The following is a 57,437-nucleotide window of genomic DNA, read 5'->3' as shown; positions in this document are numbered from 1 at the left end:
CGATTGCCAATCCGGTCAGCCAGTCTGCCCCAGAACATCAGCATCAGTAAGTTAGCACCAGCTCCCAAGCTGTTATAGAGCGTTACCACGCTGACATCTAGCTTGAGGTCGCCCAGTAAGTAGAGGTTAAAGAAGGGAGCGCTGACGTTAACCGCAAAGCTCCACAAGCCTGAGTAAAACAAAAACCTCAAAAAATTGGCATCCTGGAAGAAGCTAAAAACTTTCGCCCAGGGCGACCTGTGGTCATCTGAGTCGGCGGCGTGTACTAGCTGCGGGTTGACATCGGTTATCAAGAACTGAAAGATCAGACTGAGTATGGCAAACACAACTCCCACAACCAAAACGATACCGAAGCCCGAGAGCGAACCACCGGGCCACTTCGATACCGCTAGACCCAGCAGCGGCACGCCGATGAGATTAATTAAGGTCACAACACTATTGCGAAAGCCAAAATACCGCCCCCGCAATCGGTCTGGTACTAACACAGCCATCCAGCTAAGAAAGGAAGCACGACCCAAAGCTTCCATGAAATTACTCAGGCAGATAATTGCCAATGTCAACAGCAGCAACTGGCGCGGCTGGATACGAGATGAGCCCACCAACCAAATCCCTGGCACAATCAGCAACCACGGCAGGCGCGACGAGCCGAAAATCAACAGGGAATACCAGTGGCGGCTCTTGATGCGGTCTCCGAGATAGGCTCCCAGCGGTTGCAGCAAATTGGTTAGCTGAGGAATTGACGCGAGCAGACCAATTTCTACTGTACTGGCACCGAGATCCAGCAAGAAATTACTAAGCAACGCGCCGCCAATAATACTGTAAAATACGGTTGCAAAGGCACCTTCGGTAGTTAATGCCTTGAGGCTTTTCCGAATATCTCGCTTGGGAATTTTAAGATGCGGGTTTGTAGTAAGTACCGGCTCTGATAATGCCTTATGGTCTGGGATTTCCTGAATGGCGAGAGAAGCCAGAGGACTCGTTTCTACTAAAATCTTATCTTCTTGTGGATGCAGCATATTCTCTAGGCAATATTTAAACGGTCGACCGGAACTACATTACTCCTTTGCTCAGAGTGCATTTCTAAAGACCAATGTCCTAAAAAATGCTTTATTTAAATCCTGTAATGGCAACCCCTTACCTGCTCGGCGTTAATTAGTAAACGCCATAAAGTATTTCAGAAATATAACCAGAACCTGTCCCAAACAGTCAGGTTTTTTATACAGAACTTATATAAAAATACTCTCTATTATAGTATAGTAGAAATTCAATAATTTGCAAAAAGTTTTTATAGGAAATTTTCATTTATTGTAAACAAACTTTAAGTTTTCAGTTACAATATTTGCTTAAAGTATTTTATAGTAAATCCTTAAAAGTTATTTCTCAAGATAGATGTCTTTGTCAACTCTGAGGATGGTGCAGATATGCTAGCTCTAAGGTGTTGGGAGTTAGAAGTTGAGCTCGTAAATTTCAACTCGACCGAACTTTCCTAGAGTGACTTCATCTTCAAGCGGAAGAATTTTTTTTAATGAGGATTTTAAGGAGTAGGCTCGATGCAACAGAAGCCAATAAATTAGCAGGTGGTTGTCGTTGTTGGGGCTTCGAGGGGCATCGGACTTGAGGTAAACCTCCCGTTTGTTTGATGAGGGAGGGGCAAAAGGAAGAGGTTGTCTCTGCTGGCAGTGAGGTGCGACTAAATTCCTTGATGGGCGAGATTTGTATCTCTGGCGGTGCGGCAACCCCTTTCGTTTCAAGATAAGTCGATCGCCCTAGCAGTACATTCCATTAGCTAGAGGAGAGGAAATGGAGCGCAGCTTAGGATGTTTAATAAAACAGGGAATTTTCTAGATAACGATGAGCTTATTACTAATAGATATGGATGGTACGCTCCGCGAACCACTCAGCGGACAACAATACTTCCAAGATCCCCAAGATCAACGGATTATTGAAGGTGCCGACATTGCCATTCGCGCCTACAAAGACGATTGGATAATTGCCGGCATCACCAACCAAGGTGGAGTTGCCGCAGGTCATAAGTCTATGCAAGAGTGCATCAAGGAACAGCAATATACGCTTGAGTTATTCCCAGAGTTGAGAGAAATCTACTTCTGCCCCGACTTTGAGGGTAAAAAGTGTTTCCGCGTCACTCGTCACAATGTTTATAACCACAGCCAAACTAAGTGGTCTGGACAGTATCGCAAACCGCGATCGGGTATGTTGCAACTAGCAATGGTCAGACACAAACACACCCCGCAAAATTCGCTGTATGTAGGCGATCGCCCCGAAGATGAACAAGCGGCCCAACGAGCAGGTATACCCTTTCAATGGGCATCGAACTGGATCGAGCAACATCAACAGGCGATCGTCCCCAACCTTACAGAAGTACAGTAATTCACAGGATAGTCATGGAACGAGAGATTACAGATAGCAACGGCATTACCTGGATATGTATTCAAGCCTATTCTGGGCTTTCCCAAAACGCAGAAAACCAAGATGCGGCTCAGGTTAAAGGGCAGGAGGATACCTACTGGGTAGTCTGTACGCCCAGTGGTGGCGCAAAGTCCGTGCGGCTCAAGCTTGAGGGCGAATGGGAAACGTCCTACTCTGACGAGATGTTGCTCAACGAAATTGAAGCACAGCAGGGGGTATGACTACAGCCAAACCAAGTGGTCTGGACAATACCGCAAATCGCGATCGGCTATATTGCCACGGGCAATTGTCAGGCACAAACACACTCCGCTTACCGCTGCTTCAAACGACTGCGACTTAAAGACCGACAAACAATCTTTAAACAACCGCCATCACCTGCAATCGAAGCTCTATAACGTTGCTTTTAGCTTTTCTTTAGAAACAGCTTCTGAAGTTTTTTGCCATTTAAAGAAACTGCTTGAACCATTGGGAATTTAGAAGTATTGCACGGATGATTCTGGCAGCTACGAGCGCTCCTTATCACAATACAAGCATGAAATCGGTAAACGAAAGACACAAAAATTTGAAAGAAAGCACTTAAATTTGAGGACAATAATCAAAAGGTTGTAGAGAAAAACTATCTGCTTTTCCCAGACAGAAGAGATGCACGCTCGGGGAATGCGATTATTTATTAATCGATATGAGTTTGGTGTAGCAATTTACTTAACAACAGAGCGTTAACACCACCATTTTTTTTGCAGCCCAACCCGCCGTTATGGTATTCTGTTCTGTGCAATTAACACTTATTGACTCAGCTACTTGCCGATAGCTGAATGATATTACGAGCGAGCCTACTGTGTTCATTGAGTCATGAAGCCGTTCGCGCATAAGCCGGAGTACGATCGTCAACAGAGCGGTGGAACTACAGGAGACCCCAAAAGCATGAATTCCAGAGTTTTGAGTTTCCTTGCTGCAATGCTCGTTTCCATATGCGTGGCGGTAAATGTCAGCTACGCGGTCGATGATGATGGCAACAACATCAAGAGCGCCGTGGATGAAGTAATCCGGCCAGTGATGTTGCAATACCGCATCCCTGGGATGGCGGTGGGGATCGTCACGAGGGGTGGGCACTACGTCTTCGACTACGGCGTGGTCTCCAAGGAGACTCGGAAGCCCGTTACTGGCGACACGCTTTTCGAGATCGGGTCGATTAGCAAGACGTTCACCGCTACGCTTGCTTCCTACGCGCAAGCCAACGGCGATCTCTCGTTGTCCGACAGTGCGAGCAAGTACCTCTCTTCCTTGCAAGGCAGCAACTTCGATCGGGTGAGTCTGCTAAACCTTGGGACGCATACGTCGGGTGGTCTCCCGTTGCAGGTTCCTGACGAAATTACGAACAACGACCAACTGATGGAGTATTTCAGGAACTGGAAACCGACCTACGCTCCAGGGACGTATCGGACTTACTCCAATCTGAGCATCGGGATGCTCGGCACGATCGCAGCGAGGAGCATGAACGAGGATTTCGTCGCCCTCATGCAAGGTAAGCTTTTTCCCGCCCTGGGAATGAACCGCACCTATCTCGACGTTCCCTCTTCGGAGAGCCAAAACTATGCACAAGGCTACACAAAAAATGACGAACCGATTAGGATGATGCCCGGAGTTCTCGCGTCGGAAGCCTACGGTATCAGGACTACAGCCGACGACACGATCCACTTCATCAAGGCGAACATGGGGATGCTCAACCTTAATGAAAAGCTGCAACGTGCGATCGCCGCCACGCACACCGGATACTTCAGGATCGGCGAGATGACGCAGGATCTGATCTGGGAGCAGTATTCCTATCCGGTCGCCTTGAAGGACCTGCTTGCCGGGAACTCGGTAAAGATAAGCTACCAGGCCAATCCGGCGATCGAGATCGATCCTCCGTCGCCGCCGAGGGACAACGTTCTGATCAACAAGACTGGTTCGACGAACGGTTTCGCTGCCTACGTCGCGTTCATCCCGCAGAAGGCATTCGGAATCGTCCTCTTGGCGAATAAGAACTACCCGATCGATGCGCGGGTGATGGTCGCCCATCAAATACTGAATCGGTTAGACACCGACAACGTGTCGAGAGGTACTCTCAACTTAAACTGAATCGCTCACGGTTCGCTCATTTTTTTCGAGGTATAGACAACTGAAACCAGTGCAAAAGAAGTAGTCCTTGTGAGACTACTTCTGCATCATATAATCAGTGCCAAAGAGTGCCGAAGAAATAATTATCCAGCAGTCAACATTAGAACACTTTCGCTACTTCCAGAAAGTATTCTAGTTACACACTAGCTTGAGCACTCGATGAACTCTGCGTAGTGATTTCTGCTGACTTCACAAATCCGCAGTAAAAAGCGAACGCAGCAGTAATGGCATTGAGCCAGATATTATTTCCAAAAAGTGGTGTCAGCCCGAACAAGGTATTCGCAAATGGCAGCAATCCTAAAATTGCACCTGCTGCATAAAGGATAGCGAAGATGCGATTGAACACAATTGACCCGCTTAAGCTAGTAAATGCAGCAATTCCCCAAACACCCACTAAAATGCCAATTGCATTATGAAAATAGTTGGTGGGGAATACGCCGAATATATAGCCAAAGCCAGGTCCGGAGGTAAAGTTCTCAGAGGGAACGACAAAAGCAGGCAGAAAGCCAGCCAAGCCAAGTAACAAGAAAAGGAGACCTAAAATCAGAGCACCGTAACTAATTGAGGAACTTGAAGATGTTGATGTTTTCATGGCAGTATTTTGATTTTCAAAAATTTTTGGTGTGGACTAAACAAGTGTTTTACTGCTGTTAGAGAAACACAAACAGCTTGTAACTGACAATTGAACTCCTAGCGAGCGAGGTGGAGTACATCCCGAAGAACGCTATAACCAGCCATATCCCAAAGAAGATAGGCGACAAAACCAAGCATTGCTAGACGACCGTTCCATAGCTCTTGCTGCGGGTTCCAACCAAAAATCCAGGCATTGCGATCGACACCGTTGTAAGCCGGAGTGACCGTAGGGACTCGATCAGTATTGATTGTTGAATTCGTTGAATTCTTCATAGTGAGTAGTTCTCAATGATGCTGTTTCGATTTCATGTTATCGGGTAAATTTGCTGGTATGGTCTACCATTAGACTTAATTTATATCTATATCTAAAGATTGGATTTGTAAGACTCAACTGTTAATAATATTGGTTCCTAGAAAGTATCCTTGTTTACCGAGAATATAGGGGAGGCAATCCCGAACTCTTACTCTTGATGATTGGCTTCAGAATCGATTGGAAGTTTAATAGCGTCAATACCGGGTAGCATTCCTTGAGCATCGCTAGCGGGTTCTGGATTGCTGTGAAGATTAACGACGATGACAAAAGCTATTATGAAATCACTTTGAAAAAATGAATACAGTCGCCTTTGCTTTACGCTCTTACCTGAGAAGGACGTTGTAAAAAGCACTAGCTGTTAATCTTGTTTGATAGAGGCAAGAGCCATCGCTATCTAACTTTTAATAACATTTCCGACTCATTATCTGGACTGCAAAATACTAGGAGAAAAGGAAATCGTGGCTACGCCAACCCCCCTTATCCCCTTATGCGCTATCGCTAACGCGCAGGCTTCGCCAATATGAAAAAGGGGGGCAGAAGTTGCTTCGCTTTTATTCAACAAAGGCTGCCGACCCAGACCCGATGATTGAGTCCGGACAGGTGGGCTTGGTTTGTGGAGCATCGAGACTTCCAGTTTGTAGGCGATTTGCTACCGCCACGGGAGAGTTTTTTTGAAATTCTTAATCGCCTGAAGAAGCAAATTTAGATACCCTATCAAGCGACTTATGAATATCAAAAAAATCGCCTCTAGGTTAGAAGAGCCGATTACCTGAAAGCTTATCAACCTACAGTTATTTCTTTTCATATTTTCAGATCGGCTTGCGATCGCACTTTCTTGCGTTCTTGCATACCACCGAAAGCACTTTCCTTTTTCACCTTACAAGGAAGGCTCACTATGGCTAATCGAGAACAGTTTGCTTATCTACTGCAAGATGTCATTTGCTCTCATTGGCGCGGGGAGAAAAATTCGCTTTTCAAAACAGGAGAAGCGAGGGCATCATGCTGAAGCAGAAAATCGACATCGCTTCGCAATTAAGGCGAAGGCACCTACTTGGAATGTTTTTGGTAGGCATCACTGGGGCGATTGGATCGGCCTGTACCACCAATTCTATGGAGAGAATTACATCAATGAGAACAGACAAACCACAGAATCAGGATCGGGCATCTGTAAACGGACGCCTGCTAGCACGACCAACGCAGCCTACGGAAACGGCACCAAGCGGTCTGCAACCGTTGGGACTTTCCACCAAGCGCGACGGACTCCTCTACGTGCCTAAAAATTACCAAGCTTCCCGACCCGCACCACTTGTGGTGATGCTGCACGGCGCAGGTGGCGACGCACGCGGCGGTCTGACTCCCTTCCAAAACCTCGCCGATGCCACTGGACTCATTCTGCTGGCACCTGCCTCGCGCCGCCAGACGTGGGATGTGCTCGTCGGTGGGTACGGCCCCGATGTCGCCTTGATTGACCAGGCGCTGGCGCAGACGTTCAGCCGCTACGCTGTAGACCCTACCCGCATTGCGATCGAGGGCTTCTCGGACGGGGCTTCCTATGCCCTAAGTGTCGGCATCACGAACGGCGACTTGTTCAGCCATGTCATAGCGTTCTCGCCGGGGTTTATGGCACCAGCTTCACAGGTTGGCGAACCGCGTCTGTTCATCTCGCACGGCACGCAAGACTCTGTTTTACCGATCGATCCTTGTAGCCGTCAGATAGTGCGACAGGTGCGGGGTGCTGGCTACGATGTGGTTTATCGGGAGTTCGACGGCCCCCACACAATTCCCCCTGCGATCGTGGACTCGGCACTAGACTGGTTCACGGCGTAGCAGGGTATTCTCGTACAATCTAAATTTGTCAATTCTCAATGAACACAAAAGGTTGAGCAACAGTTGCTCAACGTCTCTCGATTACGTTCGCATCAGTTGCTGAATGCGCTGTGGCTCCTCTCCCAGCCAATCTAGATTCTGAGCAGTGCTGTCGAAAATTGATGAAGTTTTGAATGGCTCAAACTCGCCGCGTGATGCGGCTTCTGCCGTTTTTGCTAAAAGCGATCGCACCTGCTTGTCATTCATTGGCTGGAACGTCCGCACCGCCTCAAACGCTTGATCGAGAATCTCCATGCTGTCAATTCCGGTAATCACAACCGATGTAGGTAGATTCAGCGCATAGTGCAGACACTCAATTGCCGTTACCGTATTTGACCGTAACAAAATCCCGTTTGCCATGCTTTTCATGCCAAGAATGCCGATGTCCTGTTTAACCAGTTCTGGCACAACTAGCTTCGCAAAGCTTCGGTAGTGTGCATCCATCACATTCAGCGGCAACTGAGCCGCATCAAACTTAAACCCATAACTGGCTGCAACTTCCAGCATATGCAGATGAATCTGGGGGTCTTTGTGTCCGGTGAAGCCAATATATCGGAGTTTGCCAGCTTCCCGCGCCTCCATTAAGGCGGCATTTGCCCCTTCTGGATCGAAAACTCGATGCGGGTCCTCGAACCGGAGGATTTCGTGGTGCTGGACGAGATCGATGCAATCAACTTGCAGCCGTTGCAGTGATTCGTCTAGCTGTCTTGCGGCTTCTTTCTTCGAGCGACCGTCAATTTTCGTCATCAGGAATACTTTGTCTCGGTAGCCATCGCGCAGAGCTTTCCCCATGCGAATATCGCTGACTCCACCGTTGTAATCCCAACTGTTATCCATAAAAGTGATGCCACGGTCGATCGCAGTCCGAACAATCCGGATACCCAGTTGCTCATCAACATACTTCAATCCGATGTGCCAACCACCCAATCCGATCACAGAAACCCTCTCTCCTGTGCTGCCAAGAGTTCGGTATACCATTTCTGAGTTTGACGTACTTTGTGACATCTGTTCTCCTTGTTTTGCAGCTATTGCTTAAGTGCAGATAGCTATAAGCAAATTCAAACGCAAGGAAACGTTTACAACATCTTGCTTGAGACACACTAGAACTGAGTATTGGCAATTTAGGAGGTGTGAGGTACATGGTTGAGTTGAGGCGTTATGCGATCGCAGATCGGGTGGCTGACGAGTCCGAGATTTCTATCGAGTCAAGCATACCAGTACTATCCGACTATGCTATCAGTCGTGCTGGAATCTACGAGGAGCATCCCTAGTTGTGATATACCTGGTAGATACCAATGTGCTGTTACGGTTTGTTGATCGCTCTCACCCACTTCATTCGGTTATCAGGGCGGCTATTCGGCAGTTACGTGGTGATGGGCATCAGCTACAAGTCACCTCTCAAAATTGGGTTGAGTTTTGGAATGTAGCTACACGTCCCATTGAGAGAAAAGGGTTGCTATTTTAACCGTTCAAAGATGGAAAAATTAAAAATATTTTTTTAGTGAATTTATGACAACATTGTTAAATAAGATTGCTCACTGTCCTCACGTAAATTTTTGTATTCAAAATCCGTCGGTTGAGCATCCATGTCGTGAGATTGTTTTTTCCCAGTCATCTTCTAGCCTGAACGAATACCAAGTACCTGAACCGTGGAGTGGACGTATAGAACAAGCTCCTATTTTATTTCTAAGCTCCAATCCGTCCATTAGCTCAGTTGAAGAGTATCCACGTTGGTCATGGTCAGATGATGCCATTGATGACTTCTTCAATAATCGCTTTGGTGGTGGACGCAAGGTATGGATTTTAGATGGCAGAAAATCACTACAAAAAGATGGAACGTATGGTGGTAGTGTTAACTTTTGGAGTGCGGTTCAAAAAAGGGCTATTGAGCTGTTTCAGCGTAATGTCACTCCAGGAAGTGATTATGCAATTACCGAAATAGTGCATTGTAAGTCAGTGAGTGAAATTGGTGTAAAAAAAGCGCAGAATCAGTGCGTTCAGAGTTACTTGAAAAAAGTCTTGGAAATCTCATCAGCACGGGTTGTTGTAGTACTGGGAGTGTCGGCAAGAGAGGCAATGCAATATGAGTTCAATATCCCTAAAGATGTTTCTCTGTTCGGACCGATAGCGATTGGCGACCGAGAAAAGCTGATTACTTTCCTTCCTCACCCAAGTGCGTTTGGTATCAAAAAATTTGCTAATTGTCTAAAATATGATGAACTTGAAAGCTTACGTGCATTTTTACGTTAGTCCAGATACAAAAGCAAAATCCTTCTAACTCTACACACAGATAGAGGAACAATGAACTTCATCTAATACTGTTGATAGTGACGATCGCGAAAATAGGCAGTCAAAGCGATGCAGAAGCTGGCAGTATTCGGTGGAACAGGGATTATTGGGCGCGACATCACTGAAATCGCTGGTTCAGGCGATGGCATTTGTGCCGTGATTCCAGAGGACTGAACCTCTTTAGCGGAGAGTTGTACTTCTACGTGTCCATGCGAGCCAGTTTCAACCTTTATCTGCTCCCGCACCATTTGCCTTCTCGCTCCCCATCTCATTGTTTTGCCGTGCCGCTTTGTCACTCAAAAAAGTTAACAGCGAAGGCGATAAAGATGAGTGGCTGTCTTTTCCAAAAGCGCGTTCAGTACCAATGCCACCTGTTCCAGGTAACAACCGATTAAACCAACCGATCGCAGTAGTAGAAAGCCCTGGAAAAAGAGCATAGAGTCTGGCACTAAACCAAGTCCAAAGTGGCACAATTACCTCTGCATCACCCCGTCGAAATCCAGCAATCGTCTCACGAGCAACCTTTTCGGCACTCGTCGAGATCAAGGGCAAGGAATCACCAATGCTGAACCAGGTAAACTCCTTGCGGTGCTGACCTTTGAACATAGCGTGGTCTATTACGCCTGTGCGGATGAAACCCGGACATACTGTTGTGACAGCAATCCCGTCCTTTGCCAGTTCTGTCCGCATCCCTTCAGAGAAACCGGTTAAGGCAAATTTGCTGGCGCAATACGCCAACATATGCGGGGAAACTACCTTGCCGCCGATCGAAGAGATATTAACGATGCGTCCAGCCTGTCGTTGACGCATTTCCGGGAAAACCGCATAAGTAGTGTATAGCGGTGCCCAGAAATGCAGCTTCATCAAGTCGTCGTAGTCCTCCATCGTCAATACGTCCATTGGCCCCACAAGGTCGGTGCCTGCGTTGTTGATGAGGATGTCGATCTGACCGAAGCGATCGCGCACTTGCTGCACCATCTGGTCAACCTGGGAGCGATCGGTCACATCATAGGGAACAGCCAGCACCTCTCCACCGCCCTGATCCAGCTCGACACGCGCCCTTTCGAGCTCAGCGCGATCGCGAGCACAAATTGCCAAACGCGCTCCTTCCTGCACCAACTGACGCGCCATAACCAAACCAAGTCCCCGAGAACCACCCGTAAGCAGCACCGTTTTGCCTGTGAGATCGTATTGACGTTCGCGCCACGATCGCACCACCCAAAGCGCGACGAACAAAGCGCCCACGCCAACTGCAAAAAGAATCAGAGGAGTCTGATTATTTATATATAAATTCATGGTTAAAACTCAAATGCTGATGTATTGTGAAGCGCAGTCTACCTTATTACCTGAACCTGATTTAGCAATCCTAAATCATTTATGAATTTCTTACTCCCTCCCCTTAGTAAGGGGATGTTTGGGGTGGGGTAAAAAATTTACTACTCATTTAGGATTACTATACTAAAACCCTAACATTCTCCTCTTGTCTGACTAAGAGGTTGTGATATTTGAGCTAATTCTGTGCCTAATATAGCAATCCTAAATCATTTGTGAATTTCTTACTCCCTCCCCTTACCAAGGGGAGGGCTGGGGTGGGGTAAAAATTTACGGATCAAATTAGCACTACCTATCTACCTCTTCTTGTCCCGCTTTAAGTTGTTAGCCACAGTTTTTTCGTCTAAACAGAAGTTGCCCTCAAAGGAGAACTTCTGTTTAGAAGCGGCTCTTATGGCGATCGCGACCTGCTAAAGTGTGGGAGCTAAAAAGCTATTTTCTTATTGCACAATCAGCTCCCCTCTCAATAAAAGCCATGCAGCCACTTACCGGGCAATGCTTTATCTTGTAAGGAGAGGGTTGGCTGTTATTGCAATTAGGCTGCCATTTCTTGTTGAATCTTGCTCTTGGCAGCTTTGAATTCGGTTGCCATTTGCTCTTTTTGCTCGTCGCTGCAATTGTCGTCAATCGCCGAGAACATGGTGAATTCTTCTTGGCGAATGTGGTCGCCAACCACATCCATCAGGTCTTTAATTTTCGATCTAAACTCGTCGGCATTAGTGGGGTCAATAGCCTTAATTTCATCGAGCATCTGCTTCATTTGCGCTTGCTCGTCGTACAGCTCTTGAGTGTTGTCATCGCCGTAGAACGATCGAACTTTCGGATAGACGACTTCTTCTTCAGCTTGAGCGTGTACCAACAAATCTTTATAGATTTGCCCGAAATACTCTTGAAGCTTTTGAGGGTCTTTAGTAGCTCCGATTTCGGTGAAGATGGTATTCACCTTGTTATGATCCAGCCGGATGAGGGTCTGGATGTTCATATCTTGTTTGTCAGTGTTTTGGGTGGCTATGCTGCCAACTACACCCGACAATGCAGCCACTCCATCTTGCACCCGTGCCCAGAGTCCCTGGTCAGCGTCTTTACCAGTCATTTCGCGGACACCCACGAGTTCGAGCATTCCTTTGAGTTGTTCTTGGTGAGCGCGACCCTCAAAATTGACGGTATTCAAAGGCCCAATTGCCACTTCAATATCAGCTCCAACCTTCTGAGCCGCTTTGTGAATAATGATTCCACTCATGGCTTGACCATGCTTGATGAGTTCGTGGTGCATGAGTTTCTGATAATACGTAAACTCATCGCCTGACATCATCTTCTCAAACTGCGGAATAAATATCTTGGTCGCAGCACTAGGTTCAGCTTGAATGCCGTATTGAACCATCACTGTCTCTATAATGCCCAGGTTTTTCTGGTCATCCTCAAGCATATTCTGGAGACGCTTGCGAACATCTTCATCAGGGCAGGCATCTATTAGCTTTTGATCGTTCGAGATAATTAAATTTTGAAAGGCTTTCAAGTCTGCCAATCTTTCGCCGATCGCAACCCGTTTTGTATCCTCTAATGTTGTAACCATGTTTAGTTATCCTCGGTTAAATAATCTGATCGATCTTTGTTGTTATCCGGTTTGACAGCCGATTTTGGCTCGGCATTAGTGGCAAATAAGGCAGTGTCTCGACCGCGTTATCTGCTGAGCTACCGTTCATCTCCCTCACCAACTTGCGCGATTTTCAAGAATCTTTTTAACGCGAGTCAGTTCCTTGATTTGGACTACCAACAACTTTGGGGGCAGCTCCAGGAGCTTCCGGTTCACTACCGGGATTAACGTCTGTACCGGATTGTTGACCTGTCATGCGATATGTCTCATCAACTGGAGTGTCACCCTCTTCTGTGGTCGGTATACTTGTTTGGGTTCCAGGATTATCTTGAGGGTCGTATTTTGCATCATCTTGCCGAGTGTCTGGAGGAGTATCTGATGCCATAATTTGCACCTGTTTTTGACTTTACTCTACAAGGCTATCATTCAGTTTCTAGTGGGTGTTCTATCCTTAGACATGACTCGTTCTACCACTAATTCTAGAGGGAACATTTAACAAAAATAATTGCATAAAATATGTGCAATCATTCTCGATCGGGCTTAACATTTGTTGTAAGCCCAACACCGCTGTAGAAAACCCGTACTTTTCCCCGTTGTATCGATTACCGTGTGTTGCCCTGTGCTTCGGTGTCCTGGTCACGGCGTCCCAGCAGGGTGCCAACAGCAGTAAGAACCTCCGGCACTGCGAGTACGATCGACGCGATCGAGCAAACCGTCGCAACTTGGCAGTATTCACAAAACGCCTTGTTCTCGCTCCACTCTTCACGAGCTAACTCGACATTGGTCACCCCGTCCAACACGAGCTTGATACCCATTGCAATTGGTAACAAAGGGTTGCGCCTAGCGCGGTCTAAACCGCCAGCAGCAGCCAGCCAAGCAGTGAGGGCATAATTAGCCACCATTATTGGCCCGTCGGGTGAGTTGAATTTGTTGTAAGCGTAATTAGAAGCGTCAACGCGGTCTGCATCGAAAAGCTTTTGTCCCGGCGGATCTGGTAGGTGATTAACGATGCCAGTCTGGTAGAGTGTGACGGCTTGTCCCATCGAACCCCCAAGCATAGATAAGCCGATAATCCATCGCCGACGGGTCATGTGAGGGTTCTGTCCTTTACGCAGCTCCTCACTCAGTTGTTTTGCGTCCATAAAGCGCAATCCTCAATAATAATAACGTATGCGTTAACGGTCACATCAGCCATACACGAAGCGGTTCACCGAAAATGAATAGGATACGCAATAGGAACCCAATTCAACGATGCGATCGTCCTGCGCTCAGAGTGTATAGATTTCTCATCATTTTATGGATTCAGTTTGATGCGTACCACTTACCTAAGAGGTACTTTAAATAAAGCGCTATATTTCAAGCTCTTGTATACAAAAACTTGAACTCGGTTAATATTAATAAGTCCTTTCTTTAGGTAGACCCTTAGACAAAGTAACAGCATTAAAGTTTAGTAGAGGGCTTTTTAGTGAATTAAACCTTTTTATAGGGAAAACGAATAAGAATTTTTTTCTTAGTGAAAACGGTTTCATCTTTAAAAAGCTCCCCAAGAGGTTATCTTAGAGAGCTTTGTTAGTCCTTCTAGCAGGTTTCTCAAGTCGATGGTTTCCTAATTACCCGATAAAAGGTCAGAAATCACTCTCTAGCTAAACTGATGGGATTCTAATCCTCAGTCGGCTTTTGTAATTTACGGCCTGCCAAGCATTTTGAAATAGCTTTCCCAAAATTGCTTCTGGGTTTCGATTGACAGACGAGCCACCATAGCCTGCAATTCCAGAGAACTCGTCACCACCTGTTGCTGAAATTTCAGGTTGTTAGCCACAGTATCGCCGACGTTGGGCATATTGGAACTTGGCATATTCGGCATCATTGATGCCCAGCTAGTGAAAATGCCTCTCTGCAATTCGCTTAACTGTCTTAGGTACTGTTCGGTGTTACTATTCCAATCCATCATGTTTTTCCTTTGATTGGGGTATTAAATACTGATTGTCTTGTCTGCAAACAATCAAGTTGATAATCAATTATAGCCTGTAGATTGTGCAATGGATAATAACTACGTTTTTTAAGTGCATTTGTAAATAAGATTTGTATGATAAGCAAGCTGTAATCAATACCTAATAGGCTTTACAGCTTGTCAAAAATACAATTCAACCCGTATGCAGTCGGCGCCATAAGGTTGAGTTATTCCCATGAAAGCTTAACTACTTATCGCTGTGCCGATTTTCAATTTTTGATTTTCGATTGCGAGGAGAAGTTGCTTCCTGATTCAGGCGTGTGGATTATCCAAAATCCCCAAATCCTGAAATTTGTAATCCACAAAATCTGTAATCCCAAATCAGCAAGCTCCCCCATTCATCTCTGGAACTTTAGTGAGAGGAACAATCCAAAATCTAAAAGCCCAAATCCCAAAGTCTTTGACTTTTGATTGAGCTTTGATAAATGACGAAAACTTCCTGATACTACTGACCGAATCCGCTTCCAAAAGCATCCCGCTTGAACTTGGTAGCACTTAATAACGCGAGAATTAAAAGATAGTGAGGATGTATGCAAGAAGCCTATATTGTCTCAGCATTACGCACGCCACTCGGTCGGTTTGGAGGTGTCTTTACGGACTTTTCCGCAGTGGATTTAGGGGCACACGCCATGCGAGCCGCTTTGGAGCAAGCCGGACTATCGGGTGACGCTTTAGACCTGTACATTTTTGGGAACGTACTTAGGGCAGGGCACGGACAGTTATTGCCCCGTCAGGCAGCTTTCAAAGCCGGAATACCGGAAACCGTGAACGGGTATGCCGTAGACATGGTGTGTTCGTCGGGAATGATGAGCGTGATGAACGCGGTCACAGCTATCCGCGCTCAAGAAGCCGAACTCATACTGGCTGGCGGCATGGAAGCTATGTCTCAGACTGGATTTTTCTTATCGCACCGAGCCAGATGGGGGTACAAATTGCTGCTAGGTTCGCCAGAGCAACTCACCGATATTTTGCTCCACGACGGACTCACCGACGCCACCACCTCGGAAACAATGGGAGAGCAAGCTGAACGGCTGGCAGCAGCTTACCAGATCACGCGCCCTGAGTTGGACGAAGTTGCCTTCTATTCACAAGCTAGGGCAGCGATTGCAACCGAGCAAGGTTTCTTCAAGAAGGAGATTGTACCAATTGAGATCAAAGGGAAGAAAGGTTCGCAATTCGTCGATAAAGATGAGGGAATCCGCCCCGAAACTACGTTAGAGAGCCTTGCCAAACTCAAGCCTGCTTTTGGGGAAAATGGAGTATTCACCGCCGGCAACAGCAGTCAGATATCGGATGGAGCAGCAGCGCTAGTCTTAGCAAGCAAAACGGCGGTGGAACACTACGGCCTTAAGCCAATAGCACGGGTAATTGGAGGAGCGTCGATAGGTGGGGAAGCTTGGCGATTCCCCGAAGTTCCGATCCTGGCAGTCAACAAGCTTTTAGACAAGCTCAAGATGAGAATCTACGATTTCGATCTGTTCGAGAACAATGAGGCGTTCGCTTTAAGCAGCGTGCTGTTCAACCGGACGCTGGGCGTTCCTTACGAGAAGCTCAACGTCTATGGGGGAGCGATCGCTTTGGGGCATCCCATCGGGGCTTCTGGCGCGCGAATCATCGTCACGCTGCTCAACGCCTTGCAGGAGCGGAATGGGCAGCTAGGGCTGGCATCTGTGTGTCATGGCACTGGCGGCGGTACTGCGATCGCAATTGAGCGGCTTTGATAAAGAAAAAGGGAAAAGTAAAAGGGAAAAATTCTTTTCTTGTTCCTTTTCCCTTTCTCCTCTCACCTTTTTTCTTCATACAGTGGAAGAGTGGCTTATGAAATCTTTGGGACTGGAAGATAAAGTCGTTTTAGTAACAGGCGGTAATCGAGGCATAGGAGCGGCGATCGTCAATCTGTTGCAGGAGTTGGGAACCCAGGTAGCTTACACCTACCGCAGCAGTTGTGAGGGTGAGCATGGGGCTTTGGCAATCCAAGGCGATGTGACTGACAAGGCATCAATGGAGGCAGCGGCACAACAAGTTGAACAAAAACTCGGGCCGATTTACGGGATTGTGGCGAATGCTGGGATTACCCGAGACAACTTCTTTCCCAAACTAGCGATCGAAGACTGGGACGCGGTAATCGACACAAACTTAAAGGGAGTCTACAACACACTGATGCCTGTTATCCCGAAGATGTACGAGCAAGGAGAAGGCTCTGTTGTCTGCATCAGCTCGATTTCAGGTGAGCGGGGCAACCTCGGTCAAACTAACTACGCCGCATCCAAGGCGGCTGTAATTGGTTTAACCAAGTCCCTAGCTAGAGAGGCAGCTCGGTACGGGGTACGGGTCAACGCTGTGTCACCGGGATTTATTGAGACTGATATGGTTAAGTCGGTTCCCGACAAAGTGAAAGAGCGTATTGTGTCTGAGATTCCGCTGCGTCGCTTTGGCAAGCCTGAAGAGGTTGCTTGGGCAATTGCGTTCCTACTCTCGCCGATCGCCAGCAGCTATGTCACGGGCGAAGTTCTCCGAGTCAACGGCGCTCATCACACTTGATGGCAATGGCGATCGGCACAGGCTCGAATATCCATCAGCAATAATTACACTTCATCATTTAGATAAAACTGGAGCCAAGCATGAAAACAGCGATTGAAGAGCGGCGAATCAATGTCAGCGGTTTAACCACCCGCTACTTTTCGGCGGGTAATGAGGGCTTACCGTTAGTGCTGTTACATGGAGATAGTGCCAGCGCTCTTGATTGGTCTTGGGTGCTTCCCAAACTGCCAGCTAAGCATCAGGTCTACGCGCCAGATTTTCCCGGTTTTGGCGAGAGTGCTAAGCCCAATCGCGAGTATTCACCAGAGTTTTTCAAACAGTTCCTGGTCGATTTTCTCGACGCGCTTGGAATTGAGCGGGCGGTGCTAGTTGGCAACTCGCTAGGTGGGCTTGTTTCCCTGCGCTTGGCGCTGTCCCATCCCGAACAAGTGGCGGCTTTGGTACTGGTAGCCAGTTCCGGCCTAGGTTACGCGGTCAGTCCGGCTTTGTCCCAGTTAACTTTGCCTTTGTACGCGGAGGCTGCAATTAGCTGGTGCCAAACGCCTCTTGGCGCGCAGCAGCGGTCTTGGTTAAGGACATCGCTGCTTTTTGCCCACCCCTCAAAGGTTCCTGATGTGTGGCTGGAGGAACAGGTGCGAATGGCGCAAATGCCTGGTTTTCTTAAAGCCACCGTGTCCTCGCTGCGTGCCCAGCTTAATGTATTTGGACAGCACCAGGTATTGCTCGACTCTCTAGGGCAGTTGCAGATGCCCACTCTTGTCGTTTGGGGTACTGATGATCTGGTTTTGCCAAAACAGCAAGGTCAAGATGCCGTCAGTCGCCTAAAGCAAGGACAACTCACGTTAATACCCGACTGCGGACACCTACCCCAGGTCGAGCGTCCCGAATTTTTTACCGAGGAGTTGAGTAAGTTTCTCGCTGGAGTTGGGTTTTAGCAAGCCCGCAATGTTTGAGCGGGAACTCAAGATATCACCTTGGGATGGTATTCTTCCGCCCCTTGTCGGAAGTAGCCTACTATAAAACCCCAATTGATAACCTATTTCTGAACCGAGCGAGAACTCATCCAGATCGAGGAATTTCCGGGATGGCCGGACGCAACTGCGCTCGTGTTTTCCAAAAGCAGCAACATCCACTGCGAGAGAGATGAGCTGATGTTGGAAATTCTCTCAAATCTAAGGCAAAGTCTGTCTCCAATATCCAGTCAAACAGTAAAGGAGCAATGAAAATGGTATCGACTATTGATGACACCAAGCGCCTTGCGATCGCCACAAAACTGGCAGATATGAAAGCGCTACAAAATCTGCTCATTAGTAACGAGGAGAAATTCATTCAGGATTGTAGTGATGATGAGATTCGCAAGCGCTTACAGGATATGCTCGCAGACGATCGCAAAAACCTGGGCGTTATTGATACTGCGATCGTTCAGTACGGTGTCCCGAGCGAGCTTAAGGAAACAACCCAGAAGCTCGTAGAGGAAGTTGAGAAACTCATGGAAGGCTCTGAGCTAACTTTGTTTGAAAAAGTATTTGAGCAAGAATTGCTCAAGCACAAGCAGACGATGACTGGGCTGCTAATTCACAAAGCTGCTCAAGTTGTTGGTGCTGATATTGAAGCTGCGATCGCTCCTTTAAATGCAGTTAACTTTGAAAACCGCGCTCATCAAGAGCAACTCAAAGGAGTTCTGGAAGTTCTAGGCGTTCGCGAATTGACAGGACAAGAGCCATACCAAGGATTGTGGGGACGGGTTCAAGATGCTGTCGCCGCCTTATCAGGCGTGGCGGGTAGTGTGATAACGCGCACCGATGATGAGATGAGTATCCGCGACCTCCTCCGCATGGATCATACTAAAGCCGATACCTTATTCGCGGAAATTTTAGGTGCTGACGAACCTCAAAAAATTGCAGAGTATTTTGGACAACTCTACAAAGATCTAAAAGTTCACGGTACAGCGGAAGAACAAGTTCTCTACCCGGCAATTCGTCCGTATTACGAACACACGCAGGAAATATACGAGCAAACCGATGAAGTGATGGAGATGTTAGATGAAATTAAGCCTTTAGAGCCAGCTTCATCTGAGTTTAAAGCAAAAATTGAGCAGTTAAGAACTGCGACGCGAAATCACATAAATCAAGAAGAAAAAGATATATTCACCATAATCAGAGACAACTTCAGCGACGAGCAGCAAAAGCAAATGGCTACCGAGTTCAAAACCGTTAAAAGCCAACTACAAGAGCAAATGGCTGATTCCACTAGCGTAACAGCAAACTCATCAAATATGAAATGAATAGCTAAGCAAAACTTAGCTAGATTTTGACATTTCTAACCATCAACTGAAACGTTTTTATCAAAAATTATTCTCGGACTTTGTGTAATTATGAACAATCAAATGACGTGGAAGTACATATTTCAACTCAAGGCTGCGATCAATTGGATCGAATCTCTGGCTTTGCTGTTTGCCTACCGATGGATTCGCGAGTTGCTTGGTGAGAAACCCCTCACCAATCCTGAGTATTTACAACTGTTTGTCGTGTTAGTATTTGTTATCGGAATTGGCTATTGGTGGGTCAGTCAGGACATCTCGCGCAATCGCGAAATTGTAAAACTGGGAATTTACGCCCAATGTTCCGTCTTCGTTGTGCTAGCTTATCAAACTTTGATAGGCAATGTTCACCCACTTTATCTAATCCCGGGTGTCATTGACCTGATCTTTGCAATTCTCTTCGGCCTGTTTCTCTACTCGTATGCTCGGACTAAACCGACTTTTGAGTGACCCTGTAGGACCCTTAACAAAAAACTTTCTATTGGGGGCTTAAAGAGGATGAAAAATTAGAGACAAATCTTTAGCTTCGTTCGCCCCCCCAAATAAGCCGATTGAGTTTGGCGATTCGCTTACGATAGGAAGGAATGGAAAATAAATAACTTAATGAATTACTCAGGTTGGGGTCAGGGTAAACGCATCTTAACTTGAACCCAAAATAGGCTACAGTTAGAGCCGACTAATTTTCCATGTAATTTGTTGTATTTTAGGGATACTATCAATAGCAAAAGGTTTTAGTAAAAGTGTAACTTTCCCACAAAAAAAAATCATTGCCTGAGCGTGAATATTTTAAATGCCAGTTTTTTAGAGCATTTTGCTAACGTGAAAGACCCCCGAATAGCAGGGTAAACGCATCTTGTCAATAACGAGGGGTTTTAGCACAATAACTAGGCTTTATTGTTGTTTATTGAGAACGTTTTTTCCACCTGTAGCGTTTTTGTCTATATTCAAGCGCTATATATGGGAATTTAAAAATTAGATGCGTTTACCCTGGCACTAATGACCCTAAATGGTTCGATGAATGGAGCAGCATTTAAAGTATTTATTGAAAAATGCTTACTGCCTCAGTTAGGGGCAGGAGCCGTAGTGGTAATGGACAATCTTCCGGCTCATAAGATATCAAAAATTGCACCTTTAATTCAATCTGTTGGTGCAAAAGTTCTTTATTTACAGCAGATTCCATGTATATTTGGTACACGAGATTCAGTACACAAGCCCAAAAAAATGAAAGCTTATTCGATCGAGTTTCGTACAAAAATAGTGAAAGCCTATGAACAAGGTGATACATCAGTCAGGAAAGTAGTCCAACGTTTTGATGTCAGTAAAGCGTTTGTGCAAAAAATCTTAAAACAAAAACAAACGACTGGTCACGTTCAACCCAAAAAACCGGGGGGAAGCCTGAAAAGTGTGTTACACTCGTCCACAACTAAATTGATCCAGATGGTGGAAAAATATCCGGATAGCACCTTATCAGAATATTGTGAATATTGGCTAGAGAGCTACCAACAATCGGTCAGCTAAGCGTATGATGTGGATCGAATTAAAAAAACAAAATATGACGCGAAAAAAAAGACAATCCGGAGTAGTCAATCTGCCACCGACCGAGTGCAACTTTTGAGGTGTTCCTTCTTGGGATAAAGTGAAAAATATCGACCAAGAAAACCGGGCTTTTTTTGATGAAATGGGCGTTTGATTGGGGTTGACACGAACCCACGCACGTTCGACATATGGTAGTAGAGTCTACGATTTAAAAGCATTTTATCGGGGGCCAAAGTCACAGTTATTGGAGCAATCAGCTTAAAAAAAGTAGTAGGGTTAATGACGCTCAACGGGTCGATGGATAGTCAGGCATTTGCAGTTTTTGTTGAACACTGCTGAGTGCCAAACTTATGGGATGGTGCAGTCGAAGTTAATTGATAATCTACCAGCCCATAAATTGGCGGTGATTGAACCATTAAGTCAAGCGGCTGGTGCCAGTATCCTAAATTTATCACCCTATTCTCCTGACTTTTATCCGATCGAATTATGGTGGTCACAACTCAAAGCTTTTTTACGTGATTTTTCGCCCCCTACTAGCAAGAAGGTAGACATTTTACTTGGCGTAGGCACGCTTATTTGGTTAATATTAAGCACTTTAAAAACTGGTTTACAAGGTGATGCTACTGTACTTCATAAACCTGGAAGCCGCTGTATCAGGTCGCGCTTGACTAAACGAATCGCACCAGGGACAATATTTTAGCAAAAGTGCTGGAATTGAACATAGAACTGGCAGAAAAAGAAAAACGGCGAGAATCGGTAGTTGGGCTTTGTGTCCCAACTGACTAAAAATACTAATCGCTGTTATCATAAGTTTTGTAAATTTGCGTATAATCACATATATTGTTGATAGAGATCACAAACACTCTAGTCTAAAAACAGAGATACTAGGGGAAGCGTTGAGTTTTGAGTGAAAGATTTCAAAATTCAAAATTCAACACTCAAAACTGCTTTCGACCTTCCGCATAAGTGCATTCTGCTTCTCTTCGCTCAATTACTCCTGATTTGTGTGGGAGGAACTTCCAATGTTATTATTAACCCACAGTAAGTCCAAAAATAGCAAGGTACAAGAAAAGCACTATGCTCAAAAACATTTGTTACAAACTTCAACTATTAATATAAATGGGCTAAAGTCAGAATGCAACCATTTGCGGATAGGTCAAAAAATTAGCTATGGCTATGCTTTAGCTATCAGCATAGCGATTTTGGGAACTGGTGCGGGACTGAGATTGGGAGACTACTTTCGCAAGCAAGCTTTAGTTCAGGTAAATGTTGCTCAACAGCAGCAGCAACTGCTGCAAAATTTGCAAAATACCGTATTTGAAGCCCGATCGCACGCGGCGAGATTGCCAGTCGTTTTGGGAAACACTGTGGCGCTGAAATACGAAAAAGATCGGTTTTTTGGGCAAATCAATCAGGCAAAAATCCTGATTTCAGAAAGTGAATCTTTTGCACGAGAACGTCCCAAGAGACTAGCAACACAAGAGGCAGCATTGCAGGCTCTCTTGCAGAAATCTGCCCTCGTCATTGATTACTACGGTCAGCTAATTAAATTGCAGTTAAAAGAAGCGGAAGTTGGGAATTTGCCGCCCAACAGCATCGAGTCCGCACAGCTACAAATGTTGAGGACTAGCAGCGGTCAAGAGGCGATCGTACTAGATAACCTTGCTCAGAGTTTAACCAAGCTAATTTCTACTTTAGAAATTCACAAGCAGCAAGGAACCAAAGCATTAGAAGAAGCTGAAGGTTTGCGCAACCGAATTATTCTCGGGAGTATGCTAATTTCAGCACTCATCGCCGTTGCGCTGGCGGACAAAACCAGCCGCGCGATCGCCCAACCCCTCGAAACCGTTACTGATGTAGCTCAGCAAGTTGCTCGCGAATCGAATTTTAACCTGCAAGTACCAGTCACAACCCAAGACGAAATCGGAGTTTTAGCAGCCTCTTTCAATCAATTGATTCAGCGAGTTAGCGAGTATACAAAAGAACTCAAACAAACTCAATCCCAATTAATTCAGACCGAAAAAATGTCGTCTCTCGGCCAAATGGTTGCAGGGATAGCCCACGAAATCAAAAATCCCGTCAACTTCATCGGCGGCAACATTGACTATGCCAACAAATACATCGAAGATTTGACAAGTTTGGTAACTCTCTATCAACAATCCTATCCAAACCCACCAGATGCCATTCTAGAGCGCATCGAAGACATTGAACTCGAATTTCTCAGAGAAGATTTACCAAAAACCCTCTCTTCGATCAAAATGGGAGCCGATCGCATTCGCGAAATTGTCCTATCCATGCGCAACTTTTCGCGATCGGACGACGGCCAAATGAAATCAGCCGACATTCACGAAGGAATTGATAGCACCCTCGTAATTCTCAATCATCGGCTCAAACAAGGTATCCAAGTTATTAAACAATACGGCAAGTTGCCTGCGCTTGAGTGCTATCCAGCCCAACTCAATCAAGTATTTATGAACGTGATCGGCAATGCAATAGATGCCTTGGAAGAGGTGAAAAAGGGAGACAAAGGGTATTCGCCAACCATTTGGATTAGCACGGAAGTTACGGCAGACAATACTGTCACCGTCAAGATTCGGGATAACGGGCCCGGAATAGCGTCCGCCAGTGCCCAACAGATATTTGACCCATTTTTTACTACAAAGTCGATCGGCAAAGGCACTGGATTGGGATTGGCTATTTCCTGTCAAATCGTTGCCAAGCATCAAGGCAAAATTGAGGTAAATTCTCAAATAGGACAGGGCACGGAATTTGTGATTGCTTTGCCAGTTGCTGCTTAATATCACGCGGGGCGATCGGGATGAAAATAAAAAATCGGTTCCCACGGTCGCCCAATTTCCAAAACCAGACGACTTGCTCAACCAATTGCAGGCCCGACGTAAAAAGTCCGGGGCGAACTTGGCAGATATAGAGGCGCTTTTGGACATACTAGAAAACCATTAGCGCGAAAATTGAGCGAAAAACAGAACTATTGGTGACAATAAGTCTGAAACCGTTGAATCATATCGTTTTCGGTATCATGTCGCTCGTGCAACCGGAAACGATATCAACATTCAACAGTCAACAACCATTCCGGTGCAACCAGAATTGATATCACAAATGATTGAATTTCATGGGGGCGGAGGGACTTGAACCCACACGACCGTTTCGGGTCAACGGATTTTAAGTCCGTAGCGTCTACCATTCCGCCACGCCCCCCTTTGGTCAAGTTGCTGTGGTTTTGAGCCATTAACAACAACAGCCTTTTATTCTACAGCCAAAACCCCAATTTACGCAACCCCTAATCAAAAAATTCCCAAAAGTCGCGCTGAATCTCCCCAAGCGGTACAATAGTTAACCAGCTAGCGGAGCGTGTCAACCGACTTACCCGTGTTATTATTCCCCTAAAGCAAATCTATGTATATTACCTTACTGCTTTACGCCGTCTTGGCAGGAACCTACTTCCTGGTAGTACCCGCAGCCACCTACGCTTACCTAAACAGTCGCTGGTACGTCGCTACCTCTTTTGAGCGCGGCTTCATGTACTTCTTGATGTTCTTCTTCTTCCCAGGTATGTTTCTCCTAGCTCCCTTTTTGAATTTTCGGCCCAAACGGCGGCAGATAGAAGCCTAAATGCGACGTATTGACGTAATTGGAATCAGTCTCGGCTTTTTTGTAGCAGGTGGGTTTGTCTACTTGCTACTGCAATTTGCCGGACTCGACAGTATGAATGCAGGGATTTGGAGTCAGTTGTTTTTGGTCGCCGGCTTGATTGGCTGGCTGGTGACTTATTTATTTCGAGCACTGACTCAAAATATGACCTACAGTCAGCAACTGCAAGAGTACAAAGAAGCTGTTTTGCAGAAGCGGCTCGATGAACTCACTCCTGAAGAATTAGCCAAACTTCAAGCCGAAATAGAGCAGGAAAAAGATAATTAGTCAATAGTCCTTAGCCCTCAGTCATTAGTTATTAAGTAGCTGGGTACAAATAAACATTAGATGGGGATGGAGGGTTTTGCACTTGATAACTCTTTTGTATCATAGCTCCTGGCTCAAACCCACCCTACAAGATACGATTGTTTTTTGCGATGGCCTACTCAGTCATTAGTAATAAACTCTCTCACTAATGACTGGGGACTGATTTGATGGCTGATATCGCGTCCGGTAAAATAACCGTTATCACGTTTGTAGTGAGGACTGAAGTCCTCGGACTTTTATGAGGGCTGAAGCCTTCACTACAAACGAATTAGATTGCGGTCGATCGAGCGGACATCATATGATGACTGATGACCAATGACTGATGACTAATAACTAATGACTATTTCTAATTGTTTTGAAACCTTGCGCAAGAACCATCAATGTGCATTGATTCCTTTTATTACTGCTGGCGACCCAGACTTGGAGACAACGGCTAAAGCACTGCAAATTTTGGATGATAACGGTGCAGATGCGATCGAGCTTGGCGTTCCCTATTCTGACCCGCTAGCTGACGGGCCAGTGATTCAAGCCGCCGCTACTAGGGCTCTACAGCGGGGAACGACCTTAGATGCGGTGCTGGAAATGGTAGCGAAAGTTAGTCCTAATTTGCGATCGCCGATCATTCTCTTCACATACTACAACCCGATTTTGTACCGAGGTATAGAAACGTTTTTGCAGCAAATCAAAAGTGCCGGAGTTCAGGGATTGGTTGTACCAGACTTGCCCTTAGAAGAAGCCGACAGTCTCATCCAACCTGCCAACAAATTAGGGATTGAACTAACATTATTAGTTGCTCCGACAAGTCCCAAAAGTCGCATAGAAGCGATCGCTCGGGAGTCTCAAGGATTTATTTACTTGGTCAGCGTGACGGGGGTTACGGGAGTGCGCGAAGGCTTAGAAACACGAGCAAAAGAGTTGCTGCAAGAACTCCGCAGCATCACCGACAAACCCATCGGCGTCGGGTTTGGTATATCGAAACCCGAACACGCTCGCCAAGTCAAAGAATGGGGTGCAGACGCTGCGATTGTTGGCAGTGCTTTTGTCAAACGCTTGGCTGAAGGGACTCCAGAACAGGGTTTAGAGGCGATCGGCGAATTCTGCAAGAGTTTAAAAACAGCCATTCAAAATGTTTAGCAACTGTGCACATACTTTCAGCCATTAGACAGATGTGTGCGATCGAGATGTGCGGCGACAATTGCGATTAAAGACCTTGTTGTACTTGAGATCATACATCCACTACCTTCTGGTTCCTGACCGGAAGGTTTTTTTTGAGCTTAAAATGCCAAACATCTCAAGGTAGTGCGCGCACAGACAACCAAACGCGCTGCCAAGTAAGGAAATGGAATGGCATTGCCTTTCATCCTGTCAACTTAAGGCAAAATGTAGTGCCAGAATGCTGTTTGACGATTAGGCACAGATCGCCCGAGCGCCCCATTCTTAAGGGTAGAACAGTCCACTCTCTCACAGTCGCCTTTCTTAAGGGGGATGCGAGGCGCAGCTTGCCTCGAGTTAAAGCGAGATTTATCAAAGTTTCCAGGCGATTGTTGATACAAATAGACACAATGCCTTCTCCGGCGCGGGGAACTGCGACTTTTAATAATTGGTATCAGATTGACAATGGTCGATTGCTTCCTTGTTCCTTCTTGTTTCTTGTTCCTTCTGCTATAACTTGAGGAATGTAACTTGAGATAGATGAAAAGCTCCTGTTTCTATTCCTATACTTAAAAAAGTCTTTAAGTGGCTAATTTTGTAATGCTAGCCATGTACAAAGCCACCAGGCCTTTGAGCATATCACAATAGAAAGGAGCATTTTTATGAAGAGACTAACTGCATTTCTGAAAAAAATTCGAGCTGTACAAATTTTAACAGTGTTTCTGGCTGGCATTTTAGTATTAGTGAGCACGGCTTGCAGCCGCCCTGATGTGACGAGCGGAAAAACTGATGTGACGGCCGGAAAAACTGATGTGATGGCTGCAAAAACTGCCGACCAAATTAGAGAAGAAGTGCCTTCAGGGGCTATAACTTCCGAATACAAAGGCGGCATGAACGACTACCCCGATGTCGATCCCAGAAACGACAAGATGACAACAACAGAAGCAAAAGCTCAGCTTCTCAAAGAGCAAGCGCAGCACCGCATCGATACCAAATCTAGCAACAATGTAGGCGAAAACGTGCGACGGGTAGGGGACGACGCGCCTGACAAACTCAACCAAGTTGGTGAAAAGGTCAAGGACGATGCTCGCACGGCTCAGCAGAAAGCTGATAACTTTGGTGACAAAACCAAACAAGGCTTTGCTAATCTTAAAGAAAACACTCGCGAAGGCTTGAAGGGAGCAAAAGATATTGTTAAAGAAGCTACCCAGGGAGCAAAAGAAAGAGCAGCAGAGGGTACTGAGTCTCTGAGATATAACACCAGCGGCGGCCAAGAAAATATCAATGATGCAGCACGAGATGCAAGATAGAACGCTGAAGATGCCTCGGACAATATTTCCTAGAAAGTGAATCGGGATATTGACAGAACTCAACGAGTGGCAGACGCGATCGACTAATCTCAAATAACGCTGTTTCCTTCTCTGGAAACTAGATTCCGACAGGGGTTTTAATCCCTGTCGGAATCTAAGTATCTTCCTCTGAAGACGAATGCAGTTACGGCATATTTCTATTAGATTTCGGTTTTAACCCCTGCGAGGGCTATTAGCCCGGAAGTAGAGTGCAGGACGGGTTTGAGCAGAATAAAACAGTCTTGTCTTTTTCTAGGCGGGACTGAAGTGCTACTCATTTCGCGACGATTTTTTTATTATTTGTATAGATTTTATTTTAAATTTTTAAGCTAGAAATTTTTCCATATCGTAGCGGAAATTTGGGTCGATCGATCTCTATTAAATTCAATTAATTACAGGTTGTATTTTTAGAGAAACCATACTTCCGTGTTTATACGGTCTTTCGCGTTTATTTAACCGCATTTGAGATTAGCAGCAGAAACTTATACGTAAGTAAAAGGCTCCAACCCCGCTCGCCAATGTATAAAATATTGTTCATTAACAGATAATTAGAATTTTAGATCTGACGCTCAAAAATTATGGTGTTTATGCCCTAATATAGATACATTAAGTTTTGTCAAGCTAATGTCGGAGTTGAGGTCAGCCGATATGGACGGAACAGTAGATGTAGTAGATTTGACTGCGCTAATGCCTGGATCTAACCAGATCGCGCAATCGTACACCAATTCTGGAAGGGCTGTCGATCGGGGCGCGCGCCATCTTGACCGGCAACCCGGCTTTAGCAAACTCTTGCAGTTTCGCAACCGGCGGGCGACGGTCAAAAATCTCGATATTCCCGGCACAATTGCTGCGCGCAGTATAAAATCCTACGCCCGCAGTTACGTCTTTGTCGCGGAAATTTTTGGCGGCGCGGTATTCCGAGAAGACGATCGAGTAAAGCAGTCACCGTTAATTGCATCGCTCGAAATATTCCTCAAGCGAACAGACATTCTCAACGAACTCGAACGAAGCCCAGTTATTTACAAATATATGAAACCTCCCAATATGGGAATTAATCTTGACTGTTACCGACCAGATTTAGGAGGATCAAATTGAGCAAAAAGAGGCGACGGATTCGGGATATATTCGATCGCTCCGAAGCCGCGAGACAGGAAAAATGGATGCAAACCTTATCTTGAGAATTGTGTTTAAATGCTAGTAACAATGATGCACGAGTTTTATGATGCGCTGGCAGATTTGGCAATCTATGCAGATGTCACACCGGCGGAGCGCCAACAAATCCTTAAGCGCGTTGGGGCTAGTCAGAAAAAACTCAAAGAATTCGCGCACCATACCCCGCTCAATTACCAGCACAAGTTCGATCTGGTTGAGGCAGAATTGCTCCGCGTTTTGGGCCAGACAGCAGAAGCAATGGAACTGTACGATCGAGCTATTACCGGAGCTAAAGCTAACGAATATTTGAATGAAGAAGCTCTTGCCTGCGAACTAGCTGCTAAGTTTTACCTGTCATTGGAAAGAGAAAAATTTGCGCGAGTTTACATGATAGATGCCTATGATTGCTATGTCCGCTGGGGAGATAAAGCCAAAGTTGACGACTTAGAAAAACGCTATCCTCAATTGTTAAAACCGATTTTAGAACTCGCAAAACTCTCTGCAAATCCATTAGCAAATTTTCCAATACCTGCGGGGCAAAATCAATCGCTTCATCCATCCATTCATCCGTCTGTTTCGGCTAGCGTCTCAGATTTTGGAAATTTTTCAAGTCTGCTAAAAGCTTGTCAAGCCCTCTCTAGAGAAATTCAGCTCGATCGACTGATTGCCAAACTGATGCAACTGGCGATGACAAATACAGGATCGGACAAAGCAGTGCTGATTTTGCCAAACGGCAATCAATGGGAAATCGCTGCTACAAGCGCGATCGACAATTATGGAGTCGATCGCCCGATCGACTTATCATCCGCAACACTCGATGAAAACAGCGAGATCTTGCCCCTCAAAATTGTTGACTGCGTTAAAAACTTGTTGAAACCTGTGATTGTGCGGGACATCGCTCAAAAATGTGATTGGGATTCCGACTCCTACATCCTCAAATACGAACCGCAGAGCGCGTTGTGTTGGCCGATTCTCGATCGAGGCAACTTAGTCGGCATTTTGTATCTGGAAAATCGGTTAACCGCAGGAGTTTTTACCCGCGATCGCCTGCAACTTCTCAATCTCCTGTGTTCCCAGGCAGCCATCTGTTTGCAAAATGCTCTGCTGTATAAAAAATATCAGGATGACAACCAACAATTAGAGCGATCGCTAGCAAAATTCACCCGAACCGAAGCTCAGCTTGCCGATCAAAAACAAATGCTCCAAGCGATTATTGATGTTGCTCCGATTTGGATTTGGATGGTTAATCTCAGCGGTAAAGTACAGTTTTTGAACGAGACCTTTTCTCAACATATAGGCGTGCCTGTGAGCGCTTTCCTAGCTGTCGATCATTACAAAGATCTAATGGGGGAGGATGCAGCGGGCTGTATGGTTTCAGATGCCGCCTGCCTTGCTCAAGATTTGCCACATTACTCCAGCGAAACTTTCAAATTTGTTGACGGCAAACTACACTACTTAGAAATCACGAAAGTGCAGCTAAAAAATTGCCAGGGTGAGACGATCGGGATTATTGGTTTAGGTGTTGATGCCACCGAGCGCAAGCGAGCAGCGGAACTTTTGCAAGAGCAAAACCAACAGCTCGAAGAAACTTTAAAAGATTTACAGCAAGCGCAACTGCAACTCGTTCAAAATGAAAAAATGTCTGCTTTGGGCAATTTAGTCGCCGGAGTCGCCCACGAAATTAACAATCCGATTGGGTTTATTTCTGGCAATTTAAATGAAGCTAAAAGGAGTTTAGAAGATGTGATAGAACACTTAAAATTGTATCGCTCCGCTGCACCGAAATCGGAAATGGCAGACCACGCCGAAGAGATAGACCTCGATTATCTTTTGGAAGATTTACCGAAGATGATTGATTCAATGCAAGTCGGGTGCGATCGCATTTGCAGCATCAGCACCAGTTTGCGTACCTTCTCCCGAGGCGACAAAGACTACAAAGTTCCTTTTAATATTCACGAAGGCATTAATAGCGCTATTTTAATTTTAAAACACCGCCTCAAAGCAAACGAATACCGTCCGCAGATTGAAGTGATGACTAAATACGGCAATCTTCCTAAAATCGAATGTTTTCCCGGTCAATTAAATCAAGTTTTCATGAACCTGCTTGCCAATGCGATCGATGCCTTAGAAGAGTCAAATTTAGGACGCAGTTTTACTGAAATTGCCGCCAATCCCAACCGCATCACAATTTGCACTGATGTAATGGGCGAAGCGCACATTAAAATTAAAATTGCTGATAACGGCACCGGGATGAAAGAGGAAGTGAAACAGCAGATATTCGACCATTTGTTCACGACGAAAGGTGTCGGCAAAGGAACTGGATTGGGGTTGGCAATTGTCCACCAAATTGCGGTAGAAAAACATGGCGGAAGTATCGAGGTGAATGCGGATCTAGGAATTGGCACTGAGTTTGCGATCGTTTTGCCTGTCAAAGGATAAATTTTAATTAAAATTAAATCAGGACTTAGGCACAGACACTATCTGTAGGGTGCGAAGCGTGCACCTTACCTCCACAAATAGTGTAAAAATTGCTCTCTTGCGCAAGTCCTATAAATGTTTCTTTGTGGGCGAGTGCGGGTATTAGTCCTGCACGCATACTGACTGATGAAAACGGGTTTATTCGTATATTTCTCGTTACTAGACGCAAAAATTCGTATAAACTAGGAATCGCGTCCATACGGGAACCCTGAAAGTCTCCGAAGTGTTGTTATAGTTAAGCTTAAAGGTTTTTTGGGCGATCGCGCGATACTAAGTAGGTGATTACTCACATCTTGCACCATTCTCAATAATCCTTTTAGGGCGCGCAGGATGCCCACCCCACCCGAAAATTGAATTTTTGTGGAACAGGTCGGAAAGCCTGTTCTTGAGAATCGTGCAACACAGGATTTATTACAAATAAAAATTACATAGGGACAGGGCGGATTGATAAATATTGTGGATATGTGAATCAAAGATTGTTGGTAAAACCCGCCCCTACAAATATTGCGGTTAATTTACCCAACACAATCTAATTTAATCACTCGGTAAACTCAATTTTAATACCTGTCCAACTGATACCTCGTGCTTGTGCGTCGCTACTACCACCGCACCTTCTAATCGCGGATCGTAACATCCAACCCAAGCTGCAGGATGGCATTCGTGCACTAAATACCCGTACAGCCAAATAGCTCCTCTACCTTCAATGACAATTCCTTGGCTGAATTGAACATTTTGAGGAAGTTTCAAACCTTGTAAATCATCGGGTGTGATAATACCGTCTTGAGTTGTAATCCGCAAGCGCAAATGTTGGTAAGCTAAACCGTCTTGAGTTTGATTGGGGATTATTTTTAATTCAATAGGGTTCATTGGATGCAAAAAAGTTAAATGCTGCGATAAAATCATATACCTTTTAGGGCAAATTGGGAATCCGATCGCCCACTTTCAATCCCAATTGAGCCGCCCTTCCGCCTTTGAGTTCAATAACTCCGTCAACGGGAACATCCGGGCCGTAGTTGGGGCAGGTTTCGCTCAAACACGGCGGTACGTTAGGAATTATCGCCTGCACTACGCCTTCCCGCAGAAAAACCATATCGAGTTCAATCAACACGTTTTTCATCCAAAAACGCACGTTTCGCGCGGGTTCGATCGGGAAAAACATTCCCCTGTCATCGGGTAATTCTGTCCGGAACATTAAACCTGTCGCTTGTTCTTGGGGAGTTTGCGCCACTTCCAGTCCGATCGCGCGATCGGCTACGATCGTGTTAACAGAAATTGGCAAAAGCTGACCCCTATCTATTCCGCCAAACAGCGATATAAAGTTTGATTCCGTCAGATTAGAATTTCCCGAAACAACTCCTAAATAATTACCAGAGTTTTTATCTTTCATAACAGTTTGGTTGTCGAAAACAGAAAGATCCAAATCGCTAAACTTCATGCCTTCTGTCAAGACAATTTTATCATTGCCGTTGCCAAAATCTGTAATTATATCAGCTTCTGTAATAGTAGATGCGACGGCGGTTCTTTCAATCACAAATAAATCATCGCCCGCGCCTCCTGTCAAGATATCCCCGCTTTCGCCGCCTGTTAGCAAATCGTTACCCCGATCGCCAAACATCCAATCGGAGTCTTGTCCTCCATAGATTGTATCGCTTCCCTGACCGCCAGACAGTGTATCAGCGCCTTCATTTCCTGCTAGCAAGTCATTTTCCCGATCGCCAAAAATTCGGTCGTTTCCCCCCAAACCTTGAACAGTATCATTACCCGCAAATCCTCTAATCGTGTCGTTGCTGAGAGTTCCCAGGAGAAAATCGAAGCCGAAAGTACCGTCGATGTTAACCATTTTGCGTTTAATAAGAGGAAACTTTGGCGATCGGCATCCGCCAACCGGTACCAAAAGCTCGATCGCTAATTTTCAAACCCGGGGCTGCTTGTCGCCGTTTAAACTCCGCTTGCCTCACTAATTTTACTACAGGTTTAACCACCGCTTCATCGTGTCCTGCAGCGATAATTTGTTGGGCAGATTCGTGATGTTCAATCAACCGCTGCAAGATGTCATCTAAAACATCGTAAGCAGGCAAAGAATCTTGGTCAATTTGTCCTGGTTTCAATTCAGCACTAGGCGCTTTACTAATAATATTAACCGGAATAATTTCTTTTCCCAACTCTGCATGATTTTTGAGCTTCTCACTCCCATAATTCAGCCACCGACAAAGCGAATAAACGCGGGTTTTCGGGACATCAGAAATCACCGCCAATCCCCCATTCATATCGCCGTAGAGAGTGCAGTAACCCACCGCCATTTCCGACTTATTACCAGTCGAAAGCAGCAAATGTCCGAACTTATTAGAAATTGCCATCAACAGATTGCCTCGAATCCGCGATTGAATATTTTCCTCAGCAATCCCGAAAGGTGTGTTGACAAACAAATTGGCGAGAGTGCGATCGTAAGTTTTCATCAAATCGCCGATCGGCAATAGTTCGATCGCAACGCCCAGATTTCGGGCTAATTCCAAAGCATCATTAATCGAATGATCCGAACTGTAAGGAGAAGGCATCAGCACCCCTAGAACGTTTTCGGGCCCGATCGCGCAACTGGCGATCGCCGCCACCAAAGCCGAATCTATCCCGCCGCTCAAACCGAGTACAACCTTAGAAAAACCGCACTTGCGAACATAATCTCGCACTCCCAAAACCAAAGCAGCCCAAATTTCTGCATCTCCTTCTGCCGGATGAAAACTCAAATCAGTTGTGGAACGGGCATCTTGCCCGTTCCCGCCGCTGCGAAATAAATCTTGTTTAGCTGCGTCATATTCCAGCACCGCAAAATCAGTTTCAAAAGAAGCTAATACCTGAATCAAATCACCCTTGCGATTCACAGAAAAACTGCTGCCGTCAAAAATAATGTCGTCATTTCCCCCTATTTGATTAGCGTAAATAATCGGTATCCCGCAGCGGATGACGCTGTGCTGCAACATCGCCGATCGCACTCTCCGCTTCCCGGCACAATAAGGCGATGCCGACAAATTCACTACTAAATCTACGCCCAATTTTGCCAAATCGGAAACAGGATCGCCCGCATAACTGCGTTTACCCCAAAACTCCTCATTGTTCCACAAATCTTCACAAATTGTCACGCCGATTTTGAGTTCGCCAATAGAAAAGTAATTGCTGTTTTCTCCCGGTTCAAAATATCTATCTTCATCAAATACATCATAAGTAGGCAACAAGCGTTTATGAAAAACTTTTTTAACAGCACCATTTTGCAATAAAACAGCGCTGTTAAACAATGATTTGCCCCCGAGTTGAACAGCATTAGCATTAGGTACGGCAGTGCCGACTATGACTGCCAAATCCGGCGGCAAAGCTTGCGCCAGTTGCTGCAACTGTGCGCCTGCGGCTGCAATGAAACTCGGATCGATCAACAAATCGCGCGGCGGATAACCGATCAGGGAAAGTTCCGGTGTTAGCAATAAGTTTGCGCCCTCAACCTCCGCTTTTTTGGCAGCCTCTAGAATTAGGTTGGAGTTGCCAAAGATATCACCAATAGTAGGGTTGAGTTGTGCGATCGCAATTTTCATATTACCTGCATCACTACCATAAATATTGCTAACAGTCCGCCCGCGCGGACTCGATTTCCTATAGTCCTAGATTTGAATATAGGGAAACTTTACTCAGATTTGTAATGTTTCAATTCTTCCTCAATATAATAATTTACCAAATCCCGGTAAATATTTTCAACCACATCAGGATTCAAACCCGATTCTAAAGCCCACTCGCGCCGCTGCTGTAACATAGCATGAAAGCGATCGGGCGCTCTAACGCCAGCTTCACTTGTTTTGAACCTTGCTGCCGCGACGACGTATTTAAATCTCTTGCTCAAAGCGTCGATCACTTCTCGATCGATGATATCAATTTCCTCCCGAACTTCGTTAATATTAGCGCATTCATCAGGGTCTTTCATCGCCGACACTCCTTAATAGCTTCTATTCTAATGTTACTCAATTGATCCCCGAATGTCATCCAAGGAACAGCTAAATAAACACCAGCGGCTTATTTTTGAAAGGAGCAAAAGCTGCCGCATCAAAGCGGTACAAACTAGCAGGGCGGCCAGCCCCCCGCGAAACCTTAACACCGGTATCGCACAAAAAACCCAATTTTAACAATCGAGATCTAAAATTAGAATAATCAGAAAAACTTTCTCCCAAAATAGTTGTATACAATTGATACAAATCGCTCAAAGTAAAAAGCTCCGGCAAAACTTCAAAAGCTACCGGACTGTATTCAAGTTTATTCCGCAGTCGTCGGTATCCGTATTCGAGAATTTGATTGTGATCGAAAGCCAGCTTAGGAACTTGTTGCACGGGATACCAAGCAATGCCGCCGACGCGGTGGCCGACACCCGCCACTACACTCCCAGCAATTAACTCAGCTTCCTCAAAGCGAACCAAAGCAAAATAACTCACCGAAAGATAGCGATCGCCCCTGGTAATTTCCCGAGGATCGCGCCCCGGTTCTCCGAAAGTATACAATTGCTCCAGATACAGATTTTTCACCCGAATTTTCTCAGACAAAATCCGGTAAGCCGCATTTTCAAGAGACTCTCCGTCCCGCACCAAAGTACCGGGAAGACTCCAAGAATCAATAAACGGTTCGTCTTGCCGCATTACCAACAGCACCAACAAGCGGTTCTGCACGGCATCGACGGAAAAAATCACATTATCTACTCCTACTTTAAAGTCAGCTAATGAGCAACCTTCGCCCTTTTTTGTGCCTCGTGCCATGCGTACAAATGCTCCCTATTTATGTAATCTTCGATGGTAGGAGTCAGAGCTTCCCTGTCTCCTGTTTCCCGATAGGAGGTAGAAGAAACATTGGGAGCACTCAAAGATGCGATCGCCACCTCTGCACCCATCCGCCTCAACTGCCACAAATCTAATTGTTCTGACGGATAACCCGGTCGCGGTACTATCAGCAACTCCACTTGTTTTAACAATTCTTCAAATTTGTACCAGCGAGACAGTTGCCCCACCAAATCCGAACCTATTACCAGCGTCAAATCTGCATCCGGCCACAGGAATCTTGCTTGTTCCACAGTTTCTAGCGTCCTCGGACTGCTGAGTTCTGGATGCAAGCAAAGATTGTGTCTCGGCGAATTAATTTCTTGAATCATTAATAGTAGCATTGCCGAGCGGTGTTCTAGAGAAGTTTGGTGCGACTTAAAAGGATTGTCCGACGCCCAAACTGCTACCCAATCAAAATTTTGGGAAAGCCAATTTAGGATAGTTTTATGTCCCGCTGTAGGCGGATCGGCACTGGTTCCAAAAAGAGCAATCTTCTGCATAGGGAATCGGTAATGGGGAATTGTTGACTGTTGACTGTTGACTGTTGACTGCTGACTACTGACTTCAATCTAAAATCTAAAATCTAAAATCTAAAATCGATTGACTCTTTTTCGTTTTTTGAGTGAGACTCTGCAAATCTGTAGAAATTTCCACCGGCGGCGAAATCGGGTTGTCAAGTTGCCGAGTTTCGGATCGAAGACTGGCGACAGAAGCAGCAGTTCGTTTGGCGATATCCTCCAAACTTTCCTGGTTCTGCACTCGTTTCCCATCCTTGACAACCAACTCCATTAATGGTAGGTGAGAATCGCAATTGTGAATAAATTCCCCGGACAATCCCAAACAATCTCCGAGAATTTGCCCATTTTCAATATGTCTAAAAATTTGCTTTCTTCCTGGATATGTTACCTTGCCGCTTGCTTCTTTCATCACCGGAATTCCGTCAATTTCCACCAACTTATAAACACCGTTCACAGGCGAACCGCTGACCAACTTGGTTCCCAAACCGTAACCGTCAATGCAAGCGCCGCTACTTTTTAATTTAGCAATTTCTCGATCGTCCAAATCGCCGCTAGCAAAAATTGGAACGCCCGGAAGGATCGATCGCACTTCCCGAGACAGCACCGCCAAATCGCCCGAATCGAGCCGCACGCCTTCCAACTGCATTTCACCGCTATTTACTCGATCGGCCAACATCTGCGCCGCCGCCACAGTATTATAAGTATCGATCAGCAGCGGTGCCCCCGGAAAACAGCGGTGAAAAGCTGCAAACGCCTCCTCTTCGCTACCTTCGAGAGCCGCCACAGCCATTACCAAAGCATGAGCCATAGTACCTACAGGTTTGCGGCCCAACTTCAAAGCAGCCAAAACATTAGAAGTTCCGTCGAACCCAGCAGCCAGAGCCGCCCTAGCCGCCCACACAGCAGCTTGAGGCCCAAAAGCCCTGCGCGTCCCGAATTCCAGCAACTTAGCATCCGGGCCCGCGACATCCCGCAGCCGCGCAGCCCGAGTCGCAATCAAAGTTTGATAATTTATCGCATTCAACAAATAAGTTTCCACCAACTGAGCCTGCCACAGAGGAGCCTCAATGCGCAGCAGCGGCTCGTTGGCAAACACCGCCGTCCCCTCCGGCACCGCCCAAACATCGCCAGTAAAGCGGGCTGTGGCGAGTAGAGTCCAAAATCGCTCCGGCGCACCTGCAAAAATCCCAGTGGACTGCAAAGCCTCTATTTGCGCCGGAGAAAACCGAAATTTCTCCAGATAGTCGATAACTTGAGCCAAGCCCATGGCGATCGCGTAGCCAAAACCCTCTGGCAGCCTGCGCGCGAACAACTCAAAACTCGCAGCCCGCCCGTCGAGCCCTTCCCCAACGTAACAAGCCGCCATCGTTAGCTGGTAGAGATCGGTTAAAAGGCTGTAATCTGCTGAGGAAACCGTCAGTTCTCGATCTTCTTGGATTTCTTCAAAATTTTTGAGGTGCAGGCTCTCAGTGGTAGTTTTCATAAGAAAAACCCCGAACAAATTTCTTTGTTTTAATTATAGTGACTAACACCATATCTTTTTGTAAATTTTTGATAAAGATGGCAGATATTTCTCTGAAGAATTCCTTGACTACGGCGCTGATTAGCATATTTTAAGTTTTTGAGGCATGAATATTATGGTAGAATTCATAAAAATACCTAATTTAACCAACTCAGGAATTAACCGCAAACACTCAAGCGTTCCAGGTTTTTTACGAAAATATCTGGTTGCAGCCTTGAACCGAGTTAGAAAACCCGGTTTCTGAGCGTCGGGAGTGCGATCGCCACTGCATGAGTTGAGCAAAGAAAAATCTACCAGCAAAAGGTCGATCGCCCACAAATGCGTAATTCCTAAAACCTTCAGTTTGCTTCTATGTTGCAGACTAATAAGTAATTCAAATAAATATTGCTAAAGTAGTTCAAAGGCAAAAAATCAGAGTAATCTAAAAGTATCCCAAGCCACAGAAGAGAGGCGGATTTTATGAATCTTTATAAATCTGTTGTAAACGCAATGCGTTACGTTTCGGAAGGAGCCTCGCGGATATTTAGACGGAGCGATGACGATTATCCCAACAGTGGCGTTCAGCCTTTTGAAGGTACGCCATCTAAAGGCTCTAAACGGGAAAGATGAGCAGCCGATCGGGGAGTTTCTAGCGATGCAGGCAAAGGCATTCTGTTGAAGCGAGAAAAGCCGATCGCCTCAAATAACTTTAACAAGAATGTCAATTTATGCAATCGCTTTTAAATTTCTTCAATTTGCCCCAGCTAAACAAAGTTTAGCTGGGGTTTTGCAACTAAGTGAGCAACAGCTAAAAATGCCCCATTTCCAATGCCCAATTTACAAAAACTGATTTAGGAAAAAGGCGCTCGCAGCACTGCCGATCGGCACGCTCAAATTGTCAATTCCCCACTTAGAAACAGACTCTAAACTAGCAGCAACCAAAGCCACAACAGCCGACACCGCCCAAGTTTGCCAAACTGCGCCTTGAACCGCGAGCAAAATTAAACTGCTAACAGCAAAACTCACCAAATACATAGTTGCAGAACCTTCCCAACTCTTCTGCATTCCCCAAACTCGATAAATATGTTTGCCGTATTTCTGGCCGATGACAGCAGCCAATCCGTCGCCCCAAGTCATCACTAAAATGCCCAAAGCAGCGTATTCCTGACGTTCCAGCGGCCAAAACCAAGCTACGAGAACGCTGATACTAACAGCATAGAAAAAAGTCCCCATACTCTTCCGGTTGATACTGTTAAGACTGGGCAAAATCGGAACTTGGTAGGAAATTAGGGCGATCGCACCTGCTAAAATTCCCGCCGAAATCCCCACCCAACCGGGTATTTCCAGCCACCACGCCAGCAAAATCACGTTCCCAGTACCGATGTGAACCACCTTCCGCGATACCTCAGCATCCACAGAAGTAAAGCGATTTAAGCCCTCAGCTACCAGTAAAATCAAGCCCAGCCAGACTCCCACGAGGGAAATTTGCAGCCACACAGTCGGAACTTCAGCAAATATAGACACGATATTTAGGAAAAACTTATTTACATCAGGCACTGTTTACTACTTTAGTGGAAAGCGCGATCGCTCTGTTCGGTGTTGGCAGGATTTTCTACCGTCACTACGGTATAATTTACTCGCTCTCCTGTGCTCGGCTTTGGAGATAAAGTGAGTTAGTCTAATCAAATTAGTCGTTTGAAGTTTTGAGAGGCTCAAAGAAGCTGATTACTATGCAGTATGTCTTAATTATTCATGAAGTAGAAAACTATGAAGCTTGGAAACAGGTATTCGATCATGCTGAAAGCATCCGAAAAGAAGCTGGCGAGCGCTCCTATCAAGTCTTGAAGTATGACAATGAACCCAACAAAATTGTTCATTTCTCCGCGTGGACATCAATCGCAGATGCTAGGGCGTTTTTTGAGTCGCCTAGACTGGTTAAAATTAGAGAAGAAGCGGGAGTTAAAGCTCCTGAGTTTATTTATCTAGACCAATTAGAGTCAGGAGTATTGTGAAAGACCTATTTGTATAATGTAAGTTGTTCAAACTATGTGGTTAAGTTTTGAGTATGTACGAGTGTAGCTACTACCAGCTAATGGCTGAGTACAATTGCTGGATGAACCAAAATATATATTCTGTCTGCTCGGCAATTCCTGATGAACAGCGCAAACAGGATATGGGTGCCTTTTTCAAGTCTATTCATGGCACTTTGAATCACTTACTGTATGGTGACAAAGCATGGATGGGTCGTTTCACGCTTCACCCATTTTCGGTAGCCGTTATCGGTCAAGAACTGTATGCTGATTTTGATGTTTTGAGAGCGGAACGGGAGACAATGGATCGGCAAATTATAGAATGGTCTACAAACCTTAATTCTGACTGGCTGAGTCAACCGTTTGAGTACACAAGCAATGTAGATGGTAAATGCCGCGTGCTACCAACTTGGATTCTGGTGACACATATGTTCAATCATCAAACTCACCATAGAGGACAAATTACTACACTGCTCAAACAACTTGGCTACGACCCAGGCGCTACAGATATTCCGTGGCTACCCGCTATATCAATCGGATAATTTCTGCTCGCAAAACGACACGCCAGAAGACTGGGCGGTTAAAACCTCGTCTACATTTGCCTCTCGTCCCAGCAGAGGGAGACTGAAGAAAATCAAGAATTCAAACTTGTTTCGGTGGATTTGGTCTGTATAAACGTGATTTTAACCGCCGACTCTTCAACTCTTGCCTTGCGGGTTTTCTGTGTATAGATGCGGTTTCAACCGCCGGGTATTCTGTCGAAATCCTACACTTTCACAACTCCCGTTTCATCAACTCCCGCACAAACTCAAAAGCCCTTGGACGCAACTCGACGGGCAGCAGCGACAATCCCAAACCCGCCCACATTTTCGCCTCAGAAACAGACTTTCCAGCTCGCACCATCGATCGCCCTTTTGCAGTTTCACCAACCTCAATCAGCCGCAAACCCAGCGCTAATTGAGTTTCTGCAATCCTTTTGAGCCTGACTGTTTCCAACTTCTGGGACTCAAACTCGTAGCCGATCAAATAGCGCAATTTATCACTCAAATACGGAATTGCCCGATCGACTCCTTGCTGTCCTGCATGAACTCGATACTCCATCAACAGCTCAGGCAAGTAATAGCACTTTTTGCCCGCAATCGCAAGTCTCACAAACAAATCGTTATCTTCGCAATTTTGCAAATTCGGCCGCAGAAATCCCACTTCTTCCAGCGCGCCGCGACGAAACAAAGTTGCCCCTATTTGCAAACTTTGTCTCACAAAAACTGTGGAGAGCAAATCTTCAATAATTCCAGCCGACAACTCAGTGCGGCCCCACCGCTGCGAATTGAGTTTCGTCTGATTTTCATCAATATAATTGTTAATGTCGATCACCCAGTGATCGGTACTGACAAAATCGATGCTGGGGTCTTTATCTAAAATAGCAGATGTGCGCTCTAGAAATTGCGCGCTCAGGCGATCGTCATCGTCAAACTTGATAAAATATTCGCCCCTTGCCGCCGCAAAGCCCGATCGCATATTATTACTCTTGCCGATATTCTGCGGGTGTCGAATGTAGCGAATCCCGCGATCGACAAATTCCGACATTAACAGCGGAGTGCTGTCAGTTGAGCCGTCATCGCAGACAATTAATTCAAAATCTGTATAAGTTTGAGCTAGCACGCTGGCGATCGCACAAGCCAGCAGATGCACTCGATTGCAAGTAGGAATGCAAACGCTAATTTTCGGCACTAACTTAGACCATTTTAGATTTTAGATTTTAGATTTTAGATTGCGGACAAATGAAGACAATCATTGATTTTATTGTATTTTTAATATCTCCTAGATAACTAAAGCCTTCTCTCCTAGATAACTAAAGCCTTCTCTCCTAGATAACTAAAGCCTTCTCTCCTAGATAACTAAAGCCTTCTTCCTTCTTCCTTCTTCCTTCTTCCTTCTTCCTTCACTCCACAGTTGATTTTAACTCAAACGAGCTGTACATTCGAGAATTAACTTTTGATTCACCAAAGCAAAGGGTTGAATTTCCAAAGCGCGGCGAAAAGCTTGAATAGCATTTATGTATTCTCCCAAGGCAGCGTAGCACAAACCCAGACCGTGCAGCGCTCCAAAATGAACCGGGTTCAGTTTGAGGACGGTTTCGCAGTCCTGGATCGACTTTATATAATTTCCTTGGGTATAGTGAAGTACGGCGCGCCGGTTCCAAGCTTCAGCAAAATCAGGCGCTTCGGAGATCAGTTGTGTCAGCAAATCCAAAGCTTGGGGAACATCGCCTGCATCTATCGAAAGTTGCGATCGCCTGAGAATTTGCATCCCATACTCACCCTTCTGGTTAAACCAAGTGCGCCAGAGTTCTGTAGTTGCCCGATCGCGCACGCTTTCGTCGGGCTTTTTCAAGTCTTCGAGCAGCGCCTTGACAGATAATTCGTCCATAGGTGCGAGGATTGTTAAAACGGTTTTATCAATCAATTTTATCGCGCAAGCGGCAACTTTATTTATCCCACATCCCATGAAGATTTTGATGCTTTCCTCGACTTTTCCCTATCCGCCAAGCCGCGGAGGAACTCAGGTAAGGACGTTTAATTTATTGCAATACTTGAGCCAGCGGCATGATGTAATTCTCGGCACTGTGCGATCGCCCGATGTCACCGACTCACAAATCGACACATTGCGCCAGCAAGTTGCAGAATTGGCAGTTTTTCCCAACCCGCGATTACCCCCCCAACCCCCCCTTGTCAAAGGGGGGCTAACTCTGCACCAGGGGCTTGAGGAGGGCTTCTTTCCTCCCCCCCTTAATAAGGGGGGGACTGAGGGGGGGTTCTCTGAAATAATAGGAAAATTCCACAGATTCAGTAGATTTTTGCAGTCGGGAACACCTCCCAACGTACTCTCAAGCTACTCGCAAGCAATGCAGAATTGGGCAGACGAATTGGTAACAGCAGGCAAATGCGATGCTGTCACCTGCGAACACAGCGTTAACGAGATTTACGTGCGTCCAGAATGGCGGCAAAAAGTGCTGACAGTGGCAAACATTCACAGTTCCGTTTGGGGAACTTGCAGGGAAATGTTAGCAACCGGCACCTCCGAAAAACCTCTGCGCGATCGACTGAATTTACCGCTACTCGCCCGCTACGAAAAACGCTACTGTTCCAAATTTTCCCGCATTGTCGCGACAACATCCACAGACAGAGAGCAACTCCTAGAATTGCTTTCGCCTCCGGTTCAGGTGCGAGGAAAACAAGATTTTTTTGTACCTCCCATTGATGTAATTCCTAACGGCGTGGATTTAACTCAATTTCCGTACCGGTCGATCGATCCGGGAGGACACACCTTAATTTTTGCAGGCGCAATGAACAATTTGCCCAATATTGACGCGGCGAGGTTTCTGAGTTTGCAAATACTGCCGCCTTTGCAGCAGCGCTATCCCGATGCTACCCTCACCTTAGTAGGGGCTTCGCCAGTCCCGGAAGTGCTCGCCTTGGGGAAACTTCCGGGAATTCAAGTAGTAGGTCGGGTGCAAAGGGTGGCAGAATATTTGCATCAGGTTGCTGTTTGTGTGGTGCCGATGCGGATTGGTTTTGGAATTAAAAATAAAACTTTGGAGGCGATGGCGGCGGGAACCCCCGTGGTTGCTAGCGATCGAGGTTTGGAGGGTTTAGCCGTCGATGGCGGTCCACAACTGATAAGGGCCTTGCGGGCCAACAAAGTTCAGGAGTATGTTGAGGCGATTACGAGTTTGTTTGAAAATCAGCAGCTAAGACAGGATCTCTCTGCCAGTGCGCGATCGCTGGTTGAAAGCCACTACACCTGGGATATCATAGGTCGGCAGTACGATCGGCTATTGCAATTTTAAACTCTAAATTCTAAAATCTAAATTCTAAAATGGGACGATGGAACACAAAATTAACCCCTCAAAAAATCGAGCCTTACCCCCAGAAAATCGCAAAGTTGCTCCTGCTCCGACAAGACGCCGCCGCCAAACCCGGCGTCCCAAAAATCTTCAAGAGTCCCAGATTCCAATACCTACTCCCCGAACTCGCGCCAGATATCCCTGGAAAAGACTGGTAACTAATTTGACAGCCCTCAGCGTCTTGTGTGGCTGTGCAGCTTTGATGGGAGGCGGCGCTTGGTTGAGTTATCAGCTAATTGTCGATCCCAACGGTAACAAGTTGATCTCTCAGTTTGTGCCGGAATGGTCGCGTCTGCCTACAGGTAGCAGAGATTCCATCCAAACTCTCGATCAAATCAAAGCCAGCGTCCGCAAATTGGGATTCGTAACCGGAGAACCCCTCCCGCTTCCCGTCGCTCAATCCGGCGATAACTATATTTCCGATTTGCTATTGCCGGTGATGGTAGAAAGAACTGTTAAGGCTTCTACTGTTTGCAAAAATCCTTGCCGTCAAATTGTCGAACTTCGGGTGTACAAGCGGGTGCAGTTTGCCGATCGCAGTTCCGATAAAGAGCAGTATTTTCAGCTAGCAAGTTCTGTGAATGTAGAAGGCCCTGCGGAATCTTTTGTCATTGCTTCTTTAGCTGACTCTACATCTGACAATCAAGCCTCCAATCAGTCGTTACCCCTAACAGAACTGCGCCGCTTTGACGGAAAGCCCCCCGCCTCGGGCATTTGGTTTAATGTCAGCGGTAAACTAATGCGGGGCGACAAGAAAATTCCCTACGGACAAGTCGTTCGCTACAACCCCAGCCAAAATCATTTAATCTCGCTGTTGGATTGGGCGAGTGCGGCCGGACAACCGCCGAATTGGCAGCAAATTGTTAAGGGTTCAAACCCGCAGTTGGCGATCGACCAAACAGTTGGTTTAGAGCCGCAATTTACCCTTTATCAAATTGGCCCGCGCAAATTTTTGCCGAACCCTGTTCAGTTAACGGCGATTTCTTTAGAAGAGTTTGCCTTCAATGACGAAACTTACAAAAATGGGCTGCGGCTGGCGAAAAGCGGGCTGTGGTCTCCAGCATTAAATGTCATGCGTGTGGCGAAGGGGAAAGCCGGCAAAAATTGGCCCGCTGTCGCGCAAGCTCAGCTAGAAACGATCGAATTTCACGCTAAAATTACTCGGGCTCAGGCGATCGCATCTTGGGCCAGTCCCGGTCAACAAGTTCTCGCAGAATTGATCGACGGCCGTTGGAGCGAAGCTTTGCAAGTATTTGAAGCCGATCCGAGCAACAGTCACGAAATTGCCACAACCCTCAAAAATGACGGCGGGCGGATCTGGAACCGCATAGACGCCGCCTTGAGAGTGAATGCCGCTGACGCCGATGTCAAGGCTTGGGGCGCGCTCATTGTAGCGTCTCAAGACGGAACTCGCGAGGCGATGAATTGGCTCGACCAGCAATCAGATACTGACAGCGAAACAAGAAGTCGAATTCGGAATTTGGTCAACAAACTTGAGGAAGCAGTTTCTCAGGCTGAAAATCTAGAAGACCACAAAAGTCAAATTATGGGTTCTGCCACTTTAATTAGCAGTGTCAATCCCGCTGAGTGGCTGGAACCAGAACCGAACAACGAGTTAAAATTGGCGGGAGAACAAGTTTGGTATCAGGTGCAAGTAGCGAGTTTTTACGACGGTAGCCGTTGGGTTAATTCGCCCTTTTCAGATGTAGAAGTGCGCTCTTTTCCTGCTACTCAAGTCAAGTGGCTCTGGGGGCGGCTGGGCTTGCAGGCTGACCCCAAAATTAAGATTGAGGTAGCGATGGCTAACGGTCAACAAAGAGTTGCTGTGGGAACGGTGAAAGCAGTGCAGATTCAAGACGGAAGTCTGCGCTTGCTGGCGGCGGTTGACAAGCGATCGTGATCTGGCAGAAAGCATTCGGCAGAGAAAACAGCCCCGAACCCACTCTCGACACCAAGAAACCGGGTTTTTTTACCGTTTCTGCCGATTGCAACAGAAGTATTTTCGTAAAAAAACCCGGTTTCCTGCCACCCATGCGTCCAAAACTAGAAAGAAGGAAAATGCTTTCTTCTCCGCCTCCCGCAACTCCGAAAGAGGCGCAATCTCAAAACTCTTCCCCTCCCCGTTATCGCTCTCGGACAACAATGCAGACAAAAATTTTGTTAATTTAATTAACACAACTTGCGCAAAAAAACCCCAGAGATGTCAAATCGCGCCCTTTTTAGAGAGTGCTGCAATCATCTGCCGTTTCACGGCTTTAGCCCAAAGCTCAAACTCCAAACTGTTGATATTGTTAATTTTCACTTCCTCAACAGGCTGAGGTTGGGCTTTTTTCTGTGCTGTAGTCTCCATTCTTTTTTCCTCGTCCAAAAATTGTTAATAGTCGATCGCAAACGATGAGCATCATATATCTATTTTATGAACAAATTCCTGCGATTAATTACACTAAAGGCAGAGAATTACACCATAAAATGCAGTAAATACATTGAGATAATGCAATTTCCGAATTTAATGTTAAAAAATCCTACAACCCTTGCTATATATAGGCTTTTCCTGACATTAAAATCTTACAATTTACATTGCCTGACACTATCAAAGCAATAGTTATGTTAGTAAACTTATTTTTCAATGGATGTATTGACATATACAGCAGATAATAATTTGAGTGAATTCACATAGTGCCGTAAAGCCGATCGCCCGCATCTCCGAGTCCCGGTACAATATAGCCGTGCTCGTCCAAACGCTCGTCAACAGCAGCCGTATAAATCTGCACGTCAGGGTGCTGTTCGTGAAAGTGCTTAAGTCCCTCCGGTGCCGCCAGCAAGCACAAAAATTTAATAGACTTCGGATTAACTTCTTTCAGCCTATCCACTGCCGCGACTGCTGAATTACCAGTAGCCAGCATCGGATCGACAATTAAAACATCTCGCTGTTCGATATCCTGTGGAACTTTGAAATAATATTCGATCGCCATCCGAGTTGTCGGATCGCGGTACAAACCAATATGTCCTACCCTCGCGGACGGAATCAGTTCTAAAATACTATCTAACAATCCCTGACCGGCGCGCATAATCGAAATAATGACCATGTTCTTTTCCGCAGCCAGCATCGGTGCATTCATTTTGGCGATCGGCGTTTCTATTTGTTCGTATTTTAGCGGCAAATCTCGCGTCACTTCATAAGCTAGCAGCATCCCAATCTCTTTCAGCAATTGGCGAAATTTCGCCGTGCTCGTTTGAGTTTGCCGCATGAGAGTTAACTTGTGCTGTATCAAAGGATGGTCGATGACAGTAACTTTAGCACTCATTTTTTTGAACAATGAATTTGCTTTATTCTAACTTATCAGTCATCGAGCCCTTCTTGACGCAAAAAAGACCGGTTTATAGCCGCCCCTGCGTCCAAAACTACTTATATCAAACCCGTATAGAAAACACGAATACCGAGGGAATAAAATTCGCTTCTACACTTATCTTTTTTCCGCGCAGCGCGACACTAAGTATGCGAGGTTTGAAAATAAACAAATATCTCATTCTCTGGTTTCCTCTCCTTCCGGCCCTCTTCCTGGGAACGCATATCCGGCTTCAAAAGCCTGCCGACTGGTCTCGCTCGCTGTCTCGCGCTTCGTTCAAGCCTGTTAACAAAGATCCGGAGTTTCCCACGGAAATCTTCCGGAACTTTTAGGAGCAGACATGAATCTTATAAAGTATCAGCAGAAAACCTATTTTTTCGATTAACTCACTAATCAAAAAAAACCTGAAGAGGAACTGCACATGAGGTAATAAGCTTGGCTTGACTGGCTTTTCATCTTTTCACATGAAGGCGTCTATATCCAAGTTAAAGAAGCTTATCTAAATTTAGCTTCAATTTTTTAGGGTGCTCCTAACACACAACTTAACTTATTAAGGAGAACATCCATGAAGTTTGTAAAACTATTGCTAGCTACGGCATTAATGACTGCTTCTATCAGCCCCGCCTTTGCTAATCCGGCAGTTCAAATTTTAGGTGCAAGCTACGGCGGTAGCGGTTGCCCAGATCGCTCCGCCAGCGTCAGCGTCAGCCCCGACGGTCAAGAACTCACCATCCTATTTGACAAGTTTGCAGCCCTGGGAAATGTCTCAACAGAAAGCCGGAAAAGCTGCAATTTGAGCATTCCCATCAAAGTACCCCAAGGCTACCAAATTTCTATCTACGATGCTGATTACCGCGGCTACGTTGCTCCTAAAACCACAGGCAACCTGCGAGCAGAATACTTTTTCGCTGGAGCCCGCGGCCCAGTTTTTAATCGGAATTTGAGCGGCGAAACTAACTACAATGTTCGAGATAGCTTAGCTACTGTAGCTAATGTTTGGTCTAGCTGCGGCGACAGTGTAAATATGCGAGTAAATGCTGCGATGACCGCCCGCGGTGCCGGTATGGCAACCGTTGACTCCTTCGATTTGGCTCATCGCGGTTTAGTTTATCACGTCAAATATCGCACTTGCCGCTAAGCAGCTTGTGGGGAGTGTAGTGTGAGGAATAGTTTTCAGGTTTGAATTTTGAATTTTGAGTTTTAAGTTGGAAGAGGGGACAATTTTCCCTCTTCCTTCTTCCTTTTTCCCTCTTCCCTCTTCCCTCTTCCTTCTTCCTGACATCCGTTACATCTGATATCTTGCACCATTGTCAGCAACAGGCAAGATGCCTGTTCCACAAGAAAATTTATATTTTGTGGAACAGGCATCTTGCCTGTTCATAAAAGGCTAATTGAGAATGGTGCAACATATGAGTTACATCCGTTACATCCGTTATAAAATCCGTTGCCGAACTTCCCTCTTCCTTCTTCCCTCTTCCCTTTTCCCTCTTCCTAACATTCGTTACATCCGTTACATCCGTTATAGAATCCGTTGCCGAACTTCTTTTTTCCCTCTAAAACACAGTGCCGTCACTTTCAATCTGAATTGGGGGCACTCCACCAGCCCTCAATTCGGCCGCAATTTTCCGCCCCGCCGCCCAAGTTCCTCCTTGCAAAATCTTCACCAGCGGCAATTGATCCGCACTCAAATGCAGCTTTTCTCGAATAGCTGCGGCCATTTTATCTAAAAGATTGACAGTGAGCGATCGCCATTCTACTATAACTTCCGAACCCGGCAAGTAACTCTGCTCAAAAATAGCCGAATTTTTTGCCTGCAGCAGTCCGATATCCAAACACAAACCGCCGTTTCGGTACTCCGGCAATCCCGTTAACTCATCCAACCGCGTCACTTCTAAACCGATTTCATGCAGCGGTTCCAACAGCGAATAAGTCAACCACTGCGATAGTTTGTGAAACGGCACGAATTCATCTCCCAGAGTTTCTCCTGTTAAGGCTCGATGCTGCCAAACATCACCTAAATTAACGCCACCAATTGCATATCTTCCCGGCCAAATTTCCCCAAAACCTGTCAAAACAGCGCTCAATACATCAGCAGCATTCACTGTTTTGGATACTGAAACCCGACTGTCGAGCAAGTATTTTGCCAAATTGCCGGGACGCGGGTTTTCGCTGCCAAATAATAATGGATGCTGGCAAATCGCTTTTCCCAAACGCTGCAATAATTCTAATCTGCCTGTTAAACCAACTAGCGGATTGTCTCGACTTACCTGAAATCCAGCAGCTAAGCTTTCTAGTTTTAACTGAGAAAGTCCCAAATAATCAGCTTGCCAAGGAAAATCGGGATTGCTGGAAAAAACACCTTGACAAAACATCCGCAAGCTGGCTATTGCTAACCCTTCAGAACGGCGGTAAATCTGTCCGGTTTCAGGTTCGCAATACTGCCATTCTGCACCAGCACCGGCATCGAGCAAAACGCTGATAATTGCTAAATCAAATTTGATCTTAGCTTGGTCTATGAGTGCAAATTGTGCTAAAGCTGCATCCAATTCTGCGTGTCGCGGCAGGTTGCCGGCTTCAAAATGCCGCCAGCGACTGTGAAAGGGAATGTTAAAATCGGGATACTGTTCCCGCGTTGTCTCAATTACATAATTTGCTGCTTTGTCGAGTTGGGATAAATCGACGCGGAAGTAGCGGAGTTTGTCCAGGCGGGCTAAATCAAAAAGCCGATCGCACTTTTGGCGAATAGCAGCCGGCGTTCTCAAATATTCTACAGTCTCAAGTTCAATATTGTGCAACTTCATGCAACCAAACACCGATAAACATCGTTTTCTTGAAAAAAGTCAAACTGACTGTAATCTAAAAGATTATCTAAAATCGCATTTTTATCGATTTTGATCAGCTTATATTCCCACTTCGACCCGCTGACTTCGCGTTTTATTTGATCGGAAACTATGACTGAATTTCTTTCTCTACCCGGAGTTACTATTTTACTTAAATCTTCCAGCCTGTCGGCTATGTTAATATCTTTTCCGTAAGTGCAAGACCTAAATATATATAAATTCCCCTTAGCAACTCCCACCGACAAGCCGCAAGGTATTTGATTGGCCTGAATAAAAAGTTTCCAATTCTCGCACAAACTTTCCATTGCCGCTAAGGCTGAGTGAGATTCTGGGAAAGTCAACAAATGCGAATCCCCAACAATACTCCGAATTGTACCGCCGTATTCTTCGCAAATTGTTTTTTCAAAAGTATCAAAGTTGGTGAGCAAATATTCAACGTCTTTGATAGAATTAGATTCTTGATAACCAATAAAACCTCTCAAATCTGCTTTAATTATTGCTTGATTTTTTATGATTCGCGTTTTGTAACTTTGGTCAACTTTGTAGACTTTTTCAGGTTCGCTCATCCCTTTCAAAGAAAACTCGTTGACAAAAGACGTTTGCACTTCTGCTTTGTTGAGCGCCAGCCATGCTGCTTGGGACAAATATATTTCATCTGGCGGAGTTACTGATTCTATGCGCGCTGTTAAATTCACCGTATCGCCAAAGATATCTTTATCTTGATGCAAGACATCTCCTAATGTAATCGACACGCGGATAGCCAATCGTTCGTCGTTCGCCTTGCTAGATTGCTGCGCTCTCAATTCTTGCTGCATTTCTATGGCTGCTACAGCCGCTGCTGTGACGCTGGGAAAAATTATCCAAAATGAATCACCTTCCCCTTTGATCACGCTGCCTTCATTTCTGGTGCTAATATCTGAAACAAAATTTTTATGCTCATTTAACAAACTACTTAAGTCCGACTGAGATAATTTTTTGACTCTGACGGTATATCCGCAAATATCTGTTTTTACGATCACAGTAGAACGCAAATTAGCCATAACCTACCCTGACTGATCAAAAACCAGCAATAAATTTTATTTAGCAAAGACGCAATTGTTCGCGCCCGATCGATCGCGTCTTTGCCCTCTCAATCTCCTAAATCGCGTCCGATCGCTTCTGCAAGAATTGTAGCATCTGTCACAGGGTCTGGCGTGTAGTAGCCGGCGGCTTTTTTGGCGACGATTTCGACTTGTGCGTCTGCGGGAATCCAATCTTCAGGAATGGGGATGCGATCGACCACCTGAATTCCAGAATTGATAATCGCATTGTATTTCATGTCGCTCATAGAAACTAAACTGTCAATGCGAGAGATCCCCAACCAGTGCAGCACGTCTGGCATTAGTTCTTGAAACCGCATATCTTGAACTCCCGCCACGCATTCAGTGCGCGTAAAATAGGCATCAGCGCGATCGCCGCCTTGCTGCCGTTTTCTGGCATTGTACACCAAAAACTTAGTCACTTCCCCCAAAGCTCTCCCTTCCTTGCGGAAGTAAACTATTACCCCAGAACCGCCGGATTGTGCCGTTTGGATACAAATTTCAATCCCGTGTACCAAATAAGGGCGGCAAGTGCAGATATCCGAACTGAAAACATCTGAACCGTTGCATTCATCGTGTACCCTTACCGCCAACTGCTTGTCGGAGTCAGAAATATTCGCGACATCGCCAATGATATAAACCGTAGTTCCGCCAATTGGCGGCAAGAAAACGTGCAAGTCCGGCCGCGTCACTAAGTCCGAGAACATTCCGCCTGTTTGCTCGAACAAGACACGGCGAAGAACGCTTTCTTGGGCACCGATCCGCCTAGCAATTCCCGGCAAATACCATACCGGGTCGATCGCAATTTTAGTTACTGCTAAATTGCCGCCTGGTTTGACTATTTTGCCATCTATTTGCACCCGCCCCTTAGCAATAGCATCTTGCAACTCCGGCATATTAATGTGAGCTTTAGTGACAGCAATTGTCGGTCGAATATCGTATCCCTGCTGTAAAAAAGAAGTATAAATTTCGCTGACCAAACCTCCAAACGGATCGAGAGAAACAATCAAATTGCGATCGCCCCAACTCGGGTGTGGCCCGATGTGTGCCGCCGGAGATGTGTTGGTAAAATCGGGGCGGTGATCGGCTGGGAGTGCGCCGGTGGCAACTGCTAGCGCTCGATAAACAGAGTAGGAACCCGAATGAGTGCCGATCGCATTTCGGTGAGACGATTTGCTGAGGCTACCAATAACAGGCCCCCGTTTCACGGGATCGATTTCTCCCCAGTAAATGGGATGAGGTTTTGTGCCGGATTTGTCGGGATGAGATGTTAAAACTATATGCTTCGGTTTTGACACAGTTTTTTTTGCTCTTGCTATGGATGCTGCTGTTGGTTGTAAGCCGAATCGCAATCTGAAACAGTGATTCATCATACCAACACTACACACCTCCCTGGTTGAAACAATCGCGCTACACACACAACCCTTTCTCGGCGTAGGTTTGAGGATAACAGGAGGTTTTCGTCGGATTAGATATAAGTCCAGAGTTCAATCTTTTCCAGTATAGCCAACACCAAAGACAGCACAACTGCCAAACGCCAATGTTAAATTTTTAACAGATACGAAAAAAAAGATTTGAGATTCTGAGCCGCAGATGTGCAGTCAATCTCAAATCTCAAATCTCAAATTTCAAATCTCAAATCTCAAGTCGAATATTTTTGCTCAAAAAGCCTTAATCCAGACTTTGAGGGTGACAGAATTCCATTAAAATTGCCTCGCCTTCGTCGCGCGAGTCCAATTCCTGCGCGGCCCGCTTGAGATAGTTTTCCGACAGCAAGAGGCTGGAAATTTTGTGCGGTATAAACCAGCGATGGCGCCACCGCAAACAAAGCGAAAAACCCACGGCTGCTGGGAAAGAATAAGTGGACTGTCGCCGAATTTCCAAACCAGCAACTTCTCCAGCTTTACTCAGAGTTTTGGGAGTGAATTGTATGATGTTGCGGGGAAAATAAGTGCTGTGCCACCGCCAGCCGAGCTGCCGCGCCGATTCGCAATCAGCATTCGGTACAGCCACCCAAATATAACCGTTTGGTGCCAGCAACTGCCTCATGCAGTCGAGTGTTTGCGTAGGCGAAGGTGTTGCCATCAAAACATGAGAACAGGTGATAACATCAAACTTTTCGTCCGTACCATGTTGTGCGATATATTCTTCCAAAGTGCCTGTAAAAACATCGAGTCCGCTATCGCGGGCCGCCGCCGTAGCCGATACCCCAGGATCGACGCCTTTAACTTCAACTCCCAGCTTTTTAAAGACTTGCAGAAAAGAGCCTCCGCCGCATCCTACATCCAACAACCGCTTGCCAACAGGGACAGGAATGTGCCGGTATTCGCCCCGCCGCTTTGCTTCTTGAACTACTTGTTCCTCATCCTCAACGTGAGTGTTGTAGCACAGATAATCTGGCGGATAATATGGAATCAATTCCTCCCATGTAGGTTGGGGATTGAGAAATCCTAGCCCGCAATCTTCACAGCCGAAAAGCGACCATTTCAGCGGTTCTTTAGGAGCATCGGAAGTGCCAGCTTTGTTACGAAAACGGATATTTTTTGAATTACAAACAGGGCAATTTGTCAGTTGTTGCATGGTTCAATTTCAGAAATTGTACAGTTTCTAACAGTTTCTAATGGCAGTCAATAACCACAATTTATTACCATTAGTTGGGCTGGTAGAGTGCACGCCTGGAAGCAGATCGAAAACTAGGTTTATTTGCAAATTAGTAGTTGTAGATGCCCGGTTTGTAGATGTTCGGTTTGTTGGCGCTCGACCCCCCGATCGATCGGCGCTGTACAATTTTATGTCTAAATGGTTAGACTGAGAAGGTAGCATTTGTTACCTAGAATACAACCGACGCTCAACAGACAATGATTTTCGGTAGCATTTTTGCGGTAGCGCTAAATTCTTAGGAACATACTAACTCACAAAATTAATGTTGCCAAGTACATCTAATTATTTGCTTAAAAATGGTCGCGTACCCGCGTCTCTTCTAGAGATGAAATCGAGCACCCAGTCAGCTTCTACTGTCGCAATAACGGGCAGTGAGAACAATTTTTGTTTGGTGGATATAGAAATTGCAGGGGGTACGATCGCTCAAATTATTCCATCAGGTACAGAACATTTATTCCCAATTGCAGATATCCCAATTTTTGATTTGTGCAACGGCTTAGTTTGGCCTTGTTTTGTGGATATGCACACCCATTTAGACAAAGGCCACATTTGGGAACGATCGCCCAATCCCGATGGAACTTTTGCCAGCGCGATCGAAGCAGTGCACGCTGATGCTCAAAACAACTGGAATGCAGACGATGTTTATCGGCGGATGGAGTTCGGACTAAAGTGCAGCTACGCCCACGGAACCAACGCTATCCGAACTCACATCGACAGCGCAGGGGAACAGGGAACCGTTAGTTTAGAAGTAGTTGAAGCGCTGCAAGCCGAATGGGGCGATCGGCTGATCTTGCAAGCAGTTTCCCTGGTTTCTCTCGACTATTTCCTGACACCAGCCGGCGAAAAATTAGCCGATCGCATTGCTGAAATTGGCGGCATTCTCGGCGGCGTCGCCTATATCAACCCCAACTTAGACAAACAACTCGATCGAGTTTTTGCCTTAGCCAAAGAACGAAATTTAAACCTCGACTTCCACACCGACGAAAACGGCGATCCAGAATCAACAACACTGCAACAAGTAGCAAAAACCGCCCTCCGCCATCAATTTTCCGGTCAAATCATCTGCGGGCACTGCTGTAGTTTAGCCGTACAACCGCAAGATTTAGTAACAGAAACCCTTGCTTTAGTCAAGGCAGCAAATATTGGCATTGTCAGCTTGCCGATGTGCAACCTTTACCTGCAAGACAGACAATCTCAGCGTACACCGCGCTGGCGGGGAGTCACGTTGCTGCACGAACTCAAAGCAGCAGGAATTCCAGTTGCAGTTGCTAGCGACAATTGTCGCGATCCGTTTTACGGATTTGGCGATCACGACGTTTTGGAAGTCTTCAATATGGCAGTTCGGATCGCTCATTTAGATATGCCTTATGGAGACTGGCCCTGTGCAGTGACAAAGACTCCAGCAGATTTGATGGGATTGCCTAATTTAGGACGAATTGCAGTTGGTTTAGCCGCTGATTTGATTTTGTTTAAGGCGCGGAATTTCAGCGAATTGTTATCTAGAGTGCAGGGCGATCGCACAGTTTTGCGGCAGGGCATTAAAATTGATACAACTTTGCCCGATTACCGCGAACTCGATGATTTATTAGCAATTTAAATCTGACATCCTGCACCAATCTCAAGAACTGGTCCGAGAGACAGTTCTTGAGATTGGTATAATATGTAGGTTTCAAAAAGCATTTCAGCATTGCTATCTTGTCAATTGACAAGATATTTGATATAAATGTAAATGCTAATTTAATGGAGGTGATTTTAAGTGAAAGCAGTTATTTTATTGTCGGGAGGGCTGGATTCCTCAACTGTTTTGTATCAAGCCAAGGCCGACGGCTGCGAGTGTTACGCGATTTCGTTTGACTACAAGCAAAGACATCGGCGGGAGTTGGAATCAGCAAGGGCGATCGCACTTTCGGCCGGGGTTAAGGCACATCAGATCGTAAACTTTGACTTGACGCTTTGGGGAGGTTCGGCTTTGACTGATAATCAAATCGAATTGCCGATCGATCGCACTCTGGGAGAAATGTCTCAAAACATCCCCAGTACCTACGTTCCAGCTAGAAACACGATTTTTCTCAGTTTTGCCCTCGCCTACGCCGAAACTCTAGAAGCCGCTCGTATTTACATCGGTGTAAACGCTTTAGATTATTCCGGCTATCCCGACTGTCGCCTCGATTACATCGAAGCCATGCAGGAAGTATTTCGGTTAGGAACAAAGCAGGGCAGAGAAGGAAATGCTATTAATATTGTAACACCTTTAATCGAACTTAAAAAAACAGAAATTATTCAATTAGGCAACAAATTAGGAGTGCCTTGGGAGCAAACTTGGTCTTGCTATGCAGGCGGCGAAAATGCCTGCGGCGTTTGCGATTCTTGTCGGCTGCGGCTGGCGGCTTTTGAGGAATTGGGATTAAAAGATCCCGTGGCTTACGCTTAAACATTACTTACGCACGGGCGGTCAAAAACCGGGTTTTTTTGCGAGAATACATTACAGATGGCAGAAGCGACAAAAAACCCGGTTTCTTATGAATGCAATCGATCGGCTCACTCAAGAACAAGAGGTTTTGATTCCGGTATATCGGGAGAAATGGAGAGCGATCGCACTTTCTACCGAACCAATCGATCGGCAAAAAGCCACAGAAGCGGTAACAGCAGCCTACGCATTGTTAGGTAAAAAACCACCTCTCATTCTTTTTTCTGATAGTCCTTATGCGTCGTTTCACCCTACTTTTAGCCAAATGGAAAGTTTGTTTTGGAACGACCCGTGGCACGACCATTGGAACGATCCGTGGTGCAAACCGAAGGGGCAACTGGATTCGCAACTGGGCAGACAACTTACCACGCTGCTAGGGAAGCATCACCTGAAAAGTCAATTGGTTAGAACATTGGATCGTCAATTGCTAAATCCAGAGATACAGGAATTAACAATGCAACTGATGCGTCAATTAGAAAGTCAACTAGCATATCAGCATACTACCTATTCTCCATTAAAAAGCTTAGCTTATTTAGGCACTTTGTTTGACTTTTATATTTCGGTTTTAAATTGCCCTTACAATAAAAAAAAATGGTCTATATATCAGTCTTTAGCCAAGTATTGCGGCTGGATAGTTCCGTTTAAAAGGGTTTGCTTTATCTGCGATCGTCCTACAGTTCTTTCCTTCGACAATCAACAACGACTGCACGCTTTAGGTTCTCCCGCTGTTCTGTTTAAAGATGGCTTCAAAGTGTATGCAGTTAATGGAGTGAGAGTGCCGGAGTTCTACGGAAAACTGCATCCTTCTCAATGGCGTGCAGATTGGCTTTTATCTGAGAAAAATGCCGAAGTAAAACGAGTTTTAATTCAAGGGATTGGTTACGAGAGAATTTGTCAAGAGTTGCAAGCAACTGAATTAGACTCTTGGCAAGAATACACGTTACTCAAAATTGATATAGTCGAGATTTTTGAGAGTGAATGGGGTTATGAAGAGGAAAAGCATATGCACTTATTGAAAATGACTTGTCCCAGCACCAGATACATTAGACATCTCCAAAATAGTAACATTATGTGGTAAAAGAACATAAGAAACATTTTTTACACAGAAACATGAGCGACAT

Annotated in this window: 56 protein-coding genes, 1 tRNA gene and 1 pseudogene (1 of these 58 running past the window's edge); 30 read left to right on the top strand and 28 right to left on the bottom strand. The window is 45.7% G+C overall.

The window, feature by feature from the left end; translation table 11 throughout:
- Positions 1-1,016, bottom strand: partial view of an MFS transporter gene (locus QUA20_RS08680; protein WP_333187709.1) — the 5' portion only. Its footprint begins 514 nt before the window's first position; the window shows 1,016 of its 1,530 coding nt (coding positions 1-1,016); it begins with the start codon at positions 1,014-1,016; the stop codon falls past the left edge of the window.
- A gap of 835 nt (positions 1,017-1,851) precedes the next feature.
- Between QUA20_RS08680 and QUA20_RS08675 the strand changes: the two genes are divergently transcribed.
- The 4 genes and pseudogenes from QUA20_RS08675 to ampC all read left to right on the top strand — a co-directional run bounded on the left by QUA20_RS08675 (position 1,852) and on the right by ampC (position 4,545).
- Positions 1,852-2,388, top strand: coding sequence for an HAD-IIIA family hydrolase (locus QUA20_RS08675; protein ID WP_333187706.1), 537 nt, complete (start codon positions 1,852-1,854; stop codon positions 2,386-2,388).
- A gap of 14 nt (positions 2,389-2,402) precedes the next feature.
- The gene (locus tag QUA20_RS08670; RefSeq protein WP_333187703.1) at positions 2,403-2,648 is read left to right on the top strand and encodes a hypothetical protein; all 246 of its coding nucleotides are present in this window, start codon (positions 2,403-2,405) and stop codon (positions 2,646-2,648) included.
- A 271-nt stretch (positions 2,649-2,919) separates the two neighbouring features.
- Positions 2,920-3,036, top strand: a pseudogene (locus QUA20_RS31955) (IS1 family transposase); the annotation flags it as partial.
- Between the two features lie 312 nt (positions 3,037-3,348).
- A complete protein-coding gene (gene ampC / locus QUA20_RS08665) occupies positions 3,349-4,545 on the top strand; it encodes a class C beta-lactamase (protein WP_333187700.1) in 1,197 nt (398 codons plus the stop codon).
- A gap of 175 nt (positions 4,546-4,720) precedes the next feature.
- On the opposite strand, the gene QUA20_RS08660 is transcribed toward ampC, so the two are convergent.
- On the bottom strand, positions 4,721-5,176 hold the full coding sequence (locus tag QUA20_RS08660; RefSeq protein WP_333187698.1) for a DUF4383 domain-containing protein: 456 nt from the start codon (positions 5,174-5,176) through the stop codon (positions 4,721-4,723).
- A 98-nt stretch (positions 5,177-5,274) separates the two neighbouring features.
- Positions 5,275-5,490: a chlorophyll a/b-binding protein gene (locus tag QUA20_RS08655; RefSeq protein ID WP_333187696.1), complete on the bottom strand. Its 216-nt coding sequence runs from the start codon at positions 5,488-5,490 to the stop codon at positions 5,275-5,277.
- Between the two features lie 972 nt (positions 5,491-6,462).
- Between QUA20_RS08655 and QUA20_RS08650 the strand changes: the two genes are divergently transcribed.
- Positions 6,463-6,807, top strand: coding sequence for a hypothetical protein (locus QUA20_RS08650; RefSeq protein WP_333187693.1), 345 nt, complete (start codon positions 6,463-6,465; stop codon positions 6,805-6,807).
- A 37-nt stretch (positions 6,808-6,844) separates the two neighbouring features.
- Positions 6,845-7,357, top strand: a complete 513-nt coding sequence (locus QUA20_RS08645) for a hypothetical protein (RefSeq protein ID WP_333187690.1) — start codon at positions 6,845-6,847, stop codon at positions 7,355-7,357.
- Positions 7,358-7,438: 81 nt separating this feature from the next.
- Here QUA20_RS08645 and QUA20_RS08640 read toward each other — a convergent pair whose 3' ends face one another.
- On the bottom strand, positions 7,439-8,401 hold the full coding sequence (locus QUA20_RS08640) for an aldo/keto reductase (RefSeq protein WP_333187688.1): 963 nt from the start codon (positions 8,399-8,401) through the stop codon (positions 7,439-7,441).
- Positions 8,402-8,669: 268 nt separating this feature from the next.
- Here QUA20_RS08640 and QUA20_RS31950 point away from each other — a divergent pair, with 268 nt between their 5' ends.
- Positions 8,670-8,861 carry a type II toxin-antitoxin system VapC family toxin gene (locus QUA20_RS31950; protein ID WP_445304655.1) on the top strand — a complete coding sequence of 64 codons (192 nt, stop codon included), beginning with the start codon at positions 8,670-8,672 and terminating at the stop codon, positions 8,859-8,861.
- 44 nt (positions 8,862-8,905) lie between these two features.
- Complete coding sequence (locus QUA20_RS08635; RefSeq protein ID WP_333187686.1) at positions 8,906-9,646, top strand: uracil-DNA glycosylase family protein; 741 nt, start codon at positions 8,906-8,908, stop codon at positions 9,644-9,646.
- 261 nt (positions 9,647-9,907) lie between these two features.
- On the opposite strand, the gene QUA20_RS08630 is transcribed toward QUA20_RS08635, so the two are convergent.
- The 5 genes from QUA20_RS08630 to QUA20_RS08610 all read right to left on the bottom strand — a co-directional run bounded on the left by QUA20_RS08630 (position 9,908) and on the right by QUA20_RS08610 (position 14,562).
- A complete protein-coding gene (locus QUA20_RS08630; RefSeq protein ID WP_333187683.1) occupies positions 9,908-10,981 on the bottom strand; it encodes an SDR family NAD(P)-dependent oxidoreductase in 1,074 nt (357 codons plus the stop codon).
- A gap of 571 nt (positions 10,982-11,552) precedes the next feature.
- Positions 11,553-12,590 carry a hemerythrin domain-containing protein gene (locus tag QUA20_RS08625; RefSeq protein WP_333187681.1) on the bottom strand — a complete coding sequence of 346 codons (1,038 nt, stop codon included), beginning with the start codon at positions 12,588-12,590 and terminating at the stop codon, positions 11,553-11,555.
- Between the two features lie 166 nt (positions 12,591-12,756).
- Complete coding sequence (locus QUA20_RS08620; RefSeq protein WP_333187678.1) at positions 12,757-12,996, bottom strand: hypothetical protein; 240 nt, start codon at positions 12,994-12,996, stop codon at positions 12,757-12,759.
- Between the two features lie 217 nt (positions 12,997-13,213).
- Positions 13,214-13,702 carry a vitamin K epoxide reductase family protein gene (locus QUA20_RS08615; protein WP_333187675.1) on the bottom strand — a complete coding sequence of 163 codons (489 nt, stop codon included), beginning with the start codon at positions 13,700-13,702 and terminating at the stop codon, positions 13,214-13,216.
- A gap of 593 nt (positions 13,703-14,295) precedes the next feature.
- Entirely contained in the window at positions 14,296-14,562 is a 267-nt protein-coding gene (locus tag QUA20_RS08610) for a hypothetical protein (RefSeq protein WP_333187672.1), read from the bottom strand.
- Positions 14,563-15,152: 590 nt separating this feature from the next.
- Between QUA20_RS08610 and phaA the strand changes: the two genes are divergently transcribed.
- The 8 genes from phaA (at position 15,153) to QUA20_RS08570 (ending at position 23,817) form a co-directional block, all read left to right on the top strand.
- Positions 15,153-16,343, top strand: coding sequence for an acetyl-CoA acetyltransferase PhaA (gene phaA / locus QUA20_RS08605; protein ID WP_333187669.1), 1,191 nt, complete (start codon positions 15,153-15,155; stop codon positions 16,341-16,343).
- A 97-nt stretch (positions 16,344-16,440) separates the two neighbouring features.
- On the top strand, positions 16,441-17,163 hold the full coding sequence (gene phaB / locus QUA20_RS08600) for an acetoacetyl-CoA reductase PhaB (RefSeq protein WP_333187667.1): 723 nt from the start codon (positions 16,441-16,443) through the stop codon (positions 17,161-17,163).
- Between the two features lie 80 nt (positions 17,164-17,243).
- Positions 17,244-18,098 carry an alpha/beta fold hydrolase gene (locus QUA20_RS08595; RefSeq protein ID WP_333187664.1) on the top strand — a complete coding sequence of 285 codons (855 nt, stop codon included), beginning with the start codon at positions 17,244-17,246 and terminating at the stop codon, positions 18,096-18,098.
- A 290-nt stretch (positions 18,099-18,388) separates the two neighbouring features.
- Positions 18,389-19,447 (top strand): hemerythrin domain-containing protein, encoded by a 1,059-nt coding sequence (locus QUA20_RS08590; RefSeq protein ID WP_333187661.1) that lies wholly within the window; start codon positions 18,389-18,391, stop codon positions 19,445-19,447.
- Between the two features lie 90 nt (positions 19,448-19,537).
- Positions 19,538-19,933, top strand: coding sequence for a hypothetical protein (locus QUA20_RS08585; RefSeq protein WP_333187658.1), 396 nt, complete (start codon positions 19,538-19,540; stop codon positions 19,931-19,933).
- A gap of 546 nt (positions 19,934-20,479) precedes the next feature.
- Positions 20,480-21,001 carry a hypothetical protein gene (locus tag QUA20_RS08580; RefSeq protein WP_333187655.1) on the top strand — a complete coding sequence of 174 codons (522 nt, stop codon included), beginning with the start codon at positions 20,480-20,482 and terminating at the stop codon, positions 20,999-21,001.
- Positions 21,002-21,374: 373 nt separating this feature from the next.
- Positions 21,375-21,719: a transposase gene (locus QUA20_RS08575; protein ID WP_333187652.1), complete on the top strand. Its 345-nt coding sequence runs from the start codon at positions 21,375-21,377 to the stop codon at positions 21,717-21,719.
- A gap of 322 nt (positions 21,720-22,041) precedes the next feature.
- Positions 22,042-23,817, top strand: coding sequence for an ATP-binding protein (locus QUA20_RS08570; RefSeq protein ID WP_333187649.1), 1,776 nt, complete (start codon positions 22,042-22,044; stop codon positions 23,815-23,817).
- Positions 23,818-24,150: 333 nt separating this feature from the next.
- Here QUA20_RS08570 and QUA20_RS08565 read toward each other — a convergent pair.
- Positions 24,151-24,235, bottom strand: a tRNA-Leu gene (locus QUA20_RS08565).
- 198 nt (positions 24,236-24,433) lie between these two features.
- Here QUA20_RS08565 and ndhL point away from each other — a divergent pair.
- From ndhL to QUA20_RS08535, 6 genes are all read left to right on the top strand, one after another.
- The gene (gene ndhL / locus QUA20_RS08560; RefSeq protein ID WP_172191609.1) at positions 24,434-24,649 is read left to right on the top strand and encodes an NAD(P)H-quinone oxidoreductase subunit L; all 216 of its coding nucleotides are present in this window, start codon (positions 24,434-24,436) and stop codon (positions 24,647-24,649) included.
- Positions 24,650-24,955, top strand: coding sequence for a DUF3007 family protein (locus QUA20_RS08555; RefSeq protein ID WP_172191607.1), 306 nt, complete (start codon positions 24,650-24,652; stop codon positions 24,953-24,955).
- 375 nt (positions 24,956-25,330) lie between these two features.
- On the top strand, positions 25,331-26,128 hold the full coding sequence (gene trpA, locus QUA20_RS08550; RefSeq protein WP_333187643.1) for a tryptophan synthase subunit alpha: 798 nt from the start codon (positions 25,331-25,333) through the stop codon (positions 26,126-26,128).
- A gap of 680 nt (positions 26,129-26,808) precedes the next feature.
- Positions 26,809-27,456 (top strand): DUF6658 family protein, encoded by a 648-nt coding sequence (locus tag QUA20_RS08545; protein ID WP_333187640.1) that lies wholly within the window; start codon positions 26,809-26,811, stop codon positions 27,454-27,456.
- Positions 27,457-28,143: 687 nt separating this feature from the next.
- On the top strand, positions 28,144-28,590 hold the full coding sequence (locus tag QUA20_RS08540) for a hypothetical protein (RefSeq protein ID WP_333187637.1): 447 nt from the start codon (positions 28,144-28,146) through the stop codon (positions 28,588-28,590).
- 96 nt (positions 28,591-28,686) lie between these two features.
- A complete protein-coding gene (locus QUA20_RS08535) occupies positions 28,687-31,086 on the top strand; it encodes an ATP-binding protein (RefSeq protein ID WP_333187634.1) in 2,400 nt (799 codons plus the stop codon).
- A gap of 573 nt (positions 31,087-31,659) precedes the next feature.
- Here QUA20_RS08535 and crn3 read toward each other — a convergent pair.
- The 9 genes from crn3 to QUA20_RS08490 form a co-directional block, all read right to left on the bottom strand.
- A complete protein-coding gene (crn3, locus tag QUA20_RS08530) occupies positions 31,660-31,992 on the bottom strand; it encodes a CRISPR-associated ring nuclease Crn3/Csx3 (protein WP_172191597.1) in 333 nt (110 codons plus the stop codon).
- A gap of 43 nt (positions 31,993-32,035) precedes the next feature.
- Positions 32,036-32,965 carry a DUF192 domain-containing protein gene (locus QUA20_RS08525; protein ID WP_333187632.1) on the bottom strand — a complete coding sequence of 310 codons (930 nt, stop codon included), beginning with the start codon at positions 32,963-32,965 and terminating at the stop codon, positions 32,036-32,038.
- Between the two features lie 7 nt (positions 32,966-32,972).
- The gene (locus QUA20_RS08520; RefSeq protein ID WP_333187629.1) at positions 32,973-34,703 is read right to left on the bottom strand and encodes an NAD+ synthase; all 1,731 of its coding nucleotides are present in this window, start codon (positions 34,701-34,703) and stop codon (positions 32,973-32,975) included.
- Positions 34,704-34,792: 89 nt separating this feature from the next.
- On the bottom strand, positions 34,793-35,086 hold the full coding sequence (locus tag QUA20_RS08515) for an isochorismate lyase (protein ID WP_172191591.1): 294 nt from the start codon (positions 35,084-35,086) through the stop codon (positions 34,793-34,795).
- Between the two features lie 70 nt (positions 35,087-35,156).
- Positions 35,157-35,906 carry an NrtR DNA-binding winged helix domain-containing protein gene (locus QUA20_RS08510; RefSeq protein ID WP_333060254.1) on the bottom strand — a complete coding sequence of 250 codons (750 nt, stop codon included), beginning with the start codon at positions 35,904-35,906 and terminating at the stop codon, positions 35,157-35,159.
- Positions 35,867-36,466 (bottom strand): nicotinate-nucleotide adenylyltransferase, encoded by a 600-nt coding sequence (locus tag QUA20_RS08505; RefSeq protein WP_333187625.1) that lies wholly within the window; start codon positions 36,464-36,466, stop codon positions 35,867-35,869. Before QUA20_RS08505 ends, QUA20_RS08510 begins: the two co-directional genes overlap by 40 nt.
- Positions 36,467-36,542: 76 nt before the next feature.
- On the bottom strand, positions 36,543-37,967 hold the full coding sequence (locus QUA20_RS08500; RefSeq protein WP_333187622.1) for a nicotinate phosphoribosyltransferase: 1,425 nt from the start codon (positions 37,965-37,967) through the stop codon (positions 36,543-36,545).
- 599 nt (positions 37,968-38,566) lie between these two features.
- Entirely contained in the window at positions 38,567-38,710 is a 144-nt protein-coding gene (locus QUA20_RS08495) for a hypothetical protein (RefSeq protein ID WP_333187620.1), read from the bottom strand.
- Positions 38,711-38,822: 112 nt separating this feature from the next.
- A complete protein-coding gene (locus QUA20_RS08490; protein ID WP_333187618.1) occupies positions 38,823-39,509 on the bottom strand; it encodes a diacylglycerol/polyprenol kinase family protein in 687 nt (228 codons plus the stop codon).
- 206 nt (positions 39,510-39,715) lie between these two features.
- Between QUA20_RS08490 and QUA20_RS08485 the strand changes: the two genes are divergently transcribed.
- Positions 39,716-39,997 carry an antibiotic biosynthesis monooxygenase gene (locus QUA20_RS08485; RefSeq protein WP_333187615.1) on the top strand — a complete coding sequence of 94 codons (282 nt, stop codon included), beginning with the start codon at positions 39,716-39,718 and terminating at the stop codon, positions 39,995-39,997.
- Between the two features lie 53 nt (positions 39,998-40,050).
- On the top strand, positions 40,051-40,557 hold the full coding sequence (locus tag QUA20_RS08480; protein ID WP_333187612.1) for a DinB family protein: 507 nt from the start codon (positions 40,051-40,053) through the stop codon (positions 40,555-40,557).
- Positions 40,558-40,789: 232 nt separating this feature from the next.
- Here the strand turns inward: QUA20_RS08480 and QUA20_RS08475 are convergent, their stop codons facing one another.
- On the bottom strand, positions 40,790-41,746 hold the full coding sequence (locus tag QUA20_RS08475; protein ID WP_333187610.1) for a glycosyltransferase: 957 nt from the start codon (positions 41,744-41,746) through the stop codon (positions 40,790-40,792).
- Positions 41,747-41,974: 228 nt separating this feature from the next.
- The gene (locus QUA20_RS08470; RefSeq protein ID WP_172192967.1) at positions 41,975-42,445 is read right to left on the bottom strand and encodes a tetratricopeptide repeat protein; all 471 of its coding nucleotides are present in this window, start codon (positions 42,443-42,445) and stop codon (positions 41,975-41,977) included.
- A 76-nt stretch (positions 42,446-42,521) separates the two neighbouring features.
- Here QUA20_RS08470 and QUA20_RS08465 point away from each other — a divergent pair, with 76 nt between their 5' ends.
- Together QUA20_RS08465 and QUA20_RS08460 are read left to right on the top strand one after the other, a co-directional pair.
- Complete coding sequence (locus tag QUA20_RS08465) at positions 42,522-43,865, top strand: glycosyltransferase family 4 protein (protein ID WP_333187605.1); 1,344 nt, start codon at positions 42,522-42,524, stop codon at positions 43,863-43,865.
- 37 nt (positions 43,866-43,902) lie between these two features.
- A complete protein-coding gene (locus tag QUA20_RS08460; RefSeq protein WP_333187602.1) occupies positions 43,903-45,822 on the top strand; it encodes a hypothetical protein in 1,920 nt (639 codons plus the stop codon).
- Positions 45,823-46,125: 303 nt separating this feature from the next.
- On the opposite strand, the gene QUA20_RS08455 is transcribed toward QUA20_RS08460, so the two are convergent.
- Positions 46,126-46,272, bottom strand: coding sequence for a hypothetical protein (locus QUA20_RS08455; protein ID WP_172192973.1), 147 nt, complete (start codon positions 46,270-46,272; stop codon positions 46,126-46,128).
- Positions 46,273-46,591: 319 nt separating this feature from the next.
- A complete protein-coding gene (gene upp, locus QUA20_RS08450) occupies positions 46,592-47,227 on the bottom strand; it encodes a uracil phosphoribosyltransferase (RefSeq protein ID WP_333187598.1) in 636 nt (211 codons plus the stop codon).
- Positions 47,228-47,834: 607 nt separating this feature from the next.
- On the opposite strand from upp, the gene QUA20_RS08445 reads away from it, so the two are divergent.
- Positions 47,835-48,407, top strand: a complete 573-nt coding sequence (locus tag QUA20_RS08445) for a DUF4360 domain-containing protein (protein WP_333187596.1) — start codon at positions 47,835-47,837, stop codon at positions 48,405-48,407.
- A 62-nt stretch (positions 48,408-48,469) separates the two neighbouring features.
- Here QUA20_RS08445 and QUA20_RS08440 read toward each other — a convergent pair whose 3' ends face one another.
- From QUA20_RS08440 to QUA20_RS08420, 5 genes are all read right to left on the bottom strand, one after another.
- Positions 48,470-48,637 carry a hypothetical protein gene (locus QUA20_RS08440; RefSeq protein WP_333187593.1) on the bottom strand — a complete coding sequence of 56 codons (168 nt, stop codon included), beginning with the start codon at positions 48,635-48,637 and terminating at the stop codon, positions 48,470-48,472.
- A gap of 185 nt (positions 48,638-48,822) precedes the next feature.
- Positions 48,823-50,070, bottom strand: a complete 1,248-nt coding sequence (locus QUA20_RS08435; protein WP_333187590.1) for a URC4/urg3 family protein — start codon at positions 50,068-50,070, stop codon at positions 48,823-48,825.
- Complete coding sequence (locus QUA20_RS08430) at positions 50,067-51,149, bottom strand: adenylate/guanylate cyclase domain-containing protein (RefSeq protein ID WP_172192872.1); 1,083 nt, start codon at positions 51,147-51,149, stop codon at positions 50,067-50,069. Before QUA20_RS08430 ends, QUA20_RS08435 begins: the two co-directional genes overlap by 4 nt.
- A gap of 89 nt (positions 51,150-51,238) precedes the next feature.
- The gene (locus QUA20_RS08425; RefSeq protein WP_333187585.1) at positions 51,239-52,486 is read right to left on the bottom strand and encodes a GTP cyclohydrolase II; all 1,248 of its coding nucleotides are present in this window, start codon (positions 52,484-52,486) and stop codon (positions 51,239-51,241) included.
- Positions 52,487-52,859: 373 nt separating this feature from the next.
- On the bottom strand, positions 52,860-53,768 hold the full coding sequence (locus QUA20_RS08420; RefSeq protein WP_333187582.1) for a class I SAM-dependent methyltransferase: 909 nt from the start codon (positions 53,766-53,768) through the stop codon (positions 52,860-52,862).
- A 343-nt stretch (positions 53,769-54,111) separates the two neighbouring features.
- Here QUA20_RS08420 and QUA20_RS08415 point away from each other — a divergent pair, with 343 nt between their 5' ends.
- The 3 genes from QUA20_RS08415 to QUA20_RS08405 all read left to right on the top strand — a co-directional run bounded on the left by QUA20_RS08415 (position 54,112) and on the right by QUA20_RS08405 (position 57,394).
- Entirely contained in the window at positions 54,112-55,446 is a 1,335-nt protein-coding gene (locus QUA20_RS08415) for a cytosine deaminase (protein ID WP_333187581.1), read from the top strand.
- A gap of 159 nt (positions 55,447-55,605) precedes the next feature.
- Positions 55,606-56,280, top strand: coding sequence for a 7-cyano-7-deazaguanine synthase QueC (queC, locus tag QUA20_RS08410; protein ID WP_333187580.1), 675 nt, complete (start codon positions 55,606-55,608; stop codon positions 56,278-56,280).
- Positions 56,281-56,368: 88 nt separating this feature from the next.
- The gene (locus QUA20_RS08405) at positions 56,369-57,394 is read left to right on the top strand and encodes a DUF6745 domain-containing protein (protein ID WP_333187578.1); all 1,026 of its coding nucleotides are present in this window, start codon (positions 56,369-56,371) and stop codon (positions 57,392-57,394) included.
- Positions 57,395-57,437: the final 43 nt, after the last annotated feature.

The sequence above is a fragment of the Microcoleus sp. Pol7_A1 genome (genome assembly GCF_036701085.1).
GTDB classification, from domain to species: domain Bacteria; phylum Cyanobacteriota; class Cyanobacteriia; order Cyanobacteriales; family Microcoleaceae; genus Microcoleus; species Microcoleus asticus.
This window is presented reverse-complemented; position numbering and strand designations above follow the sequence as displayed.

Bases quoted from the DNA above. Each gene is read 5' to 3' on its own strand.
- QUA20_RS08675 (WP_333187706.1), top strand. From the start codon at position 1,852: ATGAGCTTATTACTAATAGATATGGATGGTACGCTCCGCGAACCACTC.
- QUA20_RS08670 (WP_333187703.1), top strand. From the start codon at position 2,403: ATGGAACGAGAGATTACAGATAGCAACGGCATTACCTGGATATGTATT.
- ampC (WP_333187700.1), top strand. From the start codon at position 3,349: ATGAATTCCAGAGTTTTGAGTTTCCTTGCTGCAATGCTCGTTTCCATA.
- QUA20_RS08660 (WP_333187698.1), bottom strand. From the start codon at position 5,176: ATGAAAACATCAACATCTTCAAGTTCCTCAATTAGTTACGGTGCTCTG.
- QUA20_RS08655 (WP_333187696.1), bottom strand. From the start codon at position 5,490: ATGAAGAATTCAACGAATTCAACAATCAATACTGATCGAGTCCCTACG.
- QUA20_RS08650 (WP_333187693.1), top strand. From the start codon at position 6,463: ATGTCATTTGCTCTCATTGGCGCGGGGAGAAAAATTCGCTTTTCAAAA.
- QUA20_RS08645 (WP_333187690.1), top strand. From the start codon at position 6,845: ATGCTGCACGGCGCAGGTGGCGACGCACGCGGCGGTCTGACTCCCTTC.
- QUA20_RS08640 (WP_333187688.1), bottom strand. From the start codon at position 8,401: ATGTCACAAAGTACGTCAAACTCAGAAATGGTATACCGAACTCTTGGC.
- QUA20_RS08635 (WP_333187686.1), top strand. From the start codon at position 8,906: ATGACAACATTGTTAAATAAGATTGCTCACTGTCCTCACGTAAATTTT.
- QUA20_RS08630 (WP_333187683.1), bottom strand. From the start codon at position 10,981: ATGAATTTATATATAAATAATCAGACTCCTCTGATTCTTTTTGCAGTT.
- QUA20_RS08625 (WP_333187681.1), bottom strand. From the start codon at position 12,590: ATGGTTACAACATTAGAGGATACAAAACGGGTTGCGATCGGCGAAAGA.
- QUA20_RS08620 (WP_333187678.1), bottom strand. From the start codon at position 12,996: ATGGCATCAGATACTCCTCCAGACACTCGGCAAGATGATGCAAAATAC.
- QUA20_RS08615 (WP_333187675.1), bottom strand. From the start codon at position 13,702: ATGACCCGTCGGCGATGGATTATCGGCTTATCTATGCTTGGGGGTTCG.
- QUA20_RS08610 (WP_333187672.1), bottom strand. From the start codon at position 14,562: ATGATGGATTGGAATAGTAACACCGAACAGTACCTAAGACAGTTAAGC.
- phaA (WP_333187669.1), top strand. From the start codon at position 15,153: ATGCAAGAAGCCTATATTGTCTCAGCATTACGCACGCCACTCGGTCGG.
- phaB (WP_333187667.1), top strand. From the start codon at position 16,441: ATGAAATCTTTGGGACTGGAAGATAAAGTCGTTTTAGTAACAGGCGGT.
- QUA20_RS08595 (WP_333187664.1), top strand. From the start codon at position 17,244: ATGAAAACAGCGATTGAAGAGCGGCGAATCAATGTCAGCGGTTTAACC.
- QUA20_RS08590 (WP_333187661.1), top strand. From the start codon at position 18,389: ATGGTATCGACTATTGATGACACCAAGCGCCTTGCGATCGCCACAAAA.
- QUA20_RS08585 (WP_333187658.1), top strand. From the start codon at position 19,538: ATGAACAATCAAATGACGTGGAAGTACATATTTCAACTCAAGGCTGCG.
- QUA20_RS08580 (WP_333187655.1), top strand. From the start codon at position 20,480: ATGACCCTAAATGGTTCGATGAATGGAGCAGCATTTAAAGTATTTATT.
- QUA20_RS08575 (WP_333187652.1), top strand. From the start codon at position 21,375: ATGGTGCAGTCGAAGTTAATTGATAATCTACCAGCCCATAAATTGGCG.
- QUA20_RS08570 (WP_333187649.1), top strand. From the start codon at position 22,042: ATGTTATTATTAACCCACAGTAAGTCCAAAAATAGCAAGGTACAAGAA.
- ndhL (WP_172191609.1), top strand. From the start codon at position 24,434: ATGTATATTACCTTACTGCTTTACGCCGTCTTGGCAGGAACCTACTTC.
- QUA20_RS08555 (WP_172191607.1), top strand. From the start codon at position 24,650: ATGCGACGTATTGACGTAATTGGAATCAGTCTCGGCTTTTTTGTAGCA.
- trpA (WP_333187643.1), top strand. From the start codon at position 25,331: ATGACTATTTCTAATTGTTTTGAAACCTTGCGCAAGAACCATCAATGT.
- QUA20_RS08545 (WP_333187640.1), top strand. From the start codon at position 26,809: ATGAAGAGACTAACTGCATTTCTGAAAAAAATTCGAGCTGTACAAATT.
- QUA20_RS08540 (WP_333187637.1), top strand. From the start codon at position 28,144: ATGGACGGAACAGTAGATGTAGTAGATTTGACTGCGCTAATGCCTGGA.
- QUA20_RS08535 (WP_333187634.1), top strand. From the start codon at position 28,687: ATGCTAGTAACAATGATGCACGAGTTTTATGATGCGCTGGCAGATTTG.
- crn3 (WP_172191597.1), bottom strand. From the start codon at position 31,992: ATGAACCCTATTGAATTAAAAATAATCCCCAATCAAACTCAAGACGGT.
- QUA20_RS08525 (WP_333187632.1), bottom strand. From the start codon at position 32,965: ATGGTTAACATCGACGGTACTTTCGGCTTCGATTTTCTCCTGGGAACT.
- QUA20_RS08520 (WP_333187629.1), bottom strand. From the start codon at position 34,703: ATGAAAATTGCGATCGCACAACTCAACCCTACTATTGGTGATATCTTT.
- QUA20_RS08515 (WP_172191591.1), bottom strand. From the start codon at position 35,086: ATGAAAGACCCTGATGAATGCGCTAATATTAACGAAGTTCGGGAGGAA.
- QUA20_RS08510 (WP_333060254.1), bottom strand. From the start codon at position 35,906: ATGGCACGAGGCACAAAAAAGGGCGAAGGTTGCTCATTAGCTGACTTT.
- QUA20_RS08505 (WP_333187625.1), bottom strand. From the start codon at position 36,466: ATGCAGAAGATTGCTCTTTTTGGAACCAGTGCCGATCCGCCTACAGCG.
- QUA20_RS08500 (WP_333187622.1), bottom strand. From the start codon at position 37,967: ATGAAAACTACCACTGAGAGCCTGCACCTCAAAAATTTTGAAGAAATC.
- QUA20_RS08485 (WP_333187615.1), top strand. From the start codon at position 39,716: ATGCAGTATGTCTTAATTATTCATGAAGTAGAAAACTATGAAGCTTGG.
- QUA20_RS08480 (WP_333187612.1), top strand. From the start codon at position 40,051: ATGTACGAGTGTAGCTACTACCAGCTAATGGCTGAGTACAATTGCTGG.
- QUA20_RS08470 (WP_172192967.1), bottom strand. From the start codon at position 42,445: ATGGACGAATTATCTGTCAAGGCGCTGCTCGAAGACTTGAAAAAGCCC.
- QUA20_RS08465 (WP_333187605.1), top strand. From the start codon at position 42,522: ATGAAGATTTTGATGCTTTCCTCGACTTTTCCCTATCCGCCAAGCCGC.
- QUA20_RS08460 (WP_333187602.1), top strand. From the start codon at position 43,903: ATGGAACACAAAATTAACCCCTCAAAAAATCGAGCCTTACCCCCAGAA.
- QUA20_RS08455 (WP_172192973.1), bottom strand. From the start codon at position 46,272: ATGGAGACTACAGCACAGAAAAAAGCCCAACCTCAGCCTGTTGAGGAA.
- upp (WP_333187598.1), bottom strand. From the start codon at position 47,227: ATGAGTGCTAAAGTTACTGTCATCGACCATCCTTTGATACAGCACAAG.
- QUA20_RS08445 (WP_333187596.1), top strand. From the start codon at position 47,835: ATGAAGTTTGTAAAACTATTGCTAGCTACGGCATTAATGACTGCTTCT.
- QUA20_RS08440 (WP_333187593.1), bottom strand. From the start codon at position 48,637: ATGCCTGTTCCACAAAATATAAATTTTCTTGTGGAACAGGCATCTTGC.
- QUA20_RS08435 (WP_333187590.1), bottom strand. From the start codon at position 50,070: ATGAAGTTGCACAATATTGAACTTGAGACTGTAGAATATTTGAGAACG.
- QUA20_RS08430 (WP_172192872.1), bottom strand. From the start codon at position 51,149: ATGGCTAATTTGCGTTCTACTGTGATCGTAAAAACAGATATTTGCGGA.
- QUA20_RS08420 (WP_333187582.1), bottom strand. From the start codon at position 53,768: ATGCAACAACTGACAAATTGCCCTGTTTGTAATTCAAAAAATATCCGT.
- QUA20_RS08415 (WP_333187581.1), top strand. From the start codon at position 54,112: ATGTTGCCAAGTACATCTAATTATTTGCTTAAAAATGGTCGCGTACCC.
- QUA20_RS08405 (WP_333187578.1), top strand. From the start codon at position 56,369: ATGAATGCAATCGATCGGCTCACTCAAGAACAAGAGGTTTTGATTCCG.